The 57,671-nt window shown below is 53.5% G+C and carries 43 protein-coding genes (1 of these 43 running past the window's edge); 12 read left to right on the top strand and 31 right to left on the bottom strand.

All coding sequences use genetic code 11. The annotated features are described in order from the left end of the window. The 5 genes from CFLAV_RS18125 to CFLAV_RS18105 all read right to left on the bottom strand — a co-directional run. Positions 1–103, bottom strand: the 5' portion of a protein-coding gene (locus CFLAV_RS18125; RefSeq protein WP_007416243.1) for a hypothetical protein. 320 nt of this gene lie to the left of the window's left edge; only the first 103 of its 423 coding nucleotides appear in the window; it begins with the start codon at positions 101–103; its stop codon lies beyond the left edge, outside the window. A 206-nt stretch (positions 104–309) separates the two neighbouring features. Further along, on the bottom strand, positions 310–3,000 hold the full coding sequence (locus CFLAV_RS32615; protein WP_007416242.1) for an immunoglobulin domain-containing protein: 2,691 nt from the start codon (positions 2,998–3,000) through the stop codon (positions 310–312). Positions 3,001–3,320: 320 nt separating this feature from the next. Next, the gene (locus CFLAV_RS35590; RefSeq protein ID WP_160164611.1) at positions 3,321–3,467 is read right to left on the bottom strand and encodes a hypothetical protein; all 147 of its coding nucleotides are present in this window, start codon (positions 3,465–3,467) and stop codon (positions 3,321–3,323) included. A gap of 124 nt (positions 3,468–3,591) precedes the next feature. After that, the gene (locus CFLAV_RS18110; protein WP_007416240.1) at positions 3,592–4,380 is read right to left on the bottom strand and encodes a hypothetical protein; all 789 of its coding nucleotides are present in this window, start codon (positions 4,378–4,380) and stop codon (positions 3,592–3,594) included. Between the two features lie 115 nt (positions 4,381–4,495). Next, on the bottom strand, positions 4,496–5,470 hold the full coding sequence (locus tag CFLAV_RS18105; RefSeq protein WP_007416239.1) for a DUF4184 family protein: 975 nt from the start codon (positions 5,468–5,470) through the stop codon (positions 4,496–4,498). A gap of 236 nt (positions 5,471–5,706) precedes the next feature. On the opposite strand from CFLAV_RS18105, the gene CFLAV_RS18100 reads away from it, so the two are divergent. The 3 genes from CFLAV_RS18100 (at position 5,707) to CFLAV_RS18090 (ending at position 8,052) form a co-directional block, all read left to right on the top strand. After that, positions 5,707–6,636, top strand: coding sequence for an NADP-dependent oxidoreductase (locus CFLAV_RS18100; protein ID WP_007416238.1), 930 nt, complete (start codon positions 5,707–5,709; stop codon positions 6,634–6,636). Between the two features lie 62 nt (positions 6,637–6,698). Continuing rightward, positions 6,699–6,998 carry a cupin domain-containing protein gene (locus tag CFLAV_RS35980; protein WP_007416237.1) on the top strand — a complete coding sequence of 100 codons (300 nt, stop codon included), beginning with the start codon at positions 6,699–6,701 and terminating at the stop codon, positions 6,996–6,998. Next, positions 6,940–8,052, top strand: a complete 1,113-nt coding sequence (locus CFLAV_RS18090) for a catalase (protein ID WP_202796919.1) — start codon at positions 6,940–6,942, stop codon at positions 8,050–8,052. Before CFLAV_RS35980 ends, CFLAV_RS18090 begins: the two co-directional genes overlap by 59 nt. A 111-nt stretch (positions 8,053–8,163) precedes the next feature. Here CFLAV_RS18090 and CFLAV_RS18085 read toward each other — a convergent pair whose 3' ends face one another. The 4 genes from CFLAV_RS18085 to CFLAV_RS18070 are packed head-to-tail and all read right to left on the bottom strand — an operon-like array spanning position 8,164 to position 12,392. Next, positions 8,164–9,435, bottom strand: coding sequence for an NAD(P)/FAD-dependent oxidoreductase (locus CFLAV_RS18085; RefSeq protein WP_007416235.1), 1,272 nt, complete (start codon positions 9,433–9,435; stop codon positions 8,164–8,166). Position 9,436: 1 nt separating this feature from the next. Then, on the bottom strand, positions 9,437–10,237 hold the full coding sequence (locus CFLAV_RS18080) for an ABC transporter ATP-binding protein (protein ID WP_007416234.1): 801 nt from the start codon (positions 10,235–10,237) through the stop codon (positions 9,437–9,439). A 2-nt stretch (positions 10,238–10,239) separates the two neighbouring features. Next, entirely contained in the window at positions 10,240–11,283 is a 1,044-nt protein-coding gene (locus tag CFLAV_RS18075; RefSeq protein WP_007416233.1) for an ABC transporter permease, read from the bottom strand. Beyond that, positions 11,280–12,392, bottom strand: coding sequence for an ABC transporter substrate-binding protein (locus tag CFLAV_RS18070; protein ID WP_007416232.1), 1,113 nt, complete (start codon positions 12,390–12,392; stop codon positions 11,280–11,282). Before CFLAV_RS18070 ends, CFLAV_RS18075 begins: the two co-directional genes overlap by 4 nt. A gap of 164 nt (positions 12,393–12,556) precedes the next feature. Here CFLAV_RS18070 and CFLAV_RS18065 point away from each other — a divergent pair, with 164 nt between their 5' ends. After that, positions 12,557–13,459, top strand: coding sequence for a LysR substrate-binding domain-containing protein (locus CFLAV_RS18065; protein WP_007416231.1), 903 nt, complete (start codon positions 12,557–12,559; stop codon positions 13,457–13,459). Positions 13,460–13,529: 70 nt separating this feature from the next. Here the strand turns inward: CFLAV_RS18065 and CFLAV_RS18060 are convergent, their stop codons facing one another. After that, the gene (locus CFLAV_RS18060) at positions 13,530–15,140 is read right to left on the bottom strand and encodes an ABC transporter permease (RefSeq protein ID WP_007416230.1); all 1,611 of its coding nucleotides are present in this window, start codon (positions 15,138–15,140) and stop codon (positions 13,530–13,532) included. Positions 15,141–15,446: 306 nt separating this feature from the next. On the opposite strand from CFLAV_RS18060, the gene CFLAV_RS18055 reads away from it, so the two are divergent. Together CFLAV_RS18055 and fusA are read left to right on the top strand one after the other, a co-directional pair. Continuing rightward, the gene (locus tag CFLAV_RS18055; protein ID WP_040549327.1) at positions 15,447–17,447 is read left to right on the top strand and encodes a golvesin C-terminal-like domain-containing protein; all 2,001 of its coding nucleotides are present in this window, start codon (positions 15,447–15,449) and stop codon (positions 17,445–17,447) included. A 306-nt stretch (positions 17,448–17,753) separates the two neighbouring features. Further along, entirely contained in the window at positions 17,754–19,892 is a 2,139-nt protein-coding gene (fusA, locus tag CFLAV_RS18050) for an elongation factor G (protein WP_040549326.1), read from the top strand. A 111-nt stretch (positions 19,893–20,003) separates the two neighbouring features. Here the strand turns inward: fusA and CFLAV_RS18045 are convergent, their stop codons facing one another. The 5 genes from CFLAV_RS18045 to CFLAV_RS18025 form a co-directional block, all read right to left on the bottom strand. Beyond that, positions 20,004–21,077 carry a 3-keto-alpha-glucoside-1,2-lyase-like domain-containing protein gene (locus CFLAV_RS18045; RefSeq protein ID WP_007416227.1) on the bottom strand — a complete coding sequence of 358 codons (1,074 nt, stop codon included), beginning with the start codon at positions 21,075–21,077 and terminating at the stop codon, positions 20,004–20,006. An 85-nt stretch (positions 21,078–21,162) separates the two neighbouring features. After that, positions 21,163–23,340, bottom strand: a complete 2,178-nt coding sequence (locus CFLAV_RS18040; RefSeq protein WP_150107480.1) for a hypothetical protein — start codon at positions 23,338–23,340, stop codon at positions 21,163–21,165. 87 nt (positions 23,341–23,427) lie between these two features. Continuing rightward, positions 23,428–25,605 carry a glucans biosynthesis glucosyltransferase MdoH gene (mdoH, locus tag CFLAV_RS18035; protein ID WP_007416225.1) on the bottom strand — a complete coding sequence of 726 codons (2,178 nt, stop codon included), beginning with the start codon at positions 25,603–25,605 and terminating at the stop codon, positions 23,428–23,430. Positions 25,606–25,608: 3 nt separating this feature from the next. After that, positions 25,609–26,211 (bottom strand): hypothetical protein, encoded by a 603-nt coding sequence (locus CFLAV_RS18030; RefSeq protein WP_007416224.1) that lies wholly within the window; start codon positions 26,209–26,211, stop codon positions 25,609–25,611. After that, a complete protein-coding gene (locus CFLAV_RS18025) occupies positions 26,184–27,755 on the bottom strand; it encodes an OpgD/OpgG family glucan biosynthesis protein (protein ID WP_040549325.1) in 1,572 nt (523 codons plus the stop codon). The genes CFLAV_RS18030 and CFLAV_RS18025 overlap by 28 nt, the downstream gene beginning before the upstream one ends. Positions 27,756–28,006: 251 nt before the next feature. On the opposite strand from CFLAV_RS18025, the gene CFLAV_RS18020 reads away from it, so the two are divergent. After that, complete coding sequence (locus CFLAV_RS18020; protein WP_007416222.1) at positions 28,007–28,996, top strand: bile acid:sodium symporter family protein; 990 nt, start codon at positions 28,007–28,009, stop codon at positions 28,994–28,996. Between the two features lie 23 nt (positions 28,997–29,019). Here the strand turns inward: CFLAV_RS18020 and CFLAV_RS32610 are convergent, their stop codons facing one another. Next, entirely contained in the window at positions 29,020–30,831 is a 1,812-nt protein-coding gene (locus CFLAV_RS32610) for an NPCBM/NEW2 domain-containing protein (RefSeq protein ID WP_007416221.1), read from the bottom strand. Between the two features lie 432 nt (positions 30,832–31,263). On the opposite strand from CFLAV_RS32610, the gene CFLAV_RS18010 reads away from it, so the two are divergent. Beyond that, entirely contained in the window at positions 31,264–32,946 is a 1,683-nt protein-coding gene (locus CFLAV_RS18010) for an RNA polymerase sigma factor (protein ID WP_007416220.1), read from the top strand. A gap of 320 nt (positions 32,947–33,266) precedes the next feature. Here the strand turns inward: CFLAV_RS18010 and CFLAV_RS18005 are convergent, their stop codons facing one another. Beyond that, positions 33,267–34,721, bottom strand: a complete 1,455-nt coding sequence (locus CFLAV_RS18005) for a HEAT repeat domain-containing protein (protein ID WP_007416218.1) — start codon at positions 34,719–34,721, stop codon at positions 33,267–33,269. A gap of 158 nt (positions 34,722–34,879) precedes the next feature. Here CFLAV_RS18005 and CFLAV_RS35580 point away from each other — a divergent pair, with 158 nt between their 5' ends. Beyond that, complete coding sequence (locus CFLAV_RS35580) at positions 34,880–35,050, top strand: hypothetical protein (protein ID WP_007416217.1); 171 nt, start codon at positions 34,880–34,882, stop codon at positions 35,048–35,050. Between the two features lie 41 nt (positions 35,051–35,091). Here the strand turns inward: CFLAV_RS35580 and CFLAV_RS17995 are convergent, their stop codons facing one another. From CFLAV_RS17995 to CFLAV_RS35575, 6 genes are all read right to left on the bottom strand, one after another. After that, positions 35,092–36,357 (bottom strand): MFS transporter, encoded by a 1,266-nt coding sequence (locus CFLAV_RS17995; protein WP_007416216.1) that lies wholly within the window; start codon positions 36,355–36,357, stop codon positions 35,092–35,094. Between the two features lie 5 nt (positions 36,358–36,362). Then, positions 36,363–36,956, bottom strand: a complete 594-nt coding sequence (locus CFLAV_RS17990) for a TetR/AcrR family transcriptional regulator (RefSeq protein WP_007416215.1) — start codon at positions 36,954–36,956, stop codon at positions 36,363–36,365. A gap of 142 nt (positions 36,957–37,098) precedes the next feature. Next, positions 37,099–38,646: a tetratricopeptide repeat-containing sulfotransferase family protein gene (locus CFLAV_RS17985; protein WP_007416214.1), complete on the bottom strand. Its 1,548-nt coding sequence runs from the start codon at positions 38,644–38,646 to the stop codon at positions 37,099–37,101. A 552-nt stretch (positions 38,647–39,198) separates the two neighbouring features. Then, complete coding sequence (gene rbp / locus CFLAV_RS17975; protein WP_007416213.1) at positions 39,199–39,543, bottom strand: RNA-binding regulator; 345 nt, start codon at positions 39,541–39,543, stop codon at positions 39,199–39,201. Between the two features lie 241 nt (positions 39,544–39,784). Next, the gene (locus CFLAV_RS17970) at positions 39,785–41,266 is read right to left on the bottom strand and encodes a DUF1501 domain-containing protein (RefSeq protein ID WP_007416212.1); all 1,482 of its coding nucleotides are present in this window, start codon (positions 41,264–41,266) and stop codon (positions 39,785–39,787) included. Between the two features lie 6 nt (positions 41,267–41,272). Next, the gene (locus tag CFLAV_RS35575) at positions 41,273–44,395 is read right to left on the bottom strand and encodes a PSD1 and planctomycete cytochrome C domain-containing protein (protein WP_007416211.1); all 3,123 of its coding nucleotides are present in this window, start codon (positions 44,393–44,395) and stop codon (positions 41,273–41,275) included. A gap of 139 nt (positions 44,396–44,534) precedes the next feature. On the opposite strand from CFLAV_RS35575, the gene CFLAV_RS17960 reads away from it, so the two are divergent. After that, the gene (locus CFLAV_RS17960) at positions 44,535–45,206 is read left to right on the top strand and encodes a discoidin/SUN/FTP domain-containing protein (protein WP_040549322.1); all 672 of its coding nucleotides are present in this window, start codon (positions 44,535–44,537) and stop codon (positions 45,204–45,206) included. Further along, positions 45,203–46,768 carry a flippase activity-associated protein Agl23 gene (locus CFLAV_RS17955; RefSeq protein WP_007416209.1) on the top strand — a complete coding sequence of 522 codons (1,566 nt, stop codon included), beginning with the start codon at positions 45,203–45,205 and terminating at the stop codon, positions 46,766–46,768. The genes CFLAV_RS17960 and CFLAV_RS17955 overlap by 4 nt, the downstream gene beginning before the upstream one ends. A gap of 5 nt (positions 46,769–46,773) precedes the next feature. On the opposite strand, the gene CFLAV_RS17950 is transcribed toward CFLAV_RS17955, so the two are convergent. The 6 genes from CFLAV_RS17950 to egtB form a co-directional block, all read right to left on the bottom strand. After that, entirely contained in the window at positions 46,774–48,102 is a 1,329-nt protein-coding gene (locus tag CFLAV_RS17950; RefSeq protein WP_007416208.1) for a Gfo/Idh/MocA family protein, read from the bottom strand. A 230-nt stretch (positions 48,103–48,332) separates the two neighbouring features. Next, positions 48,333–49,820, bottom strand: a complete 1,488-nt coding sequence (locus CFLAV_RS17945) for a glycine betaine ABC transporter substrate-binding protein (RefSeq protein ID WP_007416207.1) — start codon at positions 49,818–49,820, stop codon at positions 48,333–48,335. Further along, complete coding sequence (locus tag CFLAV_RS17940) at positions 49,817–50,572, bottom strand: ATP-binding cassette domain-containing protein (RefSeq protein WP_007416206.1); 756 nt, start codon at positions 50,570–50,572, stop codon at positions 49,817–49,819. The genes CFLAV_RS17945 and CFLAV_RS17940 overlap by 4 nt, the downstream gene beginning before the upstream one ends. Positions 50,573–50,590: 18 nt before the next feature. After that, positions 50,591–50,848 carry a ubiquitin carboxyl-terminal hydrolase 14 gene (locus CFLAV_RS37655; RefSeq protein WP_083809009.1) on the bottom strand — a complete coding sequence of 86 codons (258 nt, stop codon included), beginning with the start codon at positions 50,846–50,848 and terminating at the stop codon, positions 50,591–50,593. Positions 50,849–50,891: 43 nt separating this feature from the next. Continuing rightward, positions 50,892–51,878 (bottom strand): L-histidine N(alpha)-methyltransferase, encoded by a 987-nt coding sequence (gene egtD / locus CFLAV_RS17935; protein ID WP_007416204.1) that lies wholly within the window; start codon positions 51,876–51,878, stop codon positions 50,892–50,894. Further along, positions 51,875–53,212 (bottom strand): ergothioneine biosynthesis protein EgtB, encoded by a 1,338-nt coding sequence (egtB, locus tag CFLAV_RS17930; protein ID WP_007416203.1) that lies wholly within the window; start codon positions 53,210–53,212, stop codon positions 51,875–51,877. Before egtB ends, egtD begins: the two co-directional genes overlap by 4 nt. A gap of 210 nt (positions 53,213–53,422) precedes the next feature. Between egtB and CFLAV_RS17925 the strand changes: the two genes are divergently transcribed. Beyond that, on the top strand, positions 53,423–54,352 hold the full coding sequence (locus CFLAV_RS17925) for a DUF5996 family protein (protein ID WP_040549340.1): 930 nt from the start codon (positions 53,423–53,425) through the stop codon (positions 54,350–54,352). A 2-nt stretch (positions 54,353–54,354) separates the two neighbouring features. Here the strand turns inward: CFLAV_RS17925 and CFLAV_RS17920 are convergent, their stop codons facing one another. Together CFLAV_RS17920 and CFLAV_RS17915 are read right to left on the bottom strand one after the other, a co-directional pair. Next, on the bottom strand, positions 54,355–55,752 hold the full coding sequence (locus CFLAV_RS17920) for an ATP-binding protein (protein WP_007416201.1): 1,398 nt from the start codon (positions 55,750–55,752) through the stop codon (positions 54,355–54,357). Continuing rightward, positions 55,749–57,416, bottom strand: a complete 1,668-nt coding sequence (locus CFLAV_RS17915; RefSeq protein ID WP_007416200.1) for a response regulator — start codon at positions 57,414–57,416, stop codon at positions 55,749–55,751. The genes CFLAV_RS17920 and CFLAV_RS17915 overlap by 4 nt, the downstream gene beginning before the upstream one ends. Positions 57,417–57,671 lie beyond the last annotated feature (255 nt).

The following is a 57,671-nucleotide window of genomic DNA, read 5'->3' as shown; positions in this document are numbered from 1 at the left end:
GGAGACTGCTCGGAGCCCCTTTGTCCGCCGCCATCGCGGGATTCAAGCCCGTGCTGAACAGAAAACCGGCAATGATCGCAATACAGAATGTTAGATTTTTCATAGTTTTCCTTTCTGCCGTAAAATAATCCGGTGACGCCCCGACCGAAAGGGAGGAAAAACCAGAAGCCGGAGGTACGAGGGCGGAAGGGGTTCAAACCTCACTGGCCAAGTGACAGGGGCTGGGGTCGGGTATAAAACATCAAGGGCTCACCCACGATTCCACTCGAACAGCATTATTAAACTTTCGTCCTGCAAACCATTTAGTACCTACTGCTCCTCCGCCTTATAAAATCTCGACGGCAAATTACTCCCAGCCGAATCCAAAAACGGCAGCGTCCCAATCACCGGCGAATTGGTCGCCAGCGGCACCCAGTCAATCAGGTTCGTCGAACCGTAAATCACCACCGCACCATGTCCGCTCAAACCATTCAATTGCATTCCAAAGCCGTTCGACGACCAACCCGCACTCGTCCCTGAAACACCAAGCCGCGGAGGAAACCGCAAAATGGCCAGCATCGCATTGAAACTCGGCTGCATCCCAACCTGATTGCTCACCACCACACCGTAAGCCCCGACATCACTCCATTGCACATTGGTCAGAGTGAGTGATGAATTCGTCCCACCAGCCAAATCCACTCCATTGAACCGCCATTGATAAGTGAAAGGCCTGGTGCCTTTCGCAGCCACCACGAAGATTGCTTTGCTGGAAGGCATCTGAGACTGACTCGACGGTTGCATGGTGATCTGAGGCGGCATCGGAGCAACTGTCACAGAGTACACGGAACTCGTTGCAGTCCCATACGCATTGCTGGCCGCCATGACATAACTCCCTGCTTGGCTGGGCTGAATATTGGATATCGTCAGGTAATTGCTCGTCGCTCCGGCAACCGGGCTCCCATTGAACAACCATTGATAACTCAGCGGCGGAGTTCCAACCGCACCACTCTTCAGAATCACATTGTAAGGGTCGGGATTGTAATTAAAGTAAGATGGCAGGTTGGTAATTATTGGAGCTGTTGGCCCGGGAGTGTAACTAACCTGATCCAACCAACCTCGAGCCGCCCCAAAGCCAAAGCCATTGACAAATTGCCACCCAATATCCTGTTCACCTTCACCCAAAAAGAAAGTGTAGCTCGACCAGTTCGATCCAGGTCTTCCGGTAATCTCAACCAACTGAACGCCATTCGTCGTGAGCTGCAGATACCTCCCACTGCTCTCAACCGCCCAGGAAAAGTGCAATGTGCCAGGGCCCATAACCCTTGTTTTGATCCACGACTCCTGAACATTTGTCAGCACTCCAAATTGAGCAGCATATCCGTCTAATGACTTCGAACTTTCCACATGCCATGGCGCGTCACCGCCAGTGGTCCAGATGAGGTTCGTGGCATTCAATGCTTCAGCCAGCGTCACCACATGAAAGGAAATATTGGAACTCATCGCTGTTCCGTAACTGTTGGTAATGATCACCGAATACTGATCCTGATTGCCCGGCAGAAGATTTGTCAGGACCAACGAGGATTGCGTTGCTCCACTGATATCATTCCCGTTCAGCTTCCACTGGTACGCAAACGGTTGCGATCCCATCACACTCACGTTGCATATCATGTTCGAACCTTCGCATACATTGCCACTGCCGGTTTGACTCAAAATAATCGGTGCCGAGGTGTTCACAACCAGGCTGGCGTTGGAACTAACGGTTGCGCCATACAGACCCGAAACCATGACCGCATATTGTCCGGCATCAGCAAACTGCACATGGGTCAGGTTCAGCGTCGAATTGGTCGCTCCACCAATCGGAAACCCGTTGAACGTCCATTGGTATGTTATCGGCGGCGCACTCATGGCAGTCGTCCGAAAACTCACATTATTCCCGTCAAATGTTGAACAGTTTTGGGGCTGCAGAATAATTACGGGCGCATCCGTGGATACCAAAGCCATGCTGATCGTGCCCTTGGCCGAAACCGTAGCGACATTCGTGAGCCCGGCTGGGACAATGGACTGGCCATTCTCGATACCGTACCCCATGTTGGTGGTGCCAGCTCCAAACGCCCGCACCGTTGCATCTGCCAGCAGCAAGAGGCTATGGTAATCACCGGAAACAATCGCTATCGTGTTCGTGACATCGGATGGTACGTTTGTTTGCCCATAGGTATTGTCTCCCCACGCAACGAGCGAACTATCAGCCCCTAATGCCAGTCCAAGATCGACGCCCGCTGCAATTGAAACCAAATTCGAATAAGTAACCAAATTCGAATAAGTATTTGGCGTCGTTATTATGTACGTCCCCTTAATACTTGGCATCGTTACGTATCCCAATCCCCACCCAATAACGGTTCCATCTGCTTTTAACGCCAGCGAACTATCCCCTCCCGCTGCAATGGAAATGACATTGCTCAATCCTGCGGGAACGTTGGTCTGTCCAAAACTATTATCCCCCCAGGCAATGACGGTTCCATCACTTTTCAGCGCCAGATAATGATCCCTGCCGGCTGCCACCGCCGTTACATTGCTGAGCCCCGGCGGAAAGGTAGTCACATTGGTAAGCCCCCCCGGAAAAATAATTGGAGAGAAACGGTTATTCCCCCAGGAAATAACCGTTCCATCACTTTTCAGCGCCAGCCGATCATACGCACTCGCCGCGACAGCAATCACATTGCTCAATCCGGTTGGAACACTGACATCGTTCAATCCGGTTGGAACACCGGCCAGTCCGGAGCCATCACTGTCCCATTCCTTGACAGTCCCGTCACTCAGTAACGTCAGCGCATAGCTATTCCCCGCAGCAATGGAAACAACGTTGGTAAGCGACGTAATAGAGTTCGTTAAGTTGGTAAGATTATATCCCCACGTCACCACCTGTCCTGCCTTTGCAGTATTCAGTTCCATCCCGCCAATCACCAACGCCATCCAAAAGCAGGCAATCCTCAAGACTCTCACAGTGTTATTAAGATCTTTCATTTAGATTCTTTCCTCCTTTGAGGAACTAGATCTGTATCCAACTCCATGCAAACCACTTCCTATGAACACAAAATCTCAAAGAACGGGGAGCAAATTTCCTGCCAATCTTTCGACTTCCGGTAGCTTAAAGGGTAAAGGGGTCCTAAAGGAGTCGATCCTAATTATTTACACTGCTCTACCTGTGGTCCCGTCACACGGAGACACAGACGGCGCACTTCGCAGCCTTGCTTGGTCGTGAACCGCGAACGTACAGCAGCTATGCAGAAGAACTGATGAAGCAATGGGCGTCATAAACGCCCCTTTTGCCCCCTGCTTCAGTCTCATTTACCCGGCGCGCTTGCCGTCGCGGCAGCCGGCACATAGACAATTCGATTCGGCTGCGTGGGCGCATAAGCATTGCGTTGGAGAATGTTTGCGCGATTGAACGGTTTGTAATCCTTAATCGCCCCGACACGCGCTATGCGCATCGACTTGCGAATGATTCCCCTACCGCCGTTTGCATCGCTGAATTTTCCCTGCCCGTAGCCCACGCCCTTTGTTCCGGAAAGATTCGATGAAAAATATTTCAGCCCAACAATTTTACTCTGCTCATCACGCAGCCAGCCAATGAATATGACAGCATGGGCCGCCCGGCGCAGTCGTGTCGTAGCTCAAAAAATCTCCGGGCCGGACCTTCTCCAAATCATCCACGCTGATGCCGTAACCGAGGCCGTAGGATTCGATCGCGCGCCGCTCGCAATCGCCCTTGCCCTCGATATACCAAAATTGCAATGCGTTGAAGAGATCGCCAAAGGTCATGCCGTTGAAATCGTCGGGGTCCAATCCCTTTTGAATATTGCGCAGCTTCATCGCGCGGTTGAACACCTCAAACGTAAATCCGCAACAATAACTGCAACGCGAACCGTCAGGATACGCTTTGGCCACGACCATTCCCTTGTACCACATGTCCTGCGTCACCCCGTTGTAAATGTCATACTCGCGCACTTTCCAACTGCAATGGTACGGCATCGAACCGTCCAGCGGATAACCGGAAATCACCGCCATCACATACGGGTTCAACGCCCCTTCCTCGTCGTCCTGCACCAGTTGTTCACGCGCATAATATTTTGCCAGCGCCTTGTCCACCGTCGAGAATCCGCGTTCATCGACCGGATATGGTTTGGGAGTATAAAGGAACCGGCGGCTTTCCGGTTTGGACGGATCCAGGTTTGTTGCCGGCGTGACGGTTTTTGCCGAAGTCGGCGCAGCAGCACTTTGCTGGGACGCGGCAACTTTGCTGGTTTTGCATCCAGTCGAAGCACCGACCAAAGCCGTCATTGCCAGGAGGCAAACAGAGAGGTGCCGCTGTAGCTGCAAGCCAAAAATCGTAGGGATGTTCATATTTACTCCGCCAGCGTAACAAACCGGTCGGGAGATTCAACGCGCAAAGAAAAGTAAGCAGGAAGAAAATGAAGTCAGAAGGGGCATAAAGGGGTCGTAAAGAGGTCGATCCTAATTATTTACACTCCTCATCATTCGATTCCCATTCGTGGTTATTAGTGTGCATTCGTGGTTGAATCATCCCTGGTTTCTTAACCTTTGCGGTGGAAAACTTTTTGAAATAGAAATGGCAGACGATGCCAAAGAGAATCAGTTCGAAACAAAAAAAGGCCATGGAAGCCACGGCGGCTCGTCCGGCGAAAAATTTCCAACTGATAAGGCGGTAGGTATGGGTGTTGGCAAAAATCAACGCCGGGAAAACGGCCCCTGCAATGAAGAAACAGCCTAGAATCAATTTCACTTTGACGGAAATTAACGGAATGGAAGGCAAAGGATGGATGGAAGCCTTTTGGTAAAATCGAACATAACAGGCAGCCAAAAAAATTGATCCTCCAACGGTACTGGCGTGTTGAAGACATTCGTGGATTCGGAAGGGACGGCCATGAAAGGTAAAAAGATTGCTCTGGAGAAAGGGAAATGCTTCCACGGACCAACCGTGTTCATGCGTGAAGGAATCCCAGAACAAATGAGAGAATGCGCCAATGATGAGTGACACGATGACCAGTCCCCACTGCGCAGCGGTGCGGAGAGGAAACGGATTCAACCAGGGAACCAATCGCTTTTGATGATTGGCCGGAAGCAGGAGGAAAAGCGGCTTCTTCAGCAGGTGCTGAAGAAGAATGAAAAAGATCAAACCCACTGGAACACAAAACCAAAAGACGCCCGGCACGGAGTGCCCCAGAGTGACTCGAGGCGATAGAGAAAAAATCTTCGAAAAATCCGGAGCCATACTGCCGATCATGAGAGCAGACAAAACCAACCGATGGCGAATCGGAATCACGATGGCAGGATGCGCGATGGTCAGCGGCATGGCGGATTTAAGATAACGTTCAGAACGATAACGAGACAATGTGAAATTGAATGAGGAACTAAAGGTGTTGTAATTACTCTCAAGCCATACTCTTATCCCCGCGGTCTGCCTGAACTTCATGAACGCGCAAAGAATTTGAACAGTAATCTTCCCTCAAGGCGCAACCTGGCAAGGGAACGGAAATCATTATCATCGTTCGCGCCTGATAATAGGTTCGCTCCAACCTTTTTGCAGCATTCCATGGCGTGTCTGCCACCGCCTGGGGCATAGCCCGAAAGAGGCCTGCGGGATTAACCCAACCGAGGAATACACAAGGACAAGGCCGCATTTCCGGATTAAATTATTTTGATGAAATTATGAAAGCTATTTATCTGGAAAAGAAAACCGGCCACAAATCGATCATTCTGGGCGATATCCCGCAACCGTATCCCAGGGAAGGCGAGGCATTAATCAAAGTACACGCGACTGGTATCATGCCCACCGAATTTCGATGGTTTCCCACATTTAATACACCCGAAGGAAAACCTCGTCGCTTTCCCATCGTTTTGAGCCACGAGTTTTCAGGAACGATTGAGGCACTGGGTGCAGGTGTAACAGGATTTGAAGTTGATGATCCAGTCTTTGGACTCAACGACTGGTTTACCAATGGCGCAGAGGCCGAGTACTGTGTTGCACCTGCAACCGCTCTCGCGCAGAAGCCGAAATCTCTTGATTACATCCATGCGGCTGTAACCCCGATTTCCGCACTCACAGCCTGGCAGGGACTCTTTGAGAGACTGAAACTGGAGCGTGGCCAGCGCCTCCTGATCCATGGTGGAGCAGGAGCCGTCGGAACTTTTGCAGTGCAATTGGCTCATTGGCACGGTGCGCATGTCATCGCCACCGCCTCCTCAGCAAATCTGGACTTTGTTCACAGCTTGGGCGCTGATGAGGTGATCGACTATCACCAGACGCCTTTTGAAAATGTCGTCCGGGACATTTCCGCCGTATTCGACGTTGTGGGTGGCGACACATTACAACGCTCATGGAATGTCCTGAAGACCGGTGGAAAGCTCGTTACCGTTGCAACACAAAGCGAAGGTGCGACCGACCAGCGCACCCGCGACGCTTTTATGCTCGTTCGCGCAGATGGTTCCCAGTTGGCAGAAATCGTCAAATTAATAGATGCGGGCGAACTTCGCGTTTTTGTCGCTGGAGTTTTCCCATTGGCCGAAGCGCGTGAAGCCTACGATCGGGCCCAGGAAGGTAAACTGCGCGGAAAGATCGCTCTGCGCGTCGCAGAGTAAATGCCGTTTTCAAACGAGAAACAAATCATGATCGACAAACATTAATCACGAAAGGACAACCCATGAATACATCAAACAAACAAATGAAGCGGATTGTGGCTGTAGGAGCCTTGCTGGCAGCCAGCATGGTCCAAGGAGTGGCACACGAACAGGAACCGGGCGTGGAGGTAAAACCCGTACGCGCGGAGAAGCTCCCCAATGTGCCTGGCAAAACTCTCACTGCCGTCACCGTGGACTACGCGCCCGGGGCCAAATCAAGCGCGCATCAGCACGCAGGCAGCGTCTTCGCTTATGTCCTGTCAGGTGCAATCAAATCTGAAAAACTCGGCGACCGGACCTGTCAGGGTTTACAAGGCTGGTGAGAGTTTCTTCGAACCGCCCGGCAACCAGCACCTTGTCAGCGAGAACGCAAGCGCAACCGAACCGGCCAGCATGCTCGCGGTTTTCATCGCCGATGAAGGCGCGCAATTAACAACGTTGGCTTCAACTTCCACTCCTGCCACGCCAACGAAATCAACGCCAACCGAACTCGTTGACGCGCTCAACCTTGTTTTTGGCAAACAGAAGTCCAATCGCGCTGTCCACGCGAAGGGAATCGTGCTCGAGGGAAACTTCATCCCTTCCCCGACCGCGTCAACTTTGAGTAAAGCACCGCATTTCCAAAAAGCCGTTCCGGTGACTATCCGCTTTTCCAATTTCGCCGGCATCCCCACTGTCTCTGATACCGACGGTCTGGCCAACCCGCGCGGCCTCGCCTTGAAATTCCATCTGCCGGATGGATCAGACAGCGATCTGGTGACGCATTCATTCAACGGCTTTCCCGCTCCGACCGCCGACGAGCTCCGGCAATTCCTGATCGCGCTCGGCACAAGCGGTCCAGGAGTTGCCAAACCAACTCCTGCTGACAAGTATCTCGCGGGCCATCCAATTGCAAAGTCCTTCCTTGAATCACAACAACCACCGCCAGTCAGCTATGCAACACTTACCTATTTCGGCGTCAACAGCTTCAAGTTCATCAATGCACAGGGCGAAGAAAAGTTTGGACGCTATCGTATCGAACCTCAGGCTGGGTATCATTTTCTGACCCCGCAACAGATTACGAATGCTGCACCTGGCTACTTGGCGGAAGAAATTCGCCAACGAGTGGCAAAATCGCCCATAAGATTCACCTTTCGCGCTCAACTGTCGGAACCCGGGGACAAGATAGACGATCCTTCAGTTGCGTGGCCGGAGACGCGCAAGACCATTGAACTCGGCTTCCTCGAGATCACCAACGTTGTCTCTGATAGCGATACTGCGGAACGTGCGCTGCTCTTTCTGCCGACTGCCTTGCCCGATGGCATTGAGCCAGCCGACCCCATGATTCAAGCGCGCGGTTCTGCGTACCCCGTCTCCTATCAACGCCGACATCAATAGGTTTTCGGCAAAGAGAAAAATGAGGCTGTAATCGCAAACCTCCCGATTGAGAGCATTTATGAGAGAACTGTCGCTCCTCCATTGCTCCAATCGGGAGGCGTGGCTCAAATTTCAACCCTTCCAATCGACCGCTTCACTCAACGGCTCCCCATAAGGCAGGTCCTCAGGCAGTGGCACAAATTCACGAATCCAACCCCACAGCTCGCTGAAATCCTTGTTCACATCTCCCGAGAGACAATCCGTAATCTGCCCGGCAGCTTCAGGATGCTTCTTGATCACCTCACGAAAAGAAAATTTTGGATCGTAAAAGGCATACACCAGCTTGCGCATGTTCTCGACGCCCTGCCGGATGGTGGTCCCGTATTCAGTGAAACGCGCCGGCGAAAGATCACCCTCAACCAATCCCGCATGAACCGCTTCACCAGCCAGATGCCCGCTCTTAAGCGCCAGCATGACTCCACTGCTGAAAACAGGATCAAGAAATGCCAACGCATCGCCCAGTAGCAGCAACCCCGGCGCGGCGCAGTGCTGTGAATGGCGGCTGTATTCGCTGGTGATAAAATATTCTCCCGTCGATTCACCGCTCAAAAGATGGTCTTTAATCCACTGATTTTCATCGACCTCGCGATTGAAAATATCACGCGCACTCTTCACACCGCCGCGAGTCAAATATTTCCCCTCCGCCACAATCCCCACGCTCACCATGTCATCGTGCTGCGGAATATGCCAGAACCACCCTTTCTCCGGCACATAAGCCACCGTCGTAGCCCCTTCATCAATGTCAGCTTCGCGCTTTGAGCCTCGATAATAAGTCCAAACCGCAATTTTATTCAGGTAGGGATCACGCATCCGCCAATTGAAACGATTAGCGGTGAAGGCTTCCTTGCCCGTACAATCCAGCGTGATCGGCGCACGAACTTCATACGTGCGCCCGCTCTTGTCCGTCGCCTCAACCCCGACAACCTTCCCACCCTCCACCAGCAGGCGATTTACATTCGTCTCCTCGCGCACCTCCGCCCCTTTCTCACGCGCGTTATCAAGCAGCATCTGGTCAAACTCCGAGCGCAACACCTGCCAGGTTTGCGCCACGGTTTCACGGTCATAACGATTGAAAAAATAAAACGGCTGCGAACGTCTCCCATCCGGCTGCACAAATGTGACGCTATACTTCTTCACGAAGTGCGACGCCTTCATCTTCGGAATCATCCCAATCCGTTCCAGCGGGGCGAAGGTGAAGGGAATCAAAGATTCACCAATGTGATAGCGCGGAAATTTCGCCCGCTCGATGATGAGCACGCGATGCCCATATTCCGCAAGAATCGCAGCCGCACACGAACCGGCGGGGCCACCGCCAATCAAAATCGCATCGTAATTTTCACTCATATCAGGCAACAACTTTGGGTGAACCGGCAAAATGAAGCATCTCCAGGATCTCACCGCGCAAATTCAAAAACTCCGAACTATTTCGCTGTCTCGGACGCTGCAGGTTAACAGAAATCGTGCGTTCAATGCGCCCCGGCCGTGGCGTCATAATGACGATGCGGTCGCTCATGTAAATCGCTTCATCGATATCGTGCGTCACCAGCACCATCGTGGTGCCGCGCGCCTGCCACAAGCGCAAGACTTCATCCTGCATCCGCATGCGCGTAAACGCATCCAGCGCGCCAAGCGGTTCATCCAACAGCAAAACTTTCGGATGATTAATCAACGCCCGCGCCAACGCCACGCGCTGCGCCATGCCGCCTGAGAGATGATGAGGATAAGCATTCGCGAACGTCTCCAACCCAACCAATCGCATGAACTCATCCACCTCATGCCGCTTTTCCTTGAGCTTGCCGCGTGCAACCAGGCCGGACTCAATATTCTTGCGAACGGTCAGCCAGGGAAACAAATTGGGATCTTGAAACACCAATCCCCGTTCCGCACTGGGCCCAATTATCTTTTCGTTACCCACCCATAGCTCACCAGAATTGGATTGATCAAGTCCCGCCGTGAGACGCAGCAGCGTGGACTTGCCACAACCGCTCGGACCAATGAGCGAAACCAATTCTCCCGCCCCAACCGAAAGCGAAACGTTGTCCAATGCCAGAGTCCGTAACTCCTCGTTGTCGGGTGTGGGATAATCTTTGCTGATCCCGGTAAAACGGAGTGATGCCCCTTCGGTTGTTATACTATTGGAAGACATGGTTACCACTTGATGGTTCCTTTTTGCCAGACGAGCACGCGGTCGCGCACTTTAAATAACAACGTCATGATGGTTGAAAAGAACGCCGCCATGATGATAAGCGCCGCGTAAACCTTTCCATACTCCGCCCAACCCTGCGCCCAGCTCACATACCATCCCAAACCGGACTTCACCCCGACCGTCTCAGCCACAACCAGTGTCAGAAACGACGCGCCCAAACCCATGAATAAACCGAGAAATATATTCGGCATGGCTGCGGGAATCGCCACCTTGAAAATCAGATACGACCGGCTCGCCCCCAAAGTCCTGGCTACATCGAGATAGGAAGCGCGCGTGTTCGAGATACCGGAGGCCGTCAGCATCGTCACTGGAAACCAGACCGCGAGTGCGATCAATCCCACGGCTGAACACGTTGCCGAGGGAGAGACCACCATCGCCAGGGGAATCCATGCCGTCGCCGGAATCGGCCCCACCACTTTCAGCAACGGCATTCCCCAATAACGCGCATGTGGAAACCAACCAATGCAAACCCCCGTGACCAGCGCGACTGCCACTCCCAACGCATAGCCCGAAAGCAAAAGAATCAGCGAATGCCACGTGCTATCAAAGAGCAGCCCACGATCGTTTAAAAGACTTTGCAGCACGCCCGCTGGCCCCGGAAAATACGGCATCGGCAGCCAGCGAAATCCGGAAGTAATTACCTCCCACAAACACAACAGGCAAATCGCCGCCGCTATAATCGGGCAATTGTGTTGCATCCACCGCCGCAATGGCTGCCAAAACGGCTGCCCTGTTGCGGCCACAATGGCAATCACTGCAACAATCCCCAGGAAAACCGAGTAAGCATGCGTTTCCGCTGCCAACTGATTCCTGGCAGCCCACAAATGAACCACAAACGCGACTGCCGCTGCCGCGGGAATCGCCAGCAAAATCTGCACAGGCAATCGCGACGCCTTCGTCGCTCCACTGCTCACAGCCGGCATGGCTTTTCCATTTGCAGCCGGGCTGACAGTCTCCTCCTTGAGTTCGTGTACTGGGGCGTTCATTTCGTTGGTAACAAACAGGCCGCGCAAAAGACATCCGCCGGGTTGTTTTTCGCGTACTCGCGGATCACCCAACTTTGAGGCACCTGATTGCCCGCCAGCTTCTCAACTTTAAGCGAGTCAAGCCATTGATCGGAAACCCCGTCGAGGTGCACAAATGCGCGCTTCGCCAAATCGTCAACATCCGTGGATGCACTCAGCATCCCGGCCCGTTTCATTTCAGCCGAGGCCAATCTAACCGCCGTCTCCGCGCCCGAAACACTCGGCACGTAACGCAGGTGTGAGATCGAGATGGCATTCTGTTCCACCGTCGACGCGAGATACTTCTTTTCCACTGAGAGCTTCGCCGCTGCAACTGGATTGGCTTCCACCCATTTTGCCGCCTTCAATAAAGCACGAGTCGCCGCCGCCGAAGCCTTCGGATTCTTCGCGAGGAATTTTCCGTTCACCAGCACCGCACAGCAATATTCCTCGCTGTAGGGCATATCTGCCGCCTGGTCCGCCACGTTGCGCACCTTGCCTTGGGCGATCAACATGCTCCCGATCGGTTCCGAGTCCGCCACGGCATCCACCTCACCTTTATCCAAAGCCAGCCCCAACTCACCCGCCGGAAATACCAGCCACGTGATCTCCTTGCTCGGGTCAATGCCATTGGCGCCAAGCACGCGATTGGCGAAAATAAACGGAGGGGTTCCCATTCCGGGCACACCAATACGTTTCCCGCGCAAGTCCTTGACTGACTTTATATTTCCCGCTGCCGCCGCCTGAACTCGCAGGCAACCACGATGGATACCACCCGTAAACTTCACATCCAAACCCTGCTCAATCGGCTTCAGGAAATACATCACCAGATGATGCGTCACATCAAATCCACCCAACGCCAGGACATCCTTGTAATTTGCCCACTCGCATTTCACAAGCGAGACGTCCAATCCCTCTTCCTTGAAAAAACCTTTTTCGACGGCGGTAAAGATCGGCGCTTCACAAGTCAACCCGATATAGCCCACCTTCACCTTATTTGCATCAGCCGCAGAGATTTCTGCATCCTTTTTGCAGCCGGCCAGGAGCAAAGCCCCCAGCATTCCCGTAAATACCCATTTAAAGTTGTTCATTCGTTTCTTTCAGTTGCTCTGCCTGAGCCGCTGGACAAAATGCTCTCCCGAACCATCGATTTACTTTTCAGTGCCAGCTATCCCATTATTACCTCGGTAAGCCTTGTAACGGAAATAAAGCCTTGATATCAGGGTGATGCCGTGTTGTTATCACCAACTATCGCATGGAACTGCGGCATCTTCGATATTTTCAAGCCGTGGCCGAGGAATTGAGCTTTTCTCGCGCCGCCCGCCGGTTGCACATCGCTCAACCGGCATTAAGTCGCGCCATCAAACAGTTGGAAGCCATCCTCGGCGCTAATGTCTTCGAACGTTCCCGCCATCATGTGCGCCTCACTCCGGCCGGCTCCGTCCTGCTTCGCGAAACAACCATGCTGCTGGAACACTTCGAAGAATCCCTTCGCCGCGTTCGTCGCACCGCTGCCGGAGAAGAAGGCGAACTTCGCCTGGGCTACATCGGTCCGCCGACACAACCTTTCCTCGGCCGCTTGCTCCGCGAATATCGCAAACGCTTTCCCCTCGTAACCATCCACCTGGAGGAACGCACCCCGCAACGTGTTTGGGAAATGGTTGCCAAAGGTCGCCTCTCCGCTGCCATCACCCGTCCAGTGCTTACGAATGAAGCCCTGGGTTTGCGCACCGTCGTCTTAAAGCAGGAAAGACTCGGCATTGTGGTGCCGGTGGCCCACCCATTCGCGAAACGCCGCTACGTCCCCTGGACTGCGCTCGCGCGCGAACCCCTGATTGTCCTCGCCCGCCGCGAAGGCATGGGCCTGCATGATGCCGTAATTGCCGGATGCCGTCGTGCTGGCGTCACGCCCCGCCTCGCTCATACGCCCAGCCTTATCGGCACCGTGATGAGTTACGTGGAAGCCTGCGCTGGAATCGGTGTGGTGACCGAATCGGTCGCTGCCCCCAGTCCTGCCGTCCGCTTCATTCTGCTAAAACCCGTTCAATGCGTCCCGTTGGTATTGGTCTGGCAGGAGGACGAAGACTCGCCTCCGGTCCAACGTTTTCGCGAGTTACTCTTTGAATGGAACAGCGCCGGCAAACTCTGGAACGACTGATTCACTGGGAAGTTTCACCTCTGCAAATCCATCGCTCGACTGTGTTCATTGCCTCGATCATTCAACATCACTAGGTTTTTCCTGTCTCGCCCGCTGCCACGGATCGCAGATGCTGCTCCAATTTGTTCCTTGCGCCCACGGCGCTGAACACACCCACCACCGCCCCCACAGACAGCCAGACCAGCACCGCGATCACCACTCCACCGGCCGTCCTGAATCCCTGCTGTATAAAAACCATGAAGAAAATCATGAGCCAGGGCGTCAGTAAAATCTGTCCAATAGTCCCCAGCACAGCTTGATGATGCTTCCTTGCATTCAACCCTCTCCACATTCCCACCGTGCTTATGGCGAAGAAATCCAGGAACAACACGACCAAACCGCCGGCAAACATTACGAAAAAAATCTTTAACTCGTCCGTTCGCATCTGGAGGTGCCTCGAAAAGGTGAGCGTGGTCAAAATCAGCCCCACGTTCCCCACCGCCAGCACCAGCAACGCCGGCCGGAAGACTTGCCACAGCGCCTGCCTTTGGCCCTTTAATATCTCCGCCACCTCCATCTTTGTTACCAACAGCAACTCCAGGGCCCCGCTACGCCGGTCCTCATTCATTCGCCGGCTTGCTTCCGTCGCAATAAGAAACTTGAGAACCACATGCGTCGCATAGGCTGTAAAAATGCAGGCAGTAAATGCTTCGCGGAAATGGCTGGAACCTATCGCAGCCACCCAAAAGAAAAGTGCTACCGGCACCATGAATACCAGCACTCTCAGTGCCTGCCGTCGCACCTTGGGATCACGCACACCCAGCCAGAACATCGGATTGCCGAGGACAATCGGCTCGCCCGGTTTCCTTGGGAGCCCGGATAAGGTTCCATCGCTGGCATTCTTCATTGCCCTTGGCGTCTTCTCCTGCTGCCAGGTTCGAGGCAATAACAAACTCGCCACTATCATACAGGCAACTCCCATCGCAGCTATGGTGCCCACTGCCATCCAATATCGCTGGGGGCCGCTGATCAACTGATAGCTGGAATCGAACGCTCTGTGATACGCCACCGGAGCACTGGGCCAGAATGGAGGATCGAAGGCAGCTCCGACCCCGAGCAGCGTGACCAGCCAGTAAAGGGTCGGTAGCACACCGGATAGCGTCAGAATAATCAGCAAGGTAGCCAGGAATGCCTGCCGCGCTTCCCGGCAGATGGCCGAAACGAACATCCCAACATTCAATGAGAAAAACAATGTCACCCCAAACACCAGCAGCAATCGCGCAAACTCACCACCCGTCACTCCTCCCATCAATAATGACAAGCCCAGAATCGGAAAAACTGCCAGCAAGCCGAAGAAGGAATGCAATGAACTCGCAACCAACTTCCCCAAAACCACATCGTATCCTTTGAGATCGGTAAGAAACAGCAACCCCATCGTCCCATCACGCTTCTCCTCCGCCAGGCAATCTGCTGTTAAAAACACCCCGGCCAACATGCTGAATCCCAATGCCAGCACTCCCATGGCATTCAATAATTGAGGTCCCATTTGCCGCAAGGCCACATTCCCATTCGCCAACACCACCAGGAACACCACCAACACCACGGTTGCGGCCACACACCGCATCCAGTACGTGCCCGGCCTCCGCGCCGCCACGCGCAATTCGCGATCAACTATCGGGAGCAACACCATCTTGTCCACCATGCTAAACGGACTCTTGATTTCTTTAAAGTCGTTTTACATCACGAAACTCATCCCACCTGACTGGCGCCGATCCAAACCCTCTGTCCAAAACGGCCCGTTTCGCTACATGTTTTGGTAATAGACAAATGGATTGTTCCTCGACATTCTCCAAGGTATGGCTCGTAGAACGTCCGTGCACCTCATTAAAATTATGCCGTGGGAGGTTGCGTCCACTCAGACCTCTGGCGGCAGTGGTTGTCTGTGGAGCGTTCCGCCATGGGAGTCGCGCCTTGCCAGCGCTTTAGGAGTTATTGCCTGACGCTTTTTATGACCAACTGGAACAGATCCTCCTTCCTCGCAACCATTCTCACGCTGGCCATCCTTTGCCTGCATCAACTTGCCTTCGCAGTGATTCGTGACGGCGGCATTGATCCGGCCAACCTCGGCAAGGGCGAGTGGATTTATTACATGAGCTCCAACACGAACATGCTCGGTGGCAGCGTTTCAGCCGTTACCAATGAGGTCAGCCTCATGAAGTATTTCAAAAGCCAGGGCATCCGTTACATCATCGTCAAAGCCGCCAGCAACGACCAGCTGTTCAACGGCGGCTACGACTTCCCCCAATTCAACAGAAGCCTTTGCAACATCGCCCATCAGGAAGGAATGCTGATCTTTGGCTACAACCGTTCCTACGGCTCCAATATCGTCGGTGAAATTGCCATTGCCGATTATGTTTTCAACCAGGGCGCCGACGGTTTTGTTTTCGATGCCGAAGCCGAATGGCAAAGTAATCAACCCTGGATCGGCGCCAATGGTCCGGCCAAAGCCTGGCAACTCTGCTCCACCGTCCGCGCGCATTGGCCCAACAAGTTTCTCTCCCACTCGCCCTTTCCCATCATCGGTTTCCACAATACTTTTCCCTTCAAGGAATTCGGCTACTGGTGCGATAATGTCATGCCTCAAATTTATCACCTCAGTTCCTCCAACTTGCGCAAATCCGTCAGCGCCGCGATCAATTGGACAGACGTGAACTGGTATAACTGGCAGAACTCCCTTCTCGATTCCAGCAGTGTCATCAATGGCCAGACCATCTATTGGACCAATGCCATCAAACCCATAGTTCCCATCCAGGATGTTTATGGCTCTCTCCACCATAGCCCGCATCCGGATAAGGATGTCATGGAGTTCATCGATTATCTCACTGCCGACCCCAACCCTCAAACTGTCGGTGGCTATAAGGGCGCAAATTTCTTTCGTTCCGACCTCCATGGCGCCGCACAATGGGCCAACATCAAGGCCAGCACCAGCGGCGACTTTTCCAATATTGTAAACAACATCGTCATCGACGATCCCAATGCATCAGTGACTGGTGCCTGGACTCCTGTGCGGACTTTCTACAACGGCAACTTCTTCGGCGCGACCGGGAGTGACACGAATTCCTTCGGCACAAACTACCTGACCATTACCCGGGGCAGCGGCTCGCAATATGTGCAGTTCACACCCAACATCCTCACGAGTGGCGACTACGATGTTTACCAGTGGCATGTCTATCGCTCTGATGCTTCGGCCAGCGTTCCTTTCGAGATCAACTCCGCCAGTGGAAAGACTGTCGTTTTTGCCAATCAACAAACCAACTCCGGTAATTGGACACTCCTTGGTCGATTCGCGTTTGCCCCCAGAGGCGGTGCTTACATTCGCATCATGGATAACTTTTCCGAATCGAATGCCGTCGCCATCGCGGATGGACTCAAATTGGTCTTTGCCTCCGCCAGATCCGGCCCGACCGCCCCTGCCAACGTGACTGCTCAAGCTCTCTCCCCTTCTCAAATCCTGTTGAATTGGAACATTGCCACCACCAATCACGCCGGCATTGTCGTGGCCCGCAGCTTCATTAAAGGCGGTCCTTACACCAACGTCGCCATCTTGCCCAGGAATCTCACCTCTTACACGGACACCAATCTCCTCGCCAATACAACCTATTACCATGTAGTTCGCACCATAAATTCTTTAGGCGTTTCGCTTGATTCCAATCAGGCCAGCGCCACTACTTCCGGCCCGGTGTCAGCGCCAACCATCCTGATTCAACCGCCAGGTCAAACGCTTCCGACCGGGAGCAACGCCAGCCTGGTCGTGGTCGCCTCCGGGTCACATCCGCTCTTGTACCAGTGGCGATTTTCTAATACCCCAATAAACGGCGCCACCACCAGCTCCTACACCAAAAGCAATGCCATTCCCACTGATTCAGGAGCTTACTCCGTGCTCATAAACAACGCTTACGGTAGCACTCCCAGTAAAACAGCAACTCTCACCGTCACGCGCCCTTTGTAGACTCACAGCTGGATTCACCTTTGGAATCTTGACGGCGATAAAACCTGGGAAATTGACTTTAACCCTGTTTCAGCTTACAACTTAATCAGAATGTTGGTTCGCATCATCAAAACAGTTCAGTCAGCCCTGAGCGCATCAGGGCCTGGGAACTTTTTGCTGTAAGCGACCCACGTTTCTCACACTAAATTTTCCCCAGCCCTGACGCAACTCGTCAGGGCTTTTGTTTTCCATCCATCCCGGACCGGATCACAGGGGAAAACTGTACAGGAGTAAAACCATATGAATAACAACAACACACGTGTACACATGAACAACAACCAAAACCTCGTCCATCGCGAGTTTCCGATCACGCGTCTCCGCAACATCGGCATCGCGGCGCACATCGACGCCGGCAAGACCACGCTCACAGAACGCGTGTTGCTCTATACTGGCGCTATTCATCGTGCCGGGGAAGTCCATGATGGCACCACGACCACGGACTTTAACCCCATTGAGCAAAGCAAAGGTATCACCATCTTTGCCGCCGCGGTCTCGTGCACCTGGACGCCACGCGATGAATCCGCCCTTGGCATCACTAAGCTTGCTGCGGGTCAGGCGCATCGACTCAACATCATCGATACTCCCGGCCACGTCGATTTCACGGCTGAAGTCGAACGTTCCCTGCGCGTGCTCGATGGTGCCGTCACGGTGTTCAGCGGCGTTGAGGGTGTTCAACCCCAAAGCGAAACCGTCTGGCGTCAGGCTGACAAATACCGCGTCCCGCGCATTGCGTTCATTAACAAGATGGATCGCGTCGGAGCGGATTTTGCCCATGTGGTCGCCGAACTGAATCAAAAGCTCGGCGCCAACGCATGGCCTGTGCTCTGGCCACTCGGCAGTGAAGATCAACTCGTCGGACAATTGGACATCATCAACGAAGTCGCTGTCCTGTTCCGTGAAGGGCGTGCGGGTGGCTATACTGTCGAGGACGTGCCGCCTGAAGCTCTCGCCTTGGTGGCCGGTCAACGCGCTGAACTCGTCTCCCGCATTGCGGAATGCGATGACGAAGTCGCCGCGTTTTGGCTGGAAAACAAACCGGTGCCGCCCACGTTGTTGAAAGCCGCCGTGCGTCGCGCGACCATTGCCAACCGGTTCGTGCCGGTGATTGGCGGCAGCGCGTACAAATTCGTCGGCATCCAACCGTTGCTTGATGCCATCGTGGATTTTCTGCCCAGTCCGGCAGACCTCCCCGCAGTGGAAACGCATGCACTGGATGGAGAAGAACCGGTGATGGTGTCAGCTGAGGATGCTGCTCAGCTCGCTGCTTTGGCGTTTAAGATCGTGACCGATCCCACCACGGGTCGGCTCGTCATGGTGCGCCTGTACTCGGGTACTCTGCGCAAAGGCGATCGTGTGCTCAACCCGCGCACTCACAGGGAAGACCGCATTGGCCGACTGGTGCGCGTGCATGCAGACCGGCGTGAAGAAATCGCCGTTGCCTTTGCTGGCGAAATCGTCGCGGTCGCGGGACTGCGGGGCCTTGCCACGGGTGACACGTTGTGCAGCGCAGAACGGCCATTGCTGATGGAGCCGCCTGTGTTTCCTGAACCGGTCGTCAGCATGGCCATCGAACCGGCGCGTTCAACCGACCTGCAACGCCTCGCCGGGCATCTCCAGATGCTCAGCGAAGACGATCCGACTTTCCGTGTGTCTACGCATCCGGAAACCGGGCAAACGTTGATCGCCGGCATGGGTGAACTGCATCTGGACGTCGTGCGTGAGCGGCTGCGAACCGAATTGCGTGTGGAAACCGTGGTCGGCGCTCCGGAGATTGCCTACCGCGAGACTATCACAGTGGAAGCCGAAGCAGATCATCTGCTTAAAAAGCAAAATGGTGGGGTTGGCATGTATGCCCGCGTCATCTTGTCGGTGAAACCGGCTCCGCGCGGCAATGGCGTGACGATTGAGAACCGGGTTACGGGTGGAAACATCCCGAGCCAGTTCCACTCGTCCGTCCGCAAAGGCATTGAAGATGCCACGCGCAACGGTGTGTTGGGCTATCAGCTCGTGGATGCCCATGTCAGCGTCCTGGATGGCGCTGCGCACGTGAAGGACTCGAACGACCTGGCCTTCCGGCTCGCAGCTGCCGATGCCTTGCGCATCGCTCTACGACGTGCCGGTCCAGTGCTGTTGGAGCCGGTGATGAAGGTTGAACTCAGCACGCCAGCTGATTATCAGGGCGACTTGCTGGCTGACCTGAACCGTCGTCGCAGCAAAGTGCTCGGCATGGAGAGCCGTGTCACTGGTGCTGTTGTGAATGCCGAAGTGCCGCTCAGTGAATTGTGGGGCTATGCCAATGCCATTCGCAGCCTGAGCCGTGGCCGTGCTGCTTACAGCATGACCCCATCACACTTCGCGCAAGTGCCCAACTCGGTGGCGAACGCGCTGCTTAAGGAAGCCGCGTAACTGACAAATAAACAAGCAGAGCCTGGCTCACACCTGGCTCTGCCTTTTGCCTTTTATGGTAATGGGTCAGGGATATCTATTTCCACTCTGCTCTTAGAAAACTCTTTTCGTTTACTTGATTCTCTTCGCCTCGTTGGCTCCTTCTCCGACTGACCAGATCAATTCTTGCGCCTTGCCCTGGGCATCCGGCTTGAATTCAATCTGCACATCGGTGCTCTTGGCAAAAAATTTGGTGGGCGACTCTGCGAACATCACGAATCGCGTGCCGGCCAGTTTTGCAATCAACTGACGATTATCTTTCGTGATCTCAATTTTGTCGCCCCCGCCACGATCATAAGTGCCGGTGTAGCCATCCAACAATGACTCCGGCAAGGTAAACTCATTCTTGCCTGGCTTGCCCAATTCACGCACCCAGATATTGCGGTAGCGCACCGGGTTGCCATGATCCTGCAGCGAAATGGGCTGCTTCTCGGGATGCGGAACATAGGGCGTTCGATCCAGCCATCCCGTGGGGCCAACCAGCTCCACGTTGTTTTGAATGAGCACTCCATTGTGAAACACCGTTTCGCGTGTCGGGGAAAGCAGCTTGCCGCTCGCATCAAATCGAGGCGCGGTATAAATAATGTCGTAGGTCTGCCATTTCCCGGGAGGCAGGCTGGCGTTCACCAACGGTGGATATTGTCCATAGATGGAACCTGCCGACCCGTCCGCATACGTTTTGCTCTGATAAGAGTCCAACACCTGCGTTTCATAGCGATCCAATCCAAGGAACACACCGCTGTTGCCACGGCCCTGACCTTCCCCATGTGGAGGCGTTGGTGTGGCCCATTCGACGTGCAATTGGCAGTCACCAAAATTCTGAAGCGTTCGAACGTATCCGCTTCCCTTCACGCATTCCATATACCCATCTTTGACGATCCACTTCGTCGGGCTGCCATCCATCGCGACCCATTGGGAGTTGTCCTTGCCATCGAACAGCACCACTGCATCGCTGGGGGCCTTGCCAACCTTTTCTTCAGTGCTCGGAACCGCCGGCGTCACCACTGGTGGCAACGGCCGGTCACGATCATGGTCCACCCAGTTGGGATCAGGGAGGGCAACGCAGGTCGAACTCAGTTTCAACGCACCTATTGCCACTGCACCGAAACTTATTTTCGCAAGCAATGAAGATTTGTTCTGTTTCATAAATTAGCATTCAGCCACGGGCTTATGCGTTGAAGCGTATCAACCCGCCCCAACGCCGACAAGCAGGGATGAATCGGTTGCGCGCTTAAAATTGAATCTCAAGCTTCCTGGGAACCGATTCGTTCTCAAACCGCACCCAGAGCAGCTTTTGCTTTGTATCAAATTTGAAATCGTTTACGGCCTTTCCATCAAGCGTGACAGTCTGCGGCGATTTGCCTGCATGCAACAAAACAATCGCAAGCGTGTTCGCCACGCCCTCCACGGTCAAGGAAAGCGATTTGCCATCCTGCTTGTAGGGGAGAGCTTTGCATGCTGATGCCAGCACTCGAGTTTTCCCGCCGGATACAGCATCCAGGTCGAGTAGGAAATATCGTGAACCTGGCTTTACCGTGATGCTGTCCTGGACCTTCAATTCAGGATCAAACAGGTTCACCAGTTTTCCCTGCAAAACCTTCTCCTTGTTGTCGTCGCTTTCCCCCATCCCTGCAGCAATCAAATAGGGACCGCGGCGCAACAAAAGATAATTGCTCTCCTGCCATTTTACACCAGCACCCTTGCTGGCATCCTGAACAATTCCAACCAACTGATTCTCCCGGTCTTTGCTTTCGGCAAATCGCACCGGGCTCTCCCGCAGCCAGATAACCTTCCCGCGACCGCATTTCACAGATTGAGCCTCGTCCCTGGCCGCGCCTTGGTCTTTCCATCCCAACTGTTCAAAAAGATGTTCCCGCGGAGTGGAATATTTCAAACCGTTCTGGTTCCACCATTCACGAATTTGATTGTAAGGATCCTTGTCATCATCGCAAACCACCAGCACGCCGCCTTGTTTCACCCACTTGGCGAGGCCCGCATGCACCTCCGGCGTCAGCGGCTTCATACCTTGATAAGTCAGCAACAAAACCTTAAAGCCGTCGAGATAGTGAGCGATGTTCACATTCTCCAATTGGACTGGCGTAATCGGCATGCCGCGCTTCACAAACGGGAGTGCCATGCCGTAGATATGGCTCATATGCTCGTCGCTGATTACCGGTTCACCGCGTTCGAACATTAGTGAGTCACTCACCACAAATCCAATCCCCTGGCTGCCGCAATCCCACTTCACTTTGGATTGGTTTATGTCATTCAGCGAGCTCATCACCGTCTGCAATTCTGTCGCGTAAGTAGGCGGAATTGCCTCGCGCTCACCATGTCCGTCTTTCTTGGGATACTTCCGGCCAAATATCCGCTCCGGCCATGGCGCTACTTCATAACGCCAGACATCCGGCTGGAGGAGCGAGGCCACCAAAGTCGATTCCCAGTTCGTGCGATAATCCTCCCAATCGTGATTCGGATTATCCTCGATCGGATCATTTAAATACCAGACTGTCCGGCCAGTGGATCGCACCAGGTTTTGCATCGCGCCATATTCCAGAAAGGCTGTTTCAAAAGTGCGCTCGCGCAGTTGCCCACGATAAACGTTTGGCGTGCGCGATGTTCCAGTCCAAACCTGCGCGATGTATCCGTCACAGCCATTCAGTTGAGCCAGGCTCGATTCCGGGCTCACAATATGCCAATGGGAATAATTCAGCAGACTGTGCGTGGGCACATAACAACGCACCTTGCGGCCCGTGCGTTGATTATACGCCTGCACGTAATCGAACACCTGCTGCAGTGCGCGACGATAAAGATAATATTTCAGCTTCGAAGCCCGCCACTGCGCATCGACCGAAGTATGCGGTGGCTGCCACGCTTCCCCATAATAGGTTTGCCACTCGCGTTTGAAGCCTTCTGAATATCCCGCGCGCACCCAAAACTCCGGCTCCTCCAGGTGAATCGCTTCCGCTCCGGCATCCAGGGCGCGTTGAACTCCAACACAAAGATATTTTCCGTAATTCTCACCGGGCGACATGTAATACATCCCCTCCCCGTGCCCGATCTTGTTTCCGTTTCTCTCTGTCTGCGCTTCATCCAAATGATTTGTCCCATCGAAGCGTCCATCGACATAATCATAATATTTTCCCCAGGAAGCACCGCTCATCACATGGATGCGATACCCCCGCTCCCGCCAGGTCGCAATCCTGTCCGGCAAGCCTTCGTCGATTCCATACACAATGGCCACGTCGGACCGCAAATCTCCGTTACTACTGAAAGGCTTGCTGGTCTGAAAACAAGTGCGCTCCATTCCCTGGCTTGGATCGACGGGGAAGGAAGTGGGCACATCCTTCCCAAACAGGGAAACTGGAATCAAAGCAGACGCCAACAGGCCATATACGACAAAATTCATGAGCATTGGATGCATGAACTCCCGTCCTCATTCAAGCATTCTCGTCCACTAATCATCTCACTTGACAACCATCCATCCCGCAAAATTCTATCGAGCCTGCTGCCGGATCGCAGTCCGCCACCACGGCGCCAGCATCTCGCTGGAACGCAACCAAACCTGCCGATGCAACCAGGACATCATATCGGCATCGGACATCACCAACACCTTCTCATCCCGCTTCAATGCCTCGGGGCCTTCTGCCAACAACTTTTCCGCCAATACCCGTACTTCGGGACTTCCCGTTCCCAATTTGGCGAGTGCTTCCGCATACTCCGGATTCAACTTCTTTTCCCGCAAAAGCGAGACGTGAATTGCATTTACGTACGGATCCAAAACCGCCTCTGTCAACCCGTTATCCGAGGTTTGGATGGAATGATCACTCAAGGCCGACATGGTGGCCATCCGCACCCGCAACGTATCCAACTCCACCGGCGGATGTGTTTCTTCGGGCGTTAAAAACAATCCCAGGTTCCGCGCCCGCACACCCCATTTGCTTCGACTGGTCAACACGCTCAGCGGGATCGAAAGCACCATTCCCGCAAATACCGGCACGAACCATCCAAACATGGAAGGTGCCAGCCACCAGATCAAACCACCCCATATCAGGCCGGTCAGCGTATGGCCCCAATGGCGTTGAATGGCAAACATCCACGCAGTACCATCAGCGTTACGGTTCTGCTCACCCCAGTTCACGCCCATTCCCATGAGAATGGTGATCACAAAACGCGTGTGCCACAGCATCTGTAACGGCGCGTGCAACGCCGAGAAAATGGTCTCCACCACAATACTCGCGGCCACTCTCGGAACTCCTCCATAGGCCTCTTGTCGTTGCGGATCCAAAATAATGTCCAGCAGGGCCAGCACCTTGGGCAAAAAAATCACCCCCATGCAAATCATGAAAACGAGGAATGCATGTGAGCTTCCGGATAAATTCAAATAAGACGTCCAACTATGCACGGTAATGCTCGATAACCCGCTGAACTTTTGAAACGCCCAAATCCAATTGAAGATCACGAGAAACAGAAACCAGAGTGGGCCCGATAAATATCCAAAAATCCCCTGAATCAAGTGCAGGCGGCTCGTATCGTGCAACCCGCGCGCAAACAACAACATTCCATGTTGCAGGTTTCCCTGGCACCAACGTCGATCCCGCTGCGCATTTTCAATTAATCCCTGCGGGGCCTCCTCATAACTGCCTTCCAGATCATACGCCAGCCATACCTGCCATTTTTCCTTCAACAGCAACGCCGCCTCCACAAAGTCATGACTCAGGATGTGCCCCCCAAACGGCCTATGTCCTGGCAACTGCGGCAAGTCACAATATTGCATGAATGGCTCGGTGCGAATAATCGCATTGTGGCCCCAGTAATTGCCAAAACCTTGCGACCAATAGTTCAACCCGGTAATGAAAATCGGAGCGTAAAATCGATTGGCAAACTGCTGGATGCGCCCAAAGAGTGACTCTGCATTCACGAGCGCCGGAACGGTTTGAATCAACCCGACACCCTGGTTCACTTCCATCATTTTAACCAGGTCCACAATCGTCTGCCCGCGCATGACGCTATCGGCATCACAGACGATGAAGTAACGATAGCGCCGTCCCCACGTGTTCAGGAAGTCCCGCACATTGCCGCTCTTCTTCCCTTCATTGCTCACCCGGCGGCGATAGTATATCCGCCCCAACGCCCCGAGTTCCTTTATCACGTCAAACCACCGCCGCTCCTCCTCCACCCACTTGTCGGGACTTCTCGAATCGCTCAGGATGAAAAAGTCGAACTTCCCAAGCTCACCCGTTTTCTCCAGGGATTCATACGTCGTCCGCAACCCTTCATACACCCGGAGCACCTCTTCATTATAAATTGGAAAAATAATGGCGGTGCTGGTCCCGTCAATACTCTGCCCACTGTAATCATTCAAACGCGTAATGCGGTGATTGTCTTCAACCCGCCGGAGCATAAAACCAACCACCGCGTGCACGCAGCCAATCGCTGCGAAGAAAAACAGCAGGATGAACAATCCCAACAGGATGGTTTTCGAAGTGGTCCAACCGGTTCGCCACAGAAGATCGGCAAAGAGCAACGAAACCACCCCGGTCATCAGCACGGCCGAAGAATAAAATAAAAAAACGCGCAACCCGCGTCGCGCCGGGCGCATCCGCACGAGCTTTGGCGATGGCGCATGCTTGGCACTTTGCAGTGTCGCGGGCTCTTGAACGACGGTGCTCATAGCTCAGTGCGTTAGAATAAAGATCAGGAACAGTATCAGGCCAAAGGCTGCCCAGATCGCAATCATCTTTGCATAGGGCAACCGGCCGAAATTGGTCAAGGTGCCGATTGGCCCGAGGTCCAGCGGACGCGGCGCCATTTTGGAGAGTTGAAAGTCCGGTCCGGCTTGCAGATAAGCTCTGCGCATGGCACGCAGAAATTCCTCCGGCCAGGGTCCGGGCCTCAGGAATTGGTCCTGCCATTTGCCCGGCATGTCGGCCAGCAGCAGCGCCAATCGTCCCCGGGTTGAAAGCATCTGATCTGTTCCTGTCGGCGGCTCCTGTAACACTTCGGCAAACCATTCCGTTACGACGTGATCCATCTCTTCGGCAGCCAACTCCGTTGCCGAGCGTTCCAGTTCCCGGGGAGCGCGGCGCATGGCCCGCTTCAAAACATGAATCACCAGGCGCCCCAGCAAAATCTTGTTGCGCACGCGCAATGCATGGAAATAGCTCTCCACCTTGGAATAGGCAGCGTTCCATTCTTCCAGCGAACGACCGGCCATGCGACCAGGTTCATCCATTCCCTCCACCAGGGAACTTAAGGAGGGCTCCAGTGATATGTCCATGTTTCGGTCAGAACCTCCCCGCCCTTTTGCAGCGTGCAACGGAGGTCGATGGGATCTTTGTTCTCGGACTTGGGCTCCATCTTCACAATGGCCCGCCAGTTACTATTTGATGGAATCCGAAAAATCTGGCTTTCCACGATCCTGCCATTCTCACTGCAACTGGCGATGGCTTCTGGAACAGCTCCTTCCGGCAAGATCGCCAGTTTGGGCCCGGCAAAATCGATCACAAACTGCCGCCACTGCGGATTGCGCGAGTCCGCGCCGATGCGTGTGGCCACAACTTTGTTCGGGGAAAGTTTTCGATCGGTCTCCCGCGTCCAGTAAAGTGTATAACCAAAGCGGAATGGCTGCATCGGCTTCGGCTTCAGTTTGGGGTCCCAAAATGCCACCACATTATCCAGCCCTTCATAATGGGTGCTTAGCTCGAGCAAGTGCATTTCGCCTTCACCCCAATGACCTCGCGGCTCAACCCACACGCTCGGCACCGCGTGATAGAGATTAAAGATATCCTGATAGTCTGCGAAATCCCGGTCGCGCTGCAACAGACCAAACCCCTTGATGTTATCCGCCACAAACTTTTGATGGCGCATCACGGAGGCGTTGTTCAACGGACGCCACAAGGTCTCCCCGTTCTCCATCCGCATCAGCAAGCCGTCGCTGTCATGCACCTCGGGCCGATAATCATCAAACTTCCGCCCCGAGCTTTTTCCAAACCAGAACATGCTGGTCAGCGGCGCCATGCCGATCGTCAGCAGCGGTTTTCGGTCCCGATCCGCCGCCCGAATTTTATCCTGCTCACGCAAAAAGATAATGGCTTCAATTTCTGCCACGGTGCTCTCGCCAGGACGGATGTGAAATTCATAAGCTCCGGTGCAACTCACGCTGTCGAGAATCGCGAACAGGTGCAGATCCTGATCTCCAGCCTGCGGCTTGCCCAACCACCAATCTGTGAAAATCGGAAATTCTTCCGATCGATCCGGTTCCCCACAGTCCAACGCCAATCCGCGCGCCGATTCTCCGTAATGCTGTCCTTTGCCCAGCAAACGAAAATAACTGGCTCCCAGGAAAGCGCCCAGTTCATCAAACTTGTCCGCCTGGTTCAGTGGAGCCAAAATGCGAAAACCGGCATAACCGGTAGTGGGCGGAATCTGCTTTTTTATTTTCAGCTTTCCGTAATCAAAGAAGTCCTGCACGAAACGCACGGGTTGTACATAATTGTAAGAGAATTCATTGATGCGAACAGGCTCCTGGTAAAGATACCCCGGATGGAAAAATTCCACCTGAAACGGCAGCCCCTCCGCTCCCCATAAGGCTTGCTCGTGTCGGAAGCGGACCTCGCGATATTTATCGTAATCCAATTGATCAGCCCGCAGGACTTCCGGCAAATTGCCCTTCGGCGACTTGAAAGGCTTGTGCGCGCGTTCTTCGGCCCTCTTCGCCACGTAATCCAATGTGACCTCGGCAGGCTCCACCCGTGCGAATGCACTTTTGGCACAATCCAGTACGATTAAACTTAATAAGACTAGGCAACTTACTCGCCTCATCCCACCAAGTAAGTACCAAAGCGCGCCCATTTGGCAAGGATTCCATCAGGGTTTTAATGTAAGCTCTTGGCCGACAAGCAGTATTGAGACTGTTTTTGATCACGGTGGCTAACTTAAAACATCGCCTCCCACCGCTATACGCAACACATTTTTCATCAGAAACTTACGTTACAACAACCACAATCAAGCGACCCGTTTTCGCCATATGTTTACTTGAACCATGGATTACGGACTGTCAGCATTTCTAAGCGATGAAGTTTAAACCGGACTGGTTTCTGATCGGAATGGCATTCGCCGTTCTGCTGGCCTGGCTGTTTCCAGATCCCGGCGCTCATGGTGGCATTCTGCACCCGGAACTCCTGACCAAGCTCGGCGTCGCCCTCATTTTCTTTTGGCACGGCGTCGCTCTTTCTTTCAGCGCACTGAAAGCGGGCACTTTGCGCTGGCCGGTTCACCTCGTCGTTCAGGCAACCACATTTTTATTCTTCCCCGTAATCGGACTTCTGCTGCTCTGGCCCTTGAAAGGCTGGCTGTCACCCGACTTGCGCCTCGGCTTCTTTTTCCTGTGCGCTCTGCCATCGACCGTCTCCTCCTCCGTCGCACTCACGGCAGCAGCACGGGGCAACGTTCCCGTTGCAGTTTTCAACGCCACACTCTCCAGCCTCATTGGGGTCTTCCTGACTCCACTCTGGATTGGATTGGAACTCAAAACCAGCGGCAACACCCTGCCACTCGGTAATGTCATTCTCGACCTCGTACTCTGGCTCGTGCTTCCACTGATCGCCGGCCAACTCACGCGTCCTCTGCTCGGCGATTGGGCGGCGCGCCACAAAAAATTCATCAACCGCCTCGACCGCGGTACCATCCTGCTGCTGGTGTACACCTCCTTTTGCGATTCCATGAAATGGCACGTCTGGTCCGGACATGCCAAAAGCACTCTCCTCGTCATTCTTGTTGGCTCCGTTCTGCTTTTCTTCATCGTGATGTGGACGGTCAACCTTGTTTGCAACGCCTTGCATTTCCCAACGGAAGACCGCATCGCTGCCGTCTTCTGCGGCTCTAAAAAGACCCTCGCTTCCGGTGTGCCCATGGCCCGACTCATCTTCGCCGGTCACCCGGCAATCGGGCTGATCCTGCTGCCGATAATGATCTATCACCCTTTGCAACTCATCATCTGCAGCGCCCTCGCGAACCGCTGGGCCCGACGCACCCTCAAACCCGCTCCGCGAACCACCACCTAACTCAAGTCCTCCTGGGAATTGTTTCAAGGAACTTGCAACCGATAAAACAGCTTCGGACTATTGGCTCCAACTCCATTCGTGAACGAGAAATTGCCGTTCGCATCAAAATGATTGGTCTGCACTCCCTTCCATTGAGCAACCGGCAGAGTCACGTTCGTTGAACACAAAACATAATACGACGCATTCTTGATTCCACCCGCGCCACTGAAAACCACAGAACTTGCATTCACCCTGGAAACGCCAAAGTTCGCCTTCGCCGGCAGCACGAAACTGGCATTCGCCCAATCGGCATAATCATTCACAGCGCCATCACCCGCATCCGCAACCAGCAACATGCACTTCTGTTTTCCAGTCAGATCAATGTCAATATCCTTCGGGCTCATCAAGGCCGTCATCGTTCCGCTGTCATAAATCTTTGTCCCATCAGCAAACAACTGGAACACTACCGAACCTCCCGTCCCCGCATCATCGTCCACCCCAATACGGGCATGAAATCGCGAAACCACTCCGCCCAGAAGATATTGAACGCTGGAAGTCGGCACCATCCCAATTCCCTTCGAATAACTGATTGACCGCATTCTCAGCGTATGATTCAGAGCATCCTTGTCCAAATGAATGTTGTTCGTCGCCGAAACAAAAACCCAGTTGAGATCGCTTAAATAATTCGTTCCGGGGGGCGGTGGCGGCTGCAAAATCATCTTCATCAACTTCACCCCATGCCCCGGCACATTGGCAGTATAATTGGTCTGAAAATTCCCCTCATCCACCTTTGACCACAAATCCCGCACCGAAACCAGCCCGTTTGAAAACCCGAGATCACTCCACGTTGCCGTAATATTCGCGGCATTCGTCCCGCGATTAAACAAGGCCACTGCCTTCACATTCGAGTTCGCACTCCCCAGCGGCTTGCACCATACCTGAAGCTCTCCGTTCGTCCGCACACAAATCCCCTGGATTCCTGCCACATCCTGGTCGATCGCGATCGCCTCCGCATTGGTCAACACATCCAATTGCGAAGGAAACGGCGTCGCCGTCAGCAATGGCGATGTCAACATGCAGTACATGCTGAACATCGCCTTGTCCTCCGTCTTCGTGGACCACCCGCGCCCGATATTCAACACATCCGCGTCATTCCAATGTCCCGGCCCCGCCATCCCCGGCGTCTGGGCCACAATATCAATATGATAAAGCACGCTCTCCCAATTAACATCGTTGTCCCCCGTATAACGCCACGAGTTCATCGCATCAGGAAACCAGCTCAATACCGGCCCGGTCGACATCGTAAAAACAATCGGCCGCCCCGTCGCCATCAAGGCATCACGCATCTGAAAACACTTCTCCTCCTGCACCGACAACGGATTGGGAAAACTGCACCCCTCATACTTCACATAATCGATGCCCCACGACGCATACGTCTGCGCATCCAGCAACTCATACCCCATGGAACCAGGAAAACCCGCACACGTCGTTGGACCAAAAACCGTATACAAACCAATCTTCAACCCCTTCGAATGAATGTAATCCGCCAAATACTTCATCCCATGCGGGAACTTCGAATTCGCCACCATCACCCCATTCGAATCCCGATAGCCAGCCCACCCATCATCCAGGTTGATGTACTCGTAACCCACCGCCTTCAACCCGTTCGTCACCACCATGTCAGCCACCGCCTTCATATTCTCCTCCGTGATGCCGTCGTACCAATAATACCAACTGTTGTATCCCATCGGCGGAGTCAGCGCCACCCCGTTCGTCAACGCCGAAGCTGTCCGTCCACATGCAAGGATGAGGCACAATCCGAAGATCAATCGCAGGTAAAAAACATGGCGTTTCATAGTCTATGTTTCTTTCATTTATTGGAGTGGTTATCCAGCTTGCCTCCATAATTTTCATATCTCGAAACGACATGGCTTGTCGACTACTTTCCTAGGCACAATTTCGTCGTTTCATTCACAATTTCCCTGACATTCATCAACCTCCCCGTCATCAATTCAACATTTGAAATTCGAAATTTGAAATTTTCCACGCCTTCCGATACCGACCGAAATCCGGGAATCCGTCCCAACGCGCACCATCTGCAACTCTATTTTTCATTCGACACTCTACATAATAGTATGCATTCCATTCGCCCATTGGAACTAATCGACAGACAAAGCCATGAATGCCTTTTTGCTGCTCCTGCCATTTGCCCGGCGTGAAGGCCGATCTGTCGCCAAAACGCAACTTTTCTGTCCGGTTTTTATTCCGCCGGGTGCTATTACATAGTTATGACAAGCGATAGTGATTTGCTTCGCCGCTATGCGGAGGCCGGGTCTGAGGATGCGTTTGCCGAATTGGTTCGGCGGCACCTGGATCTGGTCTATTCGGCAGCCTTGCGGCAGGTCAATGGCGACGCTCACCTGGCGCAAGATGTTGCCCAGACTGTTTTCCGCGACCTTGCCCGCAAGGCGGCGTCCCTCTCGACTCACCAGACCTTGACCGGCTGGCTCTACACCAGCTCTCACTTCGCCGCCAACAAAGCCGTGCGGACGGAGCAACGCCGTCACACACACGAACAGGAGGCTCACTCCATGCGCGAATTACTTCTCGACTCCGGCCCCGAATTGGATTGGACCACGCTCCGTCATGCGCTCGACGCCGTCATGCATGAACTCAATGATGCAGACCGCGAGGCGATTCTGCTGCGTTACTTTGAGCACCGGCAGTTGGCCGAGATCGGCGAGAGACTCGGCCTGAGCGAGGACGCTGCACGGAAGCGCGTCGACCGTGCGCTGGAAAAACTCCGCGAACATTTCGCCAAAAAGGGTATAACGACGACCGCTGCGGCGCTGTCGGTTGTCATCGCCGCCAACGCCGTTCAATCCGCGCCCGTCGGACTTGCAACCGCCATCACCGCCGCCGCCGTTATCTCCGGAACTGCCGTTGCCACTTCCACCGCAATCACCGCCACTAAAATCATTGCCATGACCACACTGCAAAAAGCCGTTGTCACCCTCACCGTCGCCGTGCTCGCCGGGGCCGGAATCTACGAAGCACACCAAGCCTTGCAACTGCGCGAACAAAACCAGGCGCTCCAGCAGCAGCAGGCGCCACTGACCGACCAACTCCAACAACTGCGGCGCGAGCGCGACGACGCCACGAACCGGCTGTCGGCCCTGACGGATGAGTTGGCAAGGGTGAAAAAGAATCCCTCCGAACTCTTAAAACTCCGCAGCCAAGTGGGCACATTGCGCCAGGAAAAAGCCGCCGCTGACAGTCAGAGCGCCGTCAGCAAGGCACTCGCCAATCCGGAAACCCGGAAAAGCATTCGCGAACACAATAAAATGGTTTCAAGCGGCATTTACTCCGATCTCGCCAAACGTCTGCAATTGACACCCGAACAAACGGGGCAGTTGAACGACCTAATGGCCGACCATGTCATGGATAGCCTCGACCTCATCACGCAGGCCTTGCGTGACCACAAATCTCAGGCGGAGGTGAGGCAGATTTTCTCCGCATCGGATACGGCACTTCAAGGCAAGGTCCAGGCGCTGCTCGGAGACGACGCCTTGACGCAATTTCAGGATTACACAAAGAACATCAGCAGCACCCTGTTCGTCAATTCATTCGCGTCCAGTCTAACCGGCGACCCGGCAATGGTGGCCGACAAGAAAAGCCGTCTGTTACAGGCCATGCAGGATGCCACCCAATCCGCACTGGCAGCCGCCGGCCTGCCCGCCAATTACCAGACGATGGTAGCGGCAAATCCGGGCAACTTCGCTTCGGAAGATGAAGCCGCCTACAACATCCAGCTTAAGGACAACATCTTCGCCCAGACCGCCGCGCGCGCCAGCGCCTTTCTCAGCCCCGACGAACTAAACAAGTTTCAAGAAATGAGGGCCGACGCGATCAAAAACACCCAGAATTATGTTTTAATGGAGCGGAAGCTGCTGTCGCCGGTTTCACAATGACAGGCCGTGGGACGCTGGCACAGCTCTGTTTGATGAAGGGTTTGCCTGCCTCTACCGCTAACCTTCCCCGTAGCCGTCGAGCAACGAGAGGTGTTCCTCGCACGCTGAAAGTGTGCAAGTAAGGTAGCCCGCGGCCAGCCCGTCCCTCGGGCTTGTGGCCGTGCGCAAGCACCCCCGGGTAAACAAACCAATATAATCCCCCACACTTTGCCGCATGGCGGCGCGAGCAAAGCGAGCATCTCCCATTCCTTCCTCATACCTTCTCAATGGCTCCGCAGCCATGCCAGGATGCCGGACCCTGAGTGGTCCCGCGGCATGTGCTATTTCCGAATTTTCACCAGCGCTTCAGATGCCAGCTTTACGATTGCCGGGTCAGGGTCATGCAACACCTTCTCCAAGGATCCAGCCGCTTCGTTGGCCTCCAGCCCGATTTCACCCAAAAGCTTCAATGCAGCTGGCTGAACTTGAGCATAATAATAAGACTGATATTTGGCACGGTCGAGCGATTCGATCAAAACCGGCACAACCACCTTCGCGTTGCGGTTCTTGAGCCAATGCACCTTCGCAGCGTAAACGCGTACTGCGACATCTCGATCGTGGAAGAGCGCATCAAGGTCAATTCCTTCCATCGAATATTTCTCCGCCACAGTTGCCAATAATTCAGCCGCTTGAATGCGATAATAATCTTCACTGCAATCCAGGCCCTTGCGGCAAACATCGAGGCATTTGTCCCGCGGATATCCAAGCTCAATCATGGTTGGCAGCATCAGCATGCGAATGAAGATCCGATCGGACTTGTCGCAGTACGATTCAAAGAGTCGGAGAGCCTCGGATTTATCACGGCCTTCGAGTTTCATTCTTTGAAAAGCATCACCAGCCCCCATGACTATTTGGTCGCCGCGATCAACTCCCTGGCCTCCGCTCCCACCCCCTGACAATGGCTTAAAATTGGCAATTTCATTTTCAAGGAGCTTGACGAACCCGGGGAAAACCATCGCCGAGTCATGCTCAAGATTCCAAAGAGCCGCCAACGATGATGCCTGGATCAACGGATCTGAAGCGACAGACTGCAGATGCTTCAAACCTGCGACAATCTCAGGGGTGTTGACTCCAAGACTCCCAAGTGTCTGCACAGCGTGATTCTGGACATGGGGGGAGCTATCCGCCAGCGCGGCCACCAGGATTTTGAGCGTTCGCGCGGAGGGCGGTTTCACTGCTGCCTGGGCGGACATCATGTAACAACGAGGCCACTCGGGAACTCCTTTTTCCAGGACCGCATCGAGCCGTTCACAAATATCGGCATCAACCCCGATCCCACCCAACGCCATCATCGCTGCATTCAGGTCACGAAGGTCCTTGCCTTTGAGAATTTCAATGAGCTCCGGCGCGGCAGACCTTCCAGCCGGCCCCAAGGTTTGTATTACCTGGCAGGCCGTCGAACGGCGCTCCGTCAATTTGGCCGGATCTGGAAAATGCGAATTATATTTGGTGACGCCTGGCCACTTCCCTTTGACCCACAATAAAAAACGGATTGTTGGACTGTCCTTCTCCTTCAAAACCCGGCGCAGGGAAGGCACAGCCCTCACCCCAAGCTCGCGGATTTTCAGCATCTCCGAGTCCGACCACCGCTGACTCAAGGGGAGCTTGGAAAGCTTGTCCAGGGCAGGATGCATGACATTATCAACGCTGTGCTGAAGGAAAACCACTCCCCCAAAAAGAATCAATGCAAGCACCAATGCCACCCAAAGCCAACGAGATCGAAACCATCGCTTCATTTACATGTCTCCACCGAATGTGTTTTATGACTTCCCTTTCGCTCGCGACACGATAAGGATCGTTTTCGATTATTGGTAGCTTTCATCGAAATGTAAACATCCGGGTAGTATTCTCCTGCATTTTCATTCTAACCGGAACCGGGACTCATCAGCGTCAAATGCAGAATACTACCCTGCTATTCATCGACCCCTTGGCGTTTCCCTTCACCCGAACCATCCAGCCGCAAAACATTGCAAAGCCTCATCTTTGGGTCCTTGAAATATCCAGCGTCGAAACCTTTGAACGTGACGAACTGCACCTCGCCGACGGAACCACCGTGCGCGACTAAAACAAGGCCCTCAGGAGGCAAAAGCAAAACAGGCTCGCCACTCACCGTCCGGTCGACGCCGGCACTGCTTCTTTTCCAGCTGCCTCAGCGGTAGGCATCGCCTTGGCTTTTGCCTGCACCATTTTGTGAATGGAATACATCAGCCCCAGGGTAACCAGCATGGCGCACACCACCACGTAGCCAAGCAAACCATACCGCTCCAGTTTACCACTCTGATTCTGCACGACAATCAATCCGGCCAACGCTGACGCAATCCCACCCGCAAATTGCTGCGTGGAGGCATTCACAGACATGAACGCCCCGCGATCCTTCATGTCAGGAACTGCCGAGATCAGGGCGGAAATGGAGATCATGCGCGCTGAGATTGCGATGAAAAGCAGGACGCTCACAAGGATGACTGCCCAAAGCGGTGTGATCCCCAAATTGCAATAAATGACAACCATGATCATCCCAAGCACCGAGCCCATGAAGAACACCGGGTATTTGCCAATTGCATCGCTAAGTCGGCCAATCAACGGCCCCGCGATGATGGCGCAGGTGCCTGTAACCATGTAGATCATCGGCAACTTGTCCATGGAAATCCCAAGGTTATGGACCGTGAATGTCGAGCCAAACGGCATCAGCATGAAGCCTCCAGTGGCAAGCACTACGGTGGCAGCAAAAGCCCGCAGGTAGTTGGGTCTGAGAACGGTCTTAAATAAGTGCTCGAAAGCATTCCGGTCATTCTTAATTTTTAGATGCGCGTCAATGGGCTTCAAGCCAATCGCAATCACCACACCGACGGCAGTTCCGATACCAGCAATCATCAGGAACGGAGCATGCCAGCCCCAATGATTGGAAAGGAACAGCCCCATGGGCAGCCCCATTACCTGGCTGGCGGCAAAAGCGGTCTGCACAATCCCCATGACGCGACCCCGCATTTCCAGGGCAAAAAGATCAGCCGTGATGGCCATGGTGATGGAACCAATAACTCCCCCGAAAAGTCCCGTCACAATACGGGCGATCAGTAGGAAATGGTAATTGGAAGCAATGCCGCACAGAACGGTGCCAAGGATGAAACCAGTATAGAAAAACAGCAGCAGCTTTTTCCGATCGAACTTATCAGCAAAGCCGGCAGTTAGCAGCCCGGATACCCCCGCACTAAAGGCATAAACGGAAACCACGAGACCAAATTTTGTCGTCGGAATCTTCAATTCCTCAAGCAGCATGGCTCCAAGCGGCGAGAGGATCATGAAATCGAGAATGATGGTGAATTGCAAAAAGGCCAAAACGGCCACGACAAAGATCTGGTAGCGGGTAAATTTCATGGGAATCAGGGTTTCAAAGCCTTCAAAACAAGATCGAGGGTAAGCAGCATGGTTTTGTCATCGAGAACGAACGTCCCAGTGCCCGGGAGCCCCTTGCCATGCATGTGAAATTTGACGAGTTGATAGAGCGGTGCGAAAGCCACAGACCAATACACTTCCACCGGCACCCTGACCAATTGCTTGCGTTGGATCGCGTTGCGGACAAAAGCCTTCATCAGCTCATTGAACTTGCAACCGGTGGCCCGAAAAGCACGCTCGTGCAGGGGCGAAAACCGGATTTGTTCCATGAAGTGCATTTCCATGGGATGCTTGAGGAAATAGCGGGCGCGATTGATCCATTGCACCTTGAGCCCCTCGTCAAAGGCCATCGCCGGATCGAAATTCTCCAGTGTTGCCGCGAACATCCGCTCACTGATTTCGGCATAAAGCTTTAAGATCAGATCCTCGCGATCCTGAAAATAAATATAAATGGTGGCCGGCGAAACGTGGGCGGCCCGGGCAAGCTTCTGCATGCTGAGCCCGTCAAAGCCATGCTTCACGATCATGGCCAGAGCCTGATCGCGAATGGCTTTTTCTTTACGAGGGTCGCGCACGCGCATGAGTTATAAATAAATGAACGTTCACTTATTTGCAATTAATTAATAAATGGAGAGGCCTGCGTGATCGGCATGGGACCGTGCCTTTCAGCTTGTCAGGCACCATGAACGCCCAACCTTCTACCCCCAAATCAATCAACCGCTTTTAGGAATAACCAAACGCCCGCAAGAACGGTTCCAACTTCGCCAGGTGCGGCTCGAAATATTTCTCGTAATTGCGCCAGCGCCCCATCGCCCGCCGGTACACCGGCTTTGCGACGTCCAGGTAGGTCGGCGAACGCACCGTCTTCGCTTTCGCATGTTCGTGAAAGTTCAGGACTTTCGCATCCCAGCCCATGCCCAGGAATTCCAACGTTCGGCGGGCCTCCGCCTCCAAATTCTCCACCATATCCTCATAGCGCACTTCCATGGCTGGATTTTGCATCAACGGCCTCACCTTTCTCCAAACATTCATCGTGATGGCATAATCTTTGACCGTATCCTCAAAAGTCAGATAGGCCGAACTGATGGGATTCACCGGCCATGGCTGCATAAAGCAGCTCAAGCAAACATCCCGGGGATCACGCAACGCCACCAGAAATTTAACCTCCGGCAACACTCGAATAATCATTGGCAGGATGAGTGTAAGCGGAGGGTTTTTATCAATCAGCAAACGCTCACCGATATTCTGTCCGATGAATGCCTGAATGTTTTGAAAATAATTTTTCCTCGCCAACTGCAGGCGATCGACGGAGGCCGCATTGAGGATTGAAAACAGGGAAGCGTTCGCTGGACGATTCGTGTAAAAGCGAATGAAAGCTTCCTCATGCAATACCGGAGTTTCCTCCGCCGAAACAATCGAAGGATGCGAGTCCAACACTTGTTCCAGCAAGGTTGTGCCTGACCTCGGGTAACCGCAAAGCAGCGCCACCTTCTGAAGCGGTCCCAATTCCTTCTGCGCCTCAAACCATTGTTGAAATGTACTCGCCGAAGCATTCTGCTCCATCTGGTTCACTTCGGCGTACATCGATTGCAATGCCGCCATGGCCCCGGTCGCCCCGGGACGCAGCAAAGACTTCGCCTGCACGAGAGCGCTCATAGCGTGGTCATATTGCCCGCAACTGTCGTACAACGCTCCCAATTCATAACCCGCTTGTGCCCGCACCCATGGGTCCAGGTTGGGTCGCTCGGAAACCGTTCTCAGCAATTGTTCAGAACCTTCAACCTGACCCGCCTGACGCCGCATCCTTGCCCGGAAGATCAATGCCCGGCCACTGGTTGGATCTGAACGCAACGCACGCTCGAGCATCTGCGCCGATTCCTGCGGCCGACGTTGCCGTTCATAAAGCTCGGCCAGATTTACAAACACCTCAGTCGAAGCCTCGGCTTCTTCAGCGGCACGGGCAAAATAGCGTTGGGCCATCTCCAGTTGCCCGTAATGCTGGCAATGATTGCCGGCCATCAAGAGAGTTTCCGCCCGACGCGGGGAAATCCGCACCGCCCGTTCAAACCATCCCTCCGCCTCCGCCCGCTGATACCGCATCAGATTCACCCGGCCAAGATCGAGCAAAATGCGTGAGTTCGCCGGATCCAATCGGTTGCCGCGTTTAAGAATTTCAATCGTGTGATCGTAATCCTGTCGTCGGGAGGCTTCCATCGCATCGTGGAAAATCCGTGCGATGATTCCGCTGGAAATAAGTTGTTGCCGCTTCATTGCTACATCAGGGTTGCTACACTGTCAGCCAACACCTGAGATTCTCCGCGCAAGCTATCTCCATGCCCTGCAAACATTCTGATACAAATACCGGCAAATGAATGAACTATTCTTTTCTCCGTTCCCATTTCAAGCCGCACAGTGAAAGCTTAGTTGCCTCCTGAGAAAACTTACTTGCCACTCGTTTATCAAAGAGCTGAACCCATTTTTTCCATTATACCGAATGCCAAAATTAATTTCCGGAATGGGAAAAGAACTGGAATGAAAGGAAGCGGTAAGCCGAATGAATGTGGAGACTGAAAAAGTCATAATCCTGAGGAAAGAGGAACTTCGTTAATCATTGAGTACAGGGTGCTTTTGATTTGAGGCGGCGTTGTCAGCCTAGTCGCTATCTACGGATAGCGCCTGCGGCCTCCGCCTTGCCTCAAACCAAAATCCCTCCTGCCATCCAGAAATTTCTTTCGGCGTTCGGTATAGAAAATAATTACAAAAAAATGGGACTTTGTTTCCAAAGTCCCACTGTCAAAAAATCGTTTCCGATTGGCTCGCCAATTAATAGCGATTCTGACGACGTGCGCCGCCGCCACCACCACTGCCGCCACCGTAACCACCACGGCTTCCGCCGCCGCCACCACCGCCGCCCGAACGCTCTTCACGAGGACGAGCTTCGTTCACGGTCAATGCGCGACCTTGCCATTGCTTGCCGTTGAGGTTTTGGACCGCTGCGTCAGCGCCTTCCTTGGTGGACATGGTCACGAAACCAAAACCGCGGGCGCGGCCGGTCATTTTGTCCATGATCAGGTTGACTTCAGTCACCGGACCGTGTTGGGCGAATAAATCCTGGACGTCGTTTTCGGTGGCGTCGAAGGAAAGATTTCCTATGTATAATTTGTTCATGATAATATTGTTTAGACCCACTGCTCTTTCCCAGACTGTACCCGAACACCGGGTTTCAAATCATCACTGAAACAAATTCAACTGAAGATCTTCCATGCCTTGAATCGACTAGTTGCCTAAAAGCTCTGTCACCCTACGTCACCACTTCTCGAATGCAAACTATATCGCAAAAAATCGTAATTTAAACGACCATCAATTTGCGCAAGAAACATATGCAAATCGTTCTCTGGCAACCATATGCTTAAGCCAACACTCCCGTAACCACTTTGCGTTCTTCAACCCCGGTCAGACGCTGGTCAAGCCCCTGAAACTTAAAGGTAAGTTTGCGGTGGTCGATGCCCAGGCAGTGCAAAATCGTGGCGTTGATCTCACTGATGTGAACCGGGTCCTGCACGACGTTGTAGCTGAAGTCATCAGTCTCACCATACACAGTCCCGCCCTTGATCCCACCACCCGCCATCCACATCGTGAAGCAGCGTGGATGATGATCGCGCCCGTAATCCTCCGGCGTCAATTTCCCCTGGCAATAAACCGTCCGCCCGAATTCACCACCCCAAACCACCAGCGTTTCATCCAGCATTCCCCTGCTCTTTAAATCCTTGATCAACCCCATGCAGGCATGGTCCACGTCACGACATTGCAACGGCAAATCACGCGTCAGGTCCCCGTGATGATCCCACTCGCGATGAAATATCTCGATGCACCGCACGCCGCGCTCCGCCATTCTCCTCGCCATCAAACAACTATGCGAAAATGTCCCAGGAATCGTCACCTCCGGCCCATATAAATCCAACGTCGCTTGTGACTCTCCCTTGATATCCGTCAACTCAGGCACTGACGACTGCATCTGAAAAGCCATTTCATATTGCGCAATGCGTGTGTTGATCTCCGGATCACCCACCTGCTTGTATTCATGCTCGTTCAATTTCGCCAACGCATCCAGCATGTCCCGACGCGTCTGCTTATCCACACCAGGTGGATCATTGATATACAGCACCGGATCGCCTTTCGCCCGCAGGCTGACTCCCGAATGTTTTGTCTGCAGAAAGCCCGAACTCCAAAGCCGCTGATAAAGCGCCTGCGCATCACGCTTGGCCGACCAACTCGGTGTCATCACCACAAATGCCGGCAGATTGTCACACTCACTTCCCAGTCCATAAGATAACCACGAACCCAAACTTGGATTACCCGGAATCTGCCGTCCCGTTTGAATAAAGGTCACTGCGGGATCATGATTAATCGCTTCAGTTTGCACGCTCTTGATAACCGCGAGCTCATCCGCCACCTGCGCCGTGTGCGACAACAATTCACTGAACCATATTCCCGACTTTCCATGCTGCTTGAACTGATACTTCGAAGGCGCGATTGGGAATCGGGATTGGCCCGAAGTCATGGTGGTCAACCGTTGGCCCATGCGGATGGAATCAGGTAGGTCCGTGTCGAACATCTTCGGCAGCCCCGGCTTGTAATCGAGTAAATCTATCTGGGAAGGCCCGCCGTTCATGAACAAATAAATCAAGCGCTTGGCCTTTGGTGCAAAGTGCGGCAATCCCGGCAAAGGTGGATGGGCATGAGCAGCAGTCTTCGGCGCTGAAGTTGCCGCCTTTAACGCCTCGGGCAGCATCAATCCCGCCAAAGCTATTCTCCCAGCCGCCAGGCCGGTGGACTTGAAAAAGTGCCGTCGGCTCACCAGATGACGATGCTCTTGCAATGGGTCTCTCATAATATCTCAATTCCTATTCACCACTTCATCAAGGTTCAACAACAGGCTCGCAACCATCGTATATGCCGCCAATTCCGATGGATTGGTTTCCTTGCTCGCCGGAGTTTCACCTGCTGCGATCAGCTTCTTCGCGGCTGCCTCGTCTTGCTGATATTTGGCCAGATGTTTAGTCAGGGTTTCCTTAAGCACGGTCTTTTCAAATGCCGAAGGATGACGCGCGGTCAGCACCCTAAACCCATAATCCAACCGTTGATCCACATTTTTTTCATGTTGCAGCATGCGCTCAGCCAGGTGCCGTGCGGCTTCAATGAATTGAGTGTCATTCATCGTTACCAATGCCTGCAGCGGCGTGTCGGTCCGTTCGCGTCGCACACAATATTTCTCCCGCGAAGGCGCATCAAAGGTGATCATCGACGGCGGCGGTGCGGTTCGCTTCCAAAACGTGTAAAGGCTTCGCCGATACAGTGCATCCCCATGCTCCTGTGTATACTTGGCCGTATTGCTGGCGGTGTAACCCACCGCTTCCCAAATGCCCTCTGGTTGATAAGGGCGCACCGCGTGCCCGCCCATCTTCTCCAGCAATAATCCGCTCGCGTAAAGCGCGTTATCCCGAATCTCCTCCGCGTCGAGGCGGAACCTCGGCCCCCGGGAAACCAATCGATTCTCCGGATCCACTTCCAGTTTCTGCGGCGTCACATGGGAATCCTGTCGATACGCCGCCGACGTCACCATCAGCCGATGCATTGCCTGCACATTCCATCCGCTCTCCATAAAACGACACGCCAGCCAATCCAGCAATTCCGGGTTGGACGGCCATTCCCCTTGCGAACCGAAATCCTGCGCCGTCTTTACCAAACCAATTCCAAAGAACTGCTGCCAGTAACGATTCACAATCACTCGCGATGTCAGCGGATGATTCGTCGAAACCAGCCATTGCGCCAGCGCCAACCGGTTGGTCTTATCAGTCTTTGGCAGGGGTGGCAGGAAGTGCGGCACACCCGGTTGAACCTCCTCGCCTTTCTTATCATACTCACCACGTTTCAACACAAAAGTCCCCCGTGGCTTTTCCATCTCCTGCATCACCAGCGTCCCCGGAATTTTATCTTCCAACTCTTGTCGTTGCTTCTGAATCGGCGCAACCTTCGCATTCAGCGGCTGCAAAATTTTCCGGGCCTCCTCATAAATATTTTCCAGGTAATATTCGCGGAGCTTTTTGCCTTCAGCTTCAGTCCGCTTATCGGTGCGTTCACGAATAATCTTCGCAATGTCTGCCGGCAGGCCAGCCGCATTCTCCGCCTTGGTGTGCACCTCCCAGGCCCATTGTGATTGCCCGGACCGATCCTCCTGCTCCAACTTCGTCATCGCGCCAGCCTTATCCCAATAAACCGTGCCACCGTATTGGGTGAAGGCGATGCCATTGATGCGCAAACCCGTTTTCATCTCCAGCTTGTCCGTATCCACTTCCAGCCTTACCCACTCACCAACCGGGGGCAGTGGCCCCATGATTTTTTTCAGCGCCTTTCCCTTCTCGCCAAATGGAATCGCGTCTTCATCACCCCAGTTCGCCCGATACATCCAATCTGTGGTATGAAATTGCAGCATGATTGCCTTGGGCGGATTCTTCGGGTCCAAATAAACATACGCAAACAGTTTGTCTCCCTTGCCCACAACCAACGACGGTTTGGCATTCTGAAAAACATCCTGCGCCAATCCTGTGGCCGTCCTCTTGATGGCCCTCTTGCCGCTAAAGATCTGCCCATTCTCCGCAGTGACCCACTCGATATCTGGCGTGCCATCCACTTTTTCCGGCTTCGCCCCGCCGGGAAATTCATCATCGACATAAATAACCTCGCGCGCTTCCGGCAGTTCTTTTATTTCATGCGGCCCGGGATCCTTGTAATCCACTTTTTTCACCTCTTCCGACATTTCCTTTTTTAACGCCGCAATTTCCTTGTCGTATCCGGCCACTTTTTCCTCTTGTTCCGGACTGGGCAATTTCATTACGGGCGGCGTGAGCAGTGCATTACCATCCATCGCCTGCTCGGTGCAATTGTTGAAGAACGCGTAGAGCGAATAAAATTCCTTCTGCGTGAGCGGGTCAAACTTGTGGTCGTGACATACCGCACAACCCGCCGTCAATCCCATCCAGACCACACTCGTTGTCTCTGTACGGTCAATCGCATATCGCACATAAAACTCATCCGCGATGGCTCCCCCTTCACTCGTGGTAACGTTGCAACGGTTATAGCCGGAGGCAATTTTCTGCTCTCGCGTGGCCTGGGGCAATAGATCGCCCGCAATCTGCCAGATGGTAAACTGGTCGTAAGGCATGTTCTCATTGAAAGCCTTCACCACCCAATCACGATATGGCCACATCGACCGCTCATTGTCCAAATGCAAACCATGCGTGTCGCCATACCTCACCGCATCCAGCCAATACCGTGCCTGATGCTCTCCATATCGTGGCGAGTTTAGCAAACGATCCACCAATCGCTCATAGGCACCAGCCTGCTTGTCTGCCAGAAACGCATCCACCTCTTCCGGTGTGGGTGGCAAGCCGGTAAGATCAAAGGTCACGCGGCGAATCAACTTTTCCTTGCTCGCCTCGGACTCGGGCTTGAGCTTCTTCTCTTCCAACCCCGCGCCAATGAAATAATCAATTTCGTTCCGCGCCCAGCGCCGGTTCTTAATCTTCGGCAGTCCCGGTTTTCGTGGTGCTTCAAAAGCCCAATGACCTTTGTACTGCGCTCCCCCTTCAATCCAGCGCTTCAAGGTTTGAATCTGCTGCTCGGTCAGCTTTTTGTTGCTATCCGGCGGTGGCATCATGTCGTCCGGATCTTTCGTATTAATGCGACGCCAGACTTCGCTTGCCTGGAGGTCCTTCGGTTTGATGGCCTGTTTGCCTTCCCGCACCTCGACTGCTCCCTCAGCGATGTCCAATCGCAACTTCGCCTTGCGCCGCTTTTCATCCGGCCCATGACAGTTGAAACAATTATCCGAAAGGATCGGTCGAACATCGCGGTTGAAATCAATGGTCTTGCTCGACGATGAGGCTGCCGCGCCGTTAATCGGGATTAACGGACCAGCGGACAAAATCAAAAGCCCAAAAGTGACGTAGGAGAGCTTCATTGGAAAAGTCTAGCTGAAGACGGCCTGCAGATGCAAAATATTCAATAATTGTTAATTCCTTCCTGCTTGTCATGGCGGCTACTCCAGTTAATATCTCGTCATGATCCGCATGCAAGCCAACTCACATACACAAACAGCTATGCATTCCATAAGCTGGCTTTGCCTCTCCCTTTCTTCGGTTTTGCTCTTTGGTTCCATTGCCTCGGCCGAAGATTTGGTGCCTTTGAAGCCCAAGTTGCCCATGGCCAAGTTCGTCGGCACTCCCAAGGAAACTCCCCCGGGCACCACCGCAGGTGCCATCGACGACAAACCTCAGGCGCCATTGATGATCCCGAAGGATGCGGTGAATATCGCTCCCGGAAAAAGCATCACCACCAGCGACACCAACAGCTCGCCAGCCGTGTTGAAGAAGATTGTTGATGGTAATAAAGAAGCCACAGATGACGCTGTGATCCTGCTGCGCAAGGGTAGGCAATGGATTCAATTCGATCTCGGCGCTCCGCAGGAGGTCTTCGCCATTGTCGTCTGGCATGCACACGACGTCCCAAAAGTGTACCATGACGTCGTTGCCCAGATTGCAGACGATGCCGCGTTTACAAAGAATGTCCGCACCATATTTAATAATGACACGGACAACTCCTCCGGCCTTGGTGTCGGCACCGATCGCGAATATTTTGAAACCAACTCCGGCAGGACCTTCGATGCCAAGGGTGAAAAAGCCCAATTCGTTCGTCTCTATTCCAAAGGCAACACCGATAGTTCGCTCAACGAGTATACGGAAGTGGAAATTTACGGCCGCCCGGTGAAATGAACCGGGCTGCCAGGCTGGGCCTGTTTCTGCTGGCTGCCATGCTGGCCGCGCTCGCCCTGCGATGCCCTCAGTTGGACATTCGCCCCATGCACAATGATGAGGGGGTGAATGCCATCAAATTTCAAACGCTCCACAACCAGGGCTCGTATCATTACGATCCAAACGAGTTCCATGGCCCAACGCTTCCGTACTTCACCTGGCTGGTGGACAAACTCAGTGGCGGTTCCAGCGCAAATTATCTTTCTGAAATCCGGCTCAGGACTGTCAACGTCCTCTTTGGTGTCGGCTTGATTCTCCTGTTGCCACTGGTGGCTGATGCCCTCGGCTACCGCGCCACCGCCTGCGCCGCTTTCCTCATTACCATCTCTCCCGCGATGGTTTTCTACAGCCGCTATTACATTCATGAAATACTGCTGGGTTTTTTCACCTTGCTGACCATCGCCGCCGGCTGGCGTTACACGCGCACTCGCAAGCTGGGCTGGGCCATGCTCACCGGGGCCGCCATCGGCCTCATGCAGGCAACCAAGGAAACCTTTGTTCTCACTTTGGCGGCAATCTTGATGGCCTTACTGCTGAATTGGATTTGGATCCAACGCATTGATGCCAGCGATCCACCCTCGCAATTTAAGGTTAGTTTTCCCCACGTTGCTGCCGGTCTCGTGATCTGGCTCGCGGTAGCGTTTGTGCTTCTTTCTTCCTTCTTGACCAACCTCAACGGTCCATTGGATGCCTTTCGCGCCTATTTACCCTGGACACATCGTGCTCAAGGCTCCTCACCGCACATTCACCCATGGAACTTTTATCTTGAACGTCTCACTTTCTTTCACAATGGCAGCGGCCCCGTCTTCACGGAGACATTCATCCTGATTTTAGCCGGCATCGGAATCATCACCACCTTCACGCGCAAAGGCACGGTCGGAGCGAACGTAAAATTTCTACGCTTTCTGGCTTTTTACACGCTCATCATTACCGCAATTTATGCCGCCATTCCCTACAAAACTCCGTGGTGTCTGCTGACTTTTTGGCAGGGGATGATTTTAATGGCTGGTTTTGGGGCCGTGGCCCTGATCAACCTCATGCGGCGGCGCGCAGTTAAAATCGCAGTCAATCTGTTGCTCCTGATAGGTGCAGCCCATCTAACGTTGCAAGCCCGCCAACTCAGCACCACCTATGCTGCCGACCGCAAAAATCCTTATATCTATTCGCAGACTTCGCCAGACATCCTCAACCTGGTCGCAAAAGTAAATGCCATCGCTCAAGCTTCCCCGGAAAAGAATCAGGTCACGATCAAGGTAATGGCGTCCGGAAGCGAATATTGGCCTCTGCCCTATTATTTGCGAGACTTCCCAAGCATCGGCTGGTACTCCGCTATCCCGCAGGACCCTGAAGCTCCCATCATGATCGCCTCCACCGACCTGCATGCCAATCTGGACAAAAACAAAACCCACCTGATGGTGGGTTTGTTTGAACTGCGTCCAAAAACTTTCTTCGAACTCTACGTAGACCTGGACTTATGGCGCACTTATCTCAACACCATCAAGCCCAAGGCCGCGGAGCCTTAAGCCACTTAGCTGAGCTTCCAAGGGGAGCGATAAGCACGACTGAGCAACTTGCCGGCATCTTTATCATCCAGAATATGTTCCTTCTTTACGTCCCATTTGATCTTGCGTCCCACCATCATCGAAATCAGGCCCAGGTGACCGGGAATGGCTGAATGATGCGCTGTCTGCACCGGCGTGATGGTCGGCTTGCGCGATTTCACACAATCAATGAAGTTGCGGAAATGATTGTCCGACTTGTAGAGCTTTACCTTCGCCATGTCATCGGGCAATTGCTTGAAGTCTCTCCAATCCTCATTGCTGGCTTCAAAAACTCCGCGATCCACCCGGACCCAGCCATCGGTGCCAATCCATTTCGTGCCGCCTTTGATCTCCGGATATCCACCCGCGATCGTCATGGTGACATCATTCGGATACTTCAATTCGATCTTATACTTCGTCGCCGTATTCCATACCGAATCCGGCGCCGGAAATTCGCCCGTGCCTTCAATCTCCGAAGGACCATTATTATCGAAATCCAAACCCCAATGAGCAATGTCTCCATGATGGCCAATCCAATCCAACAGTTGCCCCCCACCAGTATTGTAATTCCAACGCCAGTTCATATGCACCCGCGCCTTGATATACTGTTCCATCTTGGAAGCTCCAATCCACATCTCATAATCCAGTTCCGGCGGCGGGTCGCTGGGCATTTTCTGGTCCCCGGTCTTGGCGAAATCACTGTGTCCCCCCGGTAATCCCACTTCCACGTGCGTGATTTTTCCAATCATCCCATTCCGGACAATTTCAGCGCCTTTATGGAAATTGGGGGTGGAGCGTTGCCAGGAACCCGTCTGCCAGATGCGGTTGTTCTTCTCCACTGCCTTCACGATCGCCTGCTGTTCGGCAATCGTCCGGGCGAGTGGCTTCTCGCCGTAAATGTCCTTCTTATGCTTTGCGGCTTCAGTCGCAACCAGGGCGTGCCAATGATCCGGCACGGCCAGCATCACAGCATCGATGTCTTCCCGGGCCATCAGTTCGCGAAAATCATGATAAGCTTTGCAATCTTTATTCCCGTAATGGCCGTTAATTTTATCCACGGCCGCATTCAAATGGTTTTTATCGAGGTCACAGGCAGCCACGACCTGCACATCATCCAGGCCCAGGAAGGAGTTGGTATTCCCCGGCCCTTGCATGCCCCAACCAACCACGCCCATGGTGATTCGGTCGGAAGGAGCCTTTTTGTTGCTCCGCCCAAATGCAGTTGCGGGAATGATGGTGGGCAAAACGGCGGCAGCGCCTGCTGCGGCCAGAAAGCGCCGACGGCTCACCTTGGTGTTAAAAGCAGAGTTTTTCATAATGGAAGTTTTTGCGGGATCCGCTCCAATGCCGGCTCGCCAGCAATTGTGCAAACTGAATTATCAGCAGCTCGGTTCATTGGTGTTGTTGTGAACACTTATCACGCGCACACGGTCCTGTAAACAGCTTCTTGTGGGGAGGCGGAGCATCCCCACTATTTTGTCTTTACATGAAAGTGTTTCTGTACACCCGTCGACGGGGGGGTGAATCCTCAGGCCCTGGATTCCATTCAGGAATTCGGAGAGGAAATCCGCAACCCTTTGGGAATGAGAAAGCGATCCAAAAAATCGAAAAAGAACTGCACGAACAGTGCAAGAATGGCTGCCGGGATTGCTCCTTCGAGTATGGTCGCATGATCATTCAAATTCAACCCGCTGATGATTGGCTCGCCCAACCCTCCCGCCCCAATCAACGCCGCCAGCGTCGCCGAACCGACGTTGATGATCGCGCTGGTCTTGACGCCAGCCAAAATGGTGCGCGAAGCCATGGGCAGGAAAATTTTTCTTAACTGGGCGCCCGGTTCCAAACCAAGCGCCGCTGCTGACTCACGCAAAGGTGTGGGAATGCTTTGCAGTCCTGCTGCCGTGTTGCGCACAATTGGAAGCAGACTGTAAAAAAAGAGTGCAACGATGGCCGTTGTTATGCTAACCCCCAGGAAGGGGATTGGTATTAGCAGCGCGAGCAAAGCCAGTGCCGGTACGGTTTGAACCAATCCGGAGGTGCCAATGATGATCTGACTCGCCAATCCCGGCTTGCTGGCCCAAATGCCCAGCGGAATTCCTATGATGATGGCAAAAAACAATGATATTCCCACCAGCAAAAGGTGTCGCCCGGTCCAGTGCGCTATCTTGACCAGCATTCTTCTCGATTGATCTCCCTGCCCCAGGTGCGCACTCTTTTCTCCGAAATACATTGCCGCTGCCAGGGAGTAGTCCTTGGTCTGCTCCGCTTTGGCATTTAACTGCATCATCAAGTTCTCGTTGATGCTCCCTTCGAGTTTCTTCAAAGCTTCGACCACACGCGGATCAGCATCCATGCGGTAAAGGAAAACCGCCTTGTAAGCGGGAAAAAAGTTCAGGTCATCCTGCAAAACCACCAGGTCATTCTCCGCAATTTTGGCATCAGTGGAATAGGCTTCCTTCAAATCGATCGAGCCATTGGCCAGCGCAGTATAGCCCAACATGTGATCGATGCCGCTGACATCACGCATTTGCAGGTTGTAACGCTTCGCCAAAGGTTCCCAACCATCCTGGCGTTTTAGAAATTCATGGTTCAATCCCAGGCGCAGTTCCGGATGATTGCGGAGATCACTGATTTTGTGGATGCCCAATGCTTCAGCCTTCTTGCGATTCATCACCAACGCATATGTGTTATTAAATCCCAGTTCGCGGGTCATCCCTATGCCCTGCCGGGCCAGCTCGGTCCGCAACTCATCAACCGTTGTCTCCTTCTTCAGCTTAAGAATTTCTTCACGAATCGTTCCAGTATAATCCGGATAGGCGGTAATGGTCCCCTGCTTCAGGGCTTCCCATAAAATAATCGTGCCACCCATCCCCTGTTTGTGTTCGCATGGAACACCAGCATTCTCAATCGCCTTCCTGGCAATCTCTCCCAGCACATAGGATTCCGTAAAAACTTTCGACCCCACCACTGCCTTCTCGGCGCTGGCAGGCCGTGCGGCATATAAAAAAAGCAAAAACAACCAAAGCGTTCTCATACCGGCGCGAGCCCTCTCTGTGCATTTAAAAATTCAGAAACGAAGGGGTCGGCTGGACGCTCGCGCAAATCCGCCAGCGTTCCCTGCTGCACAATCCTCCCCTGCTTCATCAGCACAATGGTATCGCCAAAATAAGCGGCCTCCGCCATGTCATGCGTTACCATCACGATGGTTTGTTTGAGTTGTTGAAAAATTTCCTTCAACTCGGTTTGCAACGCGAAACGCACCATTGGATCCAGCGCGCCAAGCGGTTCGTCCAGCAACAGCACATCCGGATTTAACATCAACCCGCGCATCAGACTCACCCGTTGCCGCTGCCCGCCGGAAAGTTCCACGGGATATCGCTCCAAACCTTCCTCTGGAAATCGGGTGAGTGCACAAAGCTCCTTCAACCGCCTCTGCACTGCCTCACGGTCACGGCCAAGATGCCTGGCCATGAGCACCACGTTGTCTCTTGCAGTAAGATGAGGAAATAATCCGCCGTCCTGAATCACATACCCCATGCGCCGCCGAAGCTCCAAAATGTTGGCGGAGGAAACCGGCTTGCCTTCAAATTCCACAGTGCCGCTGGTCGCTTGCAACAGTCCAATGATGAGTCGAAGAATGGTCGACTTCCCACAGCCACTGGGCCCGATCAGAACGGTGGTCTTGCCTCTTTCGATGTCGAGATCAATGGCTTGCAATGCCCAAACAGTTCCGAACTGTTCGCCAACGCCCCGAAGCTGAATCAGAGGTGGATTTCGCTCTGCCATCGTCCGGCCACGATGAGCTTAAACCAACATTTCGTCAACGTAACACCAACGCCAATCCTCTCCCGGCTCAAAGGACTGAATGATCGGGTGTTGCGTTGCATGGTAATGTTTCGTGGCGTGCTTGTTCTTGGAATCATCACAACACCCCACATGTCCGCATGTAAGGCATAGACGCAGGTGAACCCAGTCATCCCCCATTTTCAAACATTCTTCACAACCTTCAGTCTGGGGACTAACTGGTTTTATCTGACTGGTGTGTTTGCATTTTGTAGCCATGCCAATCTCCGGTTAACACATTTGATTGCAGCGAACATTGCGACTATAACGAGCGCGATAGCGGCGTAAGAAATTGGAGGCTGAACCACTGCCTTTCATCGGTCCAGCATCGCACCACTTTAAAACCTGCCTGGACAGCGAGTTCCTCGAATTCCTGAGGTGTGTATTTATAGGAGTGCTCGGTTAAAATGGATTCTCCCAGTTCAAATTCAAACTCCTCTCCACAAACCGATACGTTCTGCCGCTTTCGACTGATTAAATGCATCTCAATCCGCCCGGCATATTCGTTGTAGAAGGCATGATGTCTGAAGCATGCGAGATCGAAATTGGCATCCAGTTCCCGATTCGCCCGCACCAGCAGGTTGAGATTAAACGCAGCGGTCACTCCTTCGGCATCATTGTAAGCTGGATTAAGGACTGCCGAATCCTTTTTTAGATCCACCCCCAGCAACATGCCACCCTCTTCACCGCACATTTCAGCCACGCGCCGAAGAAATCCCTCCGCCTCCTCCGGTTCGAAATTTCCGATGGTTGATCCGGGGAAAAATACGATCGGCCGTCCGGAGGAACTGGAAAAGGCAGGCAGTTCAAAGTGGTTCGTGTAATCGGCGCAAATAGGCGCCACCTCCAGTCCCGGAAATTCGTTAACCAGACGCGTGGAGGTTTCCAGCAACTGAGCCCGGGCAACATCAATGGGAATATAACGCGCCGGATGATCCAAATGAGACAGCAGGAAGCGAGTCTTCATGCTGTTGCCGCTCCCAAACTCGATGAGATTGCACTTCGGTCCAACCCACGCCGCCATTTCTCCAATGTTCCTTTTCAGGATTCGCACTTCGGTGCGGGTTGGATAGTATTCCCCCAACTCGCATATTTCCTCAAAAAGCCGCGCCCCCTCTTCATCATAAAGATATTTACAGGGCACACTTTTTTGCCGTCGGGCTAACCCGTTTAATACATCGTCCCGAAAGTGCTCGATCGTCAGTTCCGCCCCGCACAATCCCGCATCCACAATTAGATTCCCATTCATGATATCTCCTTGGCCAGGCGAATGCCCATAAACTGCCAGCGGGCATCGGGTGGAAAAAAATTTCGGTAGGTTCTTCTGGCATGTGACTTCGCGGTCGCGCAGGACGCTCCGCGCAAGACATATTGATTGCACATGAATTTCCCGTTGTATTCCCCCAATGCTCCCCGCACCGGCTTGTAACCCGGATAGGGGGAATACGAACTCTGCGTCCACTGCCATAAATCTCCAAACATCTGTTGCAAACCTTCAGTTCGACCGGATTCCCTCGCTGGCGCTGGATGATAAAACCCGCTTTCCGCAAAGTTTCCTTCAACAGGCACCTCCTCGGATGCCACCTCCCATTCCGCCTCCGTGGGTAATCTTGCTCCCGCCCAGCGTGCATAAGCATCCGCTTCGAAATAGCTGACATGACAAACCGGCTCATCCAGGTCCACTGCACGCATTCCATCCAGGGTCATCATGCCCCACTTGCCCAGGTCCCTTTCCCAGTAAAAAGGCGAGTCCCAGTATTTTTCCTTTACCATGTTGAAACCGAGTGACAACCAGAACTCCGGACGGGTGTAGCCGTTGTCCTCCATAAACTCGAGATACTCCCGGTTGGTCACCAACCGGCTGGCGAGGGCGAACGGTTGAAGCAGGGTTTCATGGCGTGGTCCTTCATTATCAAAATGAAATCCAGCCCCTTCATGTCCGATGGAATAAATGCCGCCATCAAAATTTTGCCATTTCAGCTTTGCGGAACTGGAGGCGGCATTGGGTTTCTCCTTTCGAAAAACCGGCCGCAACGGGTTCATCCAGAAAACATGCTTGATGTCGGTTAACATCAACTCCTGATGTTGTTGTTCGTGGTTCAGCCCCAGGACAATTAACGGAGCCAGCACTTCCAGTTTCCTTTCGGACGCCTCACCCAAAAGTTTCAATACCATTGTGTCCACATATTTCCGGTACTCGTAGGTATTCCTTACCGTGGGCCGTGAAATCAAACCTCGTTGTGGACGCGCGTGCATCTTTCCAGCCGCATTATAATAGGAGTTGAACAGAAAGGTGTATTGCGGATGCAGTGATTCATAATCCGGCAGGTGAACCTTCAATACAAATGTTTCAAAGAACCAGCTCACGTGCGCGAGATGCCATTTGGTGGGGCTCATCTCAGGCATCGTTTGGATGACAAAATCCTCCGGCTCCAAAGTCTCACAAATTTTTTCAGAGAACTGGCGGACGGCTCGATAGCGGTCAATTAATGCCATTCTCGAGTGAACAATGCCTTGCCCATTCGCGCACTCAACCTCCCGGGAACGCGTCTTACCAGCAATTTCTGCCACGGTATTTTTCATAAAAGCTCCTCTTTTGCCGACTCCCCTTCCCACATTGCATCCTCTAATCTATATGCCGGAATCCAAAGTGCAAATTTCTGTCGATTGACGAATCATCCCGTGATGGTAATGGTAGCATTGGGAAGTATTATCGTCCCCACTGCCAGCGTGGTGCGGGCAGGGCTGGTTCCAAACTCAGCCTCATCGTGGCGCAACAAAAAAGGAACAGTCATGTTAACCCAGACATTATCAAGCAAGGATTTGGCGTGGCCCCCCCTGCCTTTAGCCGAATGGAAGGACACCTGTGAAACCCTTCACATGTGGACACAAATCGTCGGGAAGGTGCGTCTGGCTCTTTGTCCTCACATAAACCATTGGTGGGAAGTGGCCCTCTATGTTTCTGCCCGAGGCCTGACCACCTCGCCCATGCCCTATGGGAGGGACACTTTTGAAATCGAGTTTGATTTCATTGATCACAAAATCGACATCAACACGAGCTGGGGCGCCAGTAAAACGCTCACGTTGGCTCCCCGTTCAGTGGCTCAGTTTTATCATGAGTTCATGGACGCCCTTCATTCGCTGGGCATCGATGTTAAGATTTGGCCCATGCCGGTCGAAATCCCAAATCCGATCCGCTTCGATCAGGATAGCCAACACGCCTCCTATGATGCGGAACACGCGCATCGTTTCTGGCGCATATTGGTCACCGTAGACACAGTTTTTAAGGAGTTTCGCGGCCGTTTTATCGGCAAGGACAGCCCGGTCCATTTCTTTTGGGGAAGCTTCGATCTGTGCGTGACCCGCTTTTCCGGACGCCGGGCCCCGGAGCGTCCCGGAGCTGACCGCATCACCAGGGAAGCCTATTCACATGAAGTCAGCAGCGCGGGTTATTGGCCAGGCACCGGCGACATGACCGGTGGCGCCTTTTATTCCTATATGGCTCCTGAACCTCCCGGTTTTCGCGAAAGCCATGTTCAACCTGAAAAGGCTTATTACAGCGACCAATTCCATGAATTCCTGCTGCTGTATGAGGACGTGCGTAAATCCGATTCACCTCGGAATACCCTGCTCGCATTTCTACAAAGCACCTACGAAGCCGGGGCGGCCCTCGGCAAATGGGATCGTGAGTCACTGGAACAACCTGCCTGGGCGAAAATTTAAACTTAACCCATCTTTTCTTTGTTAATCGGCAGCCGCACTCTAAATTCTGTCCGACCTGGTTTGGAATCGAACTCAATTTCCCCGGCATGACGGTCCGCTACAATCCGGTTGCTGATCATCAAGCCAAGCCCGGTGCCGGAACCGACTCCCTTGGTGGTAAAGAACGGCTCGAAGATGCGCGGCTGCAATTCGGGATCGATACCCTTGCCATTGTCACTGATGGCCACCACAATCTGCCCATCATCACTGTAAGTCTTCACACATATTGTGCCGTCGGACTTGGCCGCATCGGCAGCGTTATCCAGCAGGTTGGTCCAGACCTGGTTTAGCTCATTCCCATAGGCCATGATGCGCGGCAGGTTGCGATCATAATCCCGCACCACCGTCAAACCCTTCATCTTATGCCCCAACATGGTAAGGGTGCTCTCCAATCCCTCGTGAACATCCACTTGCTGTAACGGGGTTTGATCCATGTAGGAATAGGATTTCACCGCCTTCACCAGTTCCGAAATGCGTTTGGTGCTCTGCTCAATCTCATTCAGCAGATTTTTGAGCGAAATGCGCGCCTCCAACCAACCCAAGGCATCATTTACGGACTGTGGCGGCAGCTTTGCAACCAAATCACCCAACCACTTCTGATCCACCCCCGCATTCACAAAAGAGGCTGCTCGTTGCCAGGCATCCGGTATGGCCTGTTCATCCAGCCAGGTGGAAACAGCCTCTTCCTTATCACTTTGTTCCAGAGCATCCAGGTTTGGCGCCTCCGCCCCCCTCCGCACTGCCTCACTGGAAGCGTCCACCAGAATCTCCCACTGAGCCGCATCCAGCACTCTGTTCAGGTGACAGGCATAAGTCTGCACGTCGCTGGTGGTGGCTTGCAGGTGAACCGCTGCCCGGGCCGCTGCCGCAGCTGGATTGTTCAACTCATGCGCCAGTCCTGCCGCCATGGTGCCCAGGGAAATCAGTTTCTCACGCTGTTGCGAAAATCCCTCCACGTTGCGAATACGCATCGCCATCGTGCGCAAAATCACACCAGCAACCGAAGGACAAACACGGAGAATCTTCCAAAAGCTTTCCTTGGAAAAGACAGCCACCCGACTGGGCTTCACTGCTTTTGCGCTCGCCAGGGCGGGAAGATCCAACAGTAGCGAGATTTCTCCGGAAAACATTCCCGGCTGATGTGTCGCCATGACAATATCCTGCTTGCCATATCTGCGCGTAATCCTAAGTTCCCCTTCCAGTAGAATCGAAAAGAAATCCGCAACATCCCCTTCACTGAAGAAGACTTCACCGACTGCCAATGTGCGCTCCCTGCCGTCCTCGAGACAGGCAATTTCATCCTCCTTTAAACTTTCGAATAAAGACAGCTTTCGCAGCTCACCAATCAATGTCTCGCTCATACCTTCACGTTGCTCAGATAACGATGAATCAGTTCAATGGCAATGGAACCCTCTCCCACGGCGGAGGCGACACGTTTGATCGACCCATGCCGCACATCGCCGGCGACGAAAATCCCGGGCACGCTCGTTTCAAGCAAATAAGGCGCCCTATCAAGGTTCCATCCTTTGGGACGTCGGCCATCCCTGGTCAGATCGTCGCCTGAAAGGATGAAACCGTGATCATCCAACTCCAGGATTTTGGCCAGGCACTCTGTCCGGGGTACTGCTCCGATGAAGATGAAAAGTGCAGCCGCTTCACACCGTCTGACTTCCCCTGTTTGGTCGTTCATAATGCTGACGGCCTCCAGATTATTCTCCCCATGCGCCTCCACCACTCTGGAGCAAATCTGCACTTCAATGTTCGGGGTCTTGGCAATCTGCTCAATCAAATAGCTGGACATCGTCCGGGCCAGACCATCAGCACGCACCAGCATGGTGACTTTGCGGGCAAAATGTGATAAATACATCGCCCCTTGACCGGCCGAATTGGCTCCGCCCACGATATAAACGTCCTGGGATTTGCAGGTGAGCGCTTCCGTATTGGCCGCACCGTAATAAACCCCTGCTCCCGTCAGCCTCTCAACCCCTGGCACATCCAGCTTTCGATACTGAACACCAGTGGCTATCAACAACGCATGACAACTGATCACACCGCCGTCCGCCAAGGTCACGATTCGATAATTATCCTTGGTACTGACGTGGCTGACTTCCTGGGGCGTCAGCATCTCCACGCCGAAACGCCGGGCCTGCGCCACTGCGCGCCGGGTAAGATCTCCGCCGCTCAATCCAGATGGAAAACCAAGATAATTTTCTATGCGCGAACTCATCCCGGCCTGCCCGCCGGGAGCTTCGCGTTCGATCATCACCGTTCGCAATCCCTCCGAAGCGCCATAAACTGCCGCCGCCAAACCTGCCGGACCACCGCCCAAAATCACGAGGTCATAAAAAGGCATCTCTGCATGTGTGCGCAGCCCCGCCTTGGCCGCCACCTCGCCAATCGTGGGATCATTCAATCGCGTGCCATCCGGAAACACAACCAAGGGCAGTTTGATGCCTCCTCCAGACGCGGACTCCATCAGTTTTCTGGCTTCCGAGTCAGCTTCCACATCCAGCCACAGGTAAGGCACCTGGTTGCGCGCCAGAAAATCCTTGATTTGATAGGAAGCTGGAGACCAGCGGTTTCCAATCACTCTAATGCCTTCAAATCCAGGTCGAAATGAAGCCAGCCAGTCATCCAGTATATCATCCACCACCGGATACAGCCGCTCCTCGGGCGGATCCCACGGCTTCATCAAATAATGGCTGATCTGGACGTCATTGATGGCCTTAATCGCCGCATCCGTATCAGCATAAGCCGTTAATAACACCCGCTTGGCTTCTGGGAAAAATTCAAGAGCCGCCTCAAGAAACTCGACGCCGCTCATGCGCGGCATGCGCTGATCAACCAGGAAAAGAGCGATCGGCTCGTTGCGAAGTTTCAGTTGCTTGACCCCTTCCAGCGCCTTTGCGCCGGAATCTGCGGCCAGAACACGATAACGATCTCCGTACTGACGCCGCAAATCCCGCTCCACAGCCCGCAAAACATCCGGGTCATCGTCCACTGTCCAAATGACTGGTTTTGCCATAAAAATTTCACCCTCAGTTGTCCACAATCTAGACCGACATTCCGGTTCTGCAAGCAGTTGGCTGCCATTTAAAAACGAACCACCGTTGATCCACAGGCCGGCTCTCACTTTATTTCTCCTTTTTTAACCCGAGATAACCCGAGTTAGGGCGAGATAGCGCGAGTTAACCCGAGATAACCCGACCTCCACCTCATCATGCCCATCAAACTCCCGGCAGCGAGTTTCCGATAAAATGTATATAAATTGCGCAATGAA

The organism is Pedosphaera parvula Ellin514, from assembly GCF_000172555.1.
In the GTDB taxonomy this organism is placed as follows: domain Bacteria; phylum Verrucomicrobiota; class Verrucomicrobiia; order Limisphaerales; family Pedosphaeraceae; genus Pedosphaera.
Note: the sequence above shows the minus strand (reverse complement) of the source record. Positions and strands in the feature narration are given on the sequence as shown.

Excerpts from the sequence above, each read along its gene's own strand:
- CFLAV_RS18020 (WP_007416222.1), top strand. The coding sequence starts at position 28,007 with ATGAAGTTTAAACCGGACTGGTTTCTGATCGGAATGGCATTCGCCGTT.
- CFLAV_RS18100 (WP_007416238.1), top strand. The coding sequence starts at position 5,707 with ATGAAAGCTATTTATCTGGAAAAGAAAACCGGCCACAAATCGATCATT.
- CFLAV_RS18040 (WP_150107480.1), bottom strand. The coding sequence starts at position 23,340 with ATGAATTTTGTCGTATATGGCCTGTTGGCGTCTGCTTTGATTCCAGTT.
- CFLAV_RS18010 (WP_007416220.1), top strand. The coding sequence starts at position 31,264 with ATGACAAGCGATAGTGATTTGCTTCGCCGCTATGCGGAGGCCGGGTCT.
- CFLAV_RS35580 (WP_007416217.1), top strand. The coding sequence starts at position 34,880 with ATGCAGAATACTACCCTGCTATTCATCGACCCCTTGGCGTTTCCCTTC.
- CFLAV_RS18080 (WP_007416234.1), bottom strand. The coding sequence starts at position 10,237 with ATGTCTTCCAATAGTATAACAACCGAAGGGGCATCACTCCGTTTTACC.
- CFLAV_RS17955 (WP_007416209.1), top strand. The coding sequence starts at position 45,203 with ATGAACCGGGCTGCCAGGCTGGGCCTGTTTCTGCTGGCTGCCATGCTG.
- CFLAV_RS35980 (WP_007416237.1), top strand. The coding sequence starts at position 6,699 with ATGAATACATCAAACAAACAAATGAAGCGGATTGTGGCTGTAGGAGCC.
- CFLAV_RS18055 (WP_040549327.1), top strand. The coding sequence starts at position 15,447 with ATGACCAACTGGAACAGATCCTCCTTCCTCGCAACCATTCTCACGCTG.
- CFLAV_RS18005 (WP_007416218.1), bottom strand. The coding sequence starts at position 34,721 with ATGAAGCGATGGTTTCGATCTCGTTGGCTTTGGGTGGCATTGGTGCTT.
- CFLAV_RS32615 (WP_007416242.1), bottom strand. The coding sequence starts at position 3,000 with ATGAAAGATCTTAATAACACTGTGAGAGTCTTGAGGATTGCCTGCTTT.
- CFLAV_RS17995 (WP_007416216.1), bottom strand. The coding sequence starts at position 36,357 with ATGAAATTTACCCGCTACCAGATCTTTGTCGTGGCCGTTTTGGCCTTT.
- CFLAV_RS17960 (WP_040549322.1), top strand. The coding sequence starts at position 44,535 with ATGCATTCCATAAGCTGGCTTTGCCTCTCCCTTTCTTCGGTTTTGCTC.
- CFLAV_RS32610 (WP_007416221.1), bottom strand. The coding sequence starts at position 30,831 with ATGAAACGCCATGTTTTTTACCTGCGATTGATCTTCGGATTGTGCCTC.
- CFLAV_RS17925 (WP_040549340.1), top strand. The coding sequence starts at position 53,423 with ATGTTAACCCAGACATTATCAAGCAAGGATTTGGCGTGGCCCCCCCTG.
- CFLAV_RS18045 (WP_007416227.1), bottom strand. The coding sequence starts at position 21,077 with ATGAAACAGAACAAATCTTCATTGCTTGCGAAAATAAGTTTCGGTGCA.
- fusA (WP_040549326.1), top strand. The coding sequence starts at position 17,754 with ATGAACAACAACCAAAACCTCGTCCATCGCGAGTTTCCGATCACGCGT.
- rbp (WP_007416213.1), bottom strand. The coding sequence starts at position 39,543 with ATGAACAAATTATACATAGGAAATCTTTCCTTCGACGCCACCGAAAAC.
- CFLAV_RS17990 (WP_007416215.1), bottom strand. The coding sequence starts at position 36,956 with ATGCGCGTGCGCGACCCTCGTAAAGAAAAAGCCATTCGCGATCAGGCT.
- CFLAV_RS18030 (WP_007416224.1), bottom strand. The coding sequence starts at position 26,211 with ATGGACATATCACTGGAGCCCTCCTTAAGTTCCCTGGTGGAGGGAATG.
- CFLAV_RS18105 (WP_007416239.1), bottom strand. The coding sequence starts at position 5,470 with ATGAAGTTCAGGCAGACCGCGGGGATAAGAGTATGGCTTGAGAGTAAT.
- CFLAV_RS18110 (WP_007416240.1), bottom strand. The coding sequence starts at position 4,380 with ATGAACATCCCTACGATTTTTGGCTTGCAGCTACAGCGGCACCTCTCT.
- CFLAV_RS18065 (WP_007416231.1), top strand. The coding sequence starts at position 12,557 with ATGGAACTGCGGCATCTTCGATATTTTCAAGCCGTGGCCGAGGAATTG.
- CFLAV_RS17985 (WP_007416214.1), bottom strand. The coding sequence starts at position 38,646 with ATGAAGCGGCAACAACTTATTTCCAGCGGAATCATCGCACGGATTTTC.
- CFLAV_RS17940 (WP_007416206.1), bottom strand. The coding sequence starts at position 50,572 with ATGGCAGAGCGAAATCCACCTCTGATTCAGCTTCGGGGCGTTGGCGAA.
- CFLAV_RS35590 (WP_160164611.1), bottom strand. The coding sequence starts at position 3,467 with ATGCGCATAGCGCGTGTCGGGGCGATTAAGGATTACAAACCGTTCAAT.
- egtD (WP_007416204.1), bottom strand. The coding sequence starts at position 51,878 with ATGAATGGGAATCTAATTGTGGATGCGGGATTGTGCGGGGCGGAACTG.
- CFLAV_RS17945 (WP_007416207.1), bottom strand. The coding sequence starts at position 49,820 with ATGAGAACGCTTTGGTTGTTTTTGCTTTTTTTATATGCCGCACGGCCT.
- CFLAV_RS35575 (WP_007416211.1), bottom strand. The coding sequence starts at position 44,395 with ATGAAGCTCTCCTACGTCACTTTTGGGCTTTTGATTTTGTCCGCTGGT.
- CFLAV_RS17915 (WP_007416200.1), bottom strand. The coding sequence starts at position 57,416 with ATGGCAAAACCAGTCATTTGGACAGTGGACGATGACCCGGATGTTTTG.
- CFLAV_RS18025 (WP_040549325.1), bottom strand. The coding sequence starts at position 27,755 with ATGAGGCGAGTAAGTTGCCTAGTCTTATTAAGTTTAATCGTACTGGAT.
- CFLAV_RS18070 (WP_007416232.1), bottom strand. The coding sequence starts at position 12,392 with ATGAACAACTTTAAATGGGTATTTACGGGAATGCTGGGGGCTTTGCTC.
- mdoH (WP_007416225.1), bottom strand. The coding sequence starts at position 25,605 with ATGAGCACCGTCGTTCAAGAGCCCGCGACACTGCAAAGTGCCAAGCAT.
- CFLAV_RS37655 (WP_083809009.1), bottom strand. The coding sequence starts at position 50,848 with ATGGCTACAAAATGCAAACACACCAGTCAGATAAAACCAGTTAGTCCC.
- egtB (WP_007416203.1), bottom strand. The coding sequence starts at position 53,212 with ATGAAAAATACCGTGGCAGAAATTGCTGGTAAGACGCGTTCCCGGGAG.
- CFLAV_RS18075 (WP_007416233.1), bottom strand. The coding sequence starts at position 11,283 with ATGAACGCCCCAGTACACGAACTCAAGGAGGAGACTGTCAGCCCGGCT.
- CFLAV_RS17970 (WP_007416212.1), bottom strand. The coding sequence starts at position 41,266 with ATGAGAGACCCATTGCAAGAGCATCGTCATCTGGTGAGCCGACGGCAC.
- CFLAV_RS17950 (WP_007416208.1), bottom strand. The coding sequence starts at position 48,102 with ATGAAAAACTCTGCTTTTAACACCAAGGTGAGCCGTCGGCGCTTTCTG.
- CFLAV_RS18060 (WP_007416230.1), bottom strand. The coding sequence starts at position 15,140 with ATGGTGGACAAGATGGTGTTGCTCCCGATAGTTGATCGCGAATTGCGC.
- CFLAV_RS18085 (WP_007416235.1), bottom strand. The coding sequence starts at position 9,435 with ATGAGTGAAAATTACGATGCGATTTTGATTGGCGGTGGCCCCGCCGGT.
- CFLAV_RS17920 (WP_007416201.1), bottom strand. The coding sequence starts at position 55,752 with ATGAGCGAGACATTGATTGGTGAGCTGCGAAAGCTGTCTTTATTCGAA.